Origin of the sequence: Colidextribacter sp. OB.20, from assembly GCF_009911595.1 — a bacterium.
Classification (GTDB): Bacteria; Bacillota; Clostridia; order Oscillospirales; family Oscillospiraceae; genus Lawsonibacter.
Map to the genome: position 1 here is coordinate 1 of NZ_QWKG01000027.1, position 48,948 is coordinate 48,948.

Here is a 48,948-nt window from a genome sequence, read left to right on the forward strand (position 1 = left end):
AAGGCCCGTTGGTCAAGCGGTTAAGACGGCGGCCTCTCACGCCGCAAACATGGGTTCGATTCCCGTACGGGTCACCAATTAAAATTTTATATCGTTTTTAGTCACTTCGGTGATTAAAATAGTAGGTGCTGATTAGGGCGAGGGTCCACCCGTTCCCATTCCGAACACGGAAGTTAAGCTCGCTTCTGCCGAAAATACTTGTCTGGAGACGGACCGGGAAGATAGGTAGTGCCTACACAAAGCGGAACAGTTGTGAGACTGTTCCGCTTTTTTCAATTAAGCTGAGAGGGGGCGGCGGAGTGTCACGCAGGGAGCTGTATCGGAGCGCAAAAGGAGCCTTTGCTTATCTGCACAGATGCCTGGGGCTCTTTTTGTTGAGCATTCCATGGATGATTCTGATAAAGCCTGTGTTCCTTCGGATTCTGCCCGTGTTTTTTGCGGTGGGCTCAGTTGTGTCGCTGTGGTCCAAGCGGGATGTGGTCCGGGACCTTCTGGAGGGCCGGACTGAGACAGTTCGAGGACAGGTTGTCCGGCGGGAACTGGGGGACTGTATAAAACATTTATGGGCGGAATATCTGTTTCTGGACACAGAGGTGGGGCCGCAAAAAATGGTGTTCTTTTCCTCTCCCTTCGGCGGGGGTATAGCGGGACTCCTGGACAGCCCGCTAAGTCTCTATTATCTGCCCCGGAGCAAAATAATCGTCCGGGTGGAAGTGCTGGAAAAGCCGGACACACCTCACCACCGCACCAAGGAGTGGTACAGGGAACGCCAGGAGACGCTGCAGAAGATGACCCCGCCTGATCTGTGCAGACTGCGTGAGCGGTACTGGCTTTGGGAGGACCTGATTTTGGATATGCCGGTCGTTTTGTTCCTTTTGTTCCTGGTGCGGGGGATCATCGGAATGATTTGAAAGCTGCAATAAAAATGTCCCGCCTATTCAGGTGGGACATTCGCTTATTCAGACAAGCTGCCCGAGCCACCCATCAGGGCTGTGAGCGTCTCGATGCGCTCCAGCGGGAAGGGGGGCAGGGTGAGGGGTTTCAGGGCGATGGACATCAGCTTCATGGGGTTGTCGTCAGCGGCGATGCGGTTGGAATCCAGCTTGCCGCACCGGCGGCAGCGGTGGATGACCGCCCACTCGCCGCCCTTGCGGACCCACACGCCGATGGGCTCCATGATACCGCCGCAGTCGGAGGCCCGGTCGCCTGGCTCCTCATCTACATGCAGGCTGCTCAGGCAGTTGGGGCAGTGGTTCCGGTGGGCGCTGCCCGCCGCCTCGGGGACAACAGGCCGACCGCATACCCTGCAGGTGAAGCTGTCGTGGCATGGATGTGTCTTGTAATAACCTTTTTTAAATGTTTTTCGCTTATTCTCCCGATTCATGGGGATTTCCTCCTAAAAGTTTTGATACTTTTGGGAGGTTGGCTTTTGGGTGCAAACCTCCCGGCTTAACCCGCAAGCTCCGAATCAAAATAGTATTTCATAGTCGTTCCTCGTTCAAAAAATTTTGTCGTGCCGGCCACAACAGAGATATGATAGCACAGATTAAAGCTTTTTGCAATAGCGCAAATCGGTGAGTACTGTGTCCGGAGTCAGCGGCACCTCCAGGCTGTGCCCGTCCCAGACAAAGCCGTGCTTCTCATAGAACCGCCGGGCGCGGTCGTTCTCCCGGAGGACGTACAGAAAACATCCGGGGTATCCCGCCGCGCGCAGACGGCGGAGGACCTCTTCCATCACCATGGAGCCGTACCCCTGCCCCCAGTGATCCGGGTGGCCGTAGAGGGAAACCAGTTCCCCCCAGGCGGCCAGGTCGGGGGAACTGAAGCTGCAAACCGTGTCCCCGGCGGACTGGTCCACCCGGGCGGGGCCATAGGTGGCGCAGCACAGGGGCTGCTCCCCGTCGTACAGCAGGAGTCCGTGGTAGACGCCCACCTCATGATTTTGACGAAAGACCGGGGTCCAGCGGCTGTCAGTGATTTCCCGGGCCATGAAGTCGGCAGGGATGCTGTCTTGGTATGCGGTCCGCCAGCCCAGGGCGTGGAGGAGGGACATATCCCGGAATTGTCTCTCATCACAGGCGTCAGCGAAGCGTATCTGTTCCATAAAAAATACCTCCATGGAATGCGGTCAGTATAATGCAGAAAAGCAAAAATTGGGATTGTAATTTTGGGAAGAAAGAAATATAATGGGAACAAGGAGTCTCGGCAGAGACAGAGAATGGAGGAAAATCAAAATGGCCCTGGAATACAGAAACCTGATGGAGGACATCGTCTTACAGAATTTGGAGACCGTGATGGCGGCGGAGGGCGGCTGCTCCTGCGACGCCTGCAAGTCGGACGTTGCCGCTTACGCCTTGAATCACCTGGGGCCCCACTATGTGGCCACCCGGCAGGGCCGGCTGATGGTGAAGCTGAAAAGCTATGAGCTCCAGTCCCGGGCCGATGTAGTAGCAGCCATTAGCGAGGCCGCTGTTATGGTGGCCAGACATCCCCGGCACGGAAGAGAGTGAAAATTGTCCCGCCTGGCAGCAGGCGGGACAATTTTTTATCCCAGAAACAGCCGCAGCAGCCTGTCCTTAATCGGGCTGTAGGGAGCGTATCGGACAGGCAGGTCCAGCAGGGTGGATTTTTGAACAACGCTCTTCCGGTGGGAGAAGGTGTCGAAGCTGTCCCGGCCGTGATAGCTGCCCATACCGCTGTTCCCCACACCGCCGAAGGGGAGACGGCTGGTGGCAAGGTGGATGACGGTGTCGTTGACGCAGCCGCCCCCGAAGGAGGCCCGGCGGAGAAAGAGCCGCTGGACCCGCAGATCCCGGGAGAACAGGTAGAGAGCCAGGGGGCGGGGACGGGCGTTGACGAAGTCCAGCGCCTCCCGGATATTCTCAAAGGGCAGGACGGGCAGGACCGGCCCGAAGATTTCCTCCCGCATCACCGGGTCGTCAGGAGAGACATTGTCCAGCACGGTGGGCTGGATTTTCAGGGTGTCCGGGTCGCCCCTGCCGCCGAAAACCACCTTCTCCGGGTCGATGAGGCCCATTACCCGGTTGAAGTGCTCCCGATTCACCATGCGGACGTACCCCCAGTTGTCCAGGGGATTGGCGCCGTACTGGAGGGCAATCTCTTTCCGCAGATGGGCGAGAAAGCGGTCCTTAACCCGGCGGTCTATCAGCAGGTAGTCAGGGGCCACGCAGGTCTGGCCGCAGTTGAGCAGCTTGCCGAAGACAATCCGTCTGGCGGCCAGGTCCAGCCTGGCGGTGGCGTCCACAACGCAGGGGCTCTTGCCCCCCAGCTCCAGGGTTACCGGGGTGAGGTGCCGGGCCGCTTTCGCCATGACCTCCTTCCCCACCTCCACCCCGCCGGTGAAGAAGATATAGTCGAACTTCTGGTCCAGGAGGGCCTGGTTCGCCTCCCTGCCCCCCTCCACTACGGCCACCAGCTCCGGGGGGAAGCAGTCCGCAAGAATGTCCCGAATCACTGCCGAGGCGGCGGGGGAGTAGGCCGAGGGCTTTACCACACAGCAGTTGCCCGCCGCGATGGCCCCAATGAGGGGCTCCATGGTGAGCAGGAAGGGGTAGTTCCAGGGGGACATGATGAGAACCACGCCGTAGGGCTCTTGAACAGTAAAGCTCCGGGCGGGAAACTGGGCCAGAGGGGTGAGGTGGTCCCGGTCGGCTATCCAGCGGGCAAGCCGCTTTTCCACGAAGGACAGCTCCGACAGGGTGAGGCCCACCTCACACATCCAGCTCTCGGTGGGGGACTTGTTCAGGTCGGCGCGCAGGGCGGCGGCGATGTCCTCCTCATGGGCGCGGATGGCCTCCCGCAGCCTTTTGAGGGCTGTCCGGCGGGCGGACAGAGGCAGAGTGGCCCCGGTTTGAAAGTGCGCTCTCTGAGCGTTTACAAGCGATTGGATGTCCATAGGCTACCTCCCTAAGGCCCCCATCTCAAGGGGGCTCCCGGCGAAGCCGGGTGGGGGTTTTTCTTGAGAAAACCCTCCGTCATTTGCTGCGCAAATGCCACCTCCCTTGCGAAGGGAGGCTTTTGTTCAGCATACCATAAAAATTCCTGTCCGTCAAAAATTTCTCTTGACAAGACCTGCAGGGCAGTATATTATAATTCTAACAGTAGTATATATTTTATAGTACTGAGATTTTTTTAGTATAAAGGAGGAAGGCGAGATGATGCGAGCAAAGAAGGCCAGGCCCCTGACTCGTGAGCAGTACTTGAAAAAATTCAGCCGGGCGGTGCGGTGGCGGCTGATGCCCCAGGAGTCGGAGGAGGCCATCTCCGACTATCGTGAGCTGATTTTTCAGGAGGAGCGGGACGAGAGCAAGCTGGTGGAGGAGCTGGGCGAGCCTGTCCAGGCGGCCCACCTGCTCACCGATGTGAAAGCATACCGCCAGTGGCTGAAAATCTTCGCTGTATTGGCCTTCGGCCTGTTCCTGCTGGCCAAGTGGGCCTGGATGGGTCATAGCAGTTTCTACTTCAGCTTTGCTGACCAGTGGTGGTATCCTGTGTGGGTGATGGCGGTGGGGCTGGCGCTGTCCCTGTACTGGTTCCGGCGGTACGGACAGAAAAATGGGCCACTGTCCAAGCGACTGGTGCTGGCTCTGGTTGTGGTGCTGGCTTTTGGCGCGGGAACAATGGCATGGAACTGGTATGTATTTGATTCGAGCTTTTTGGATAGTTATGTGGAGAGATATCCCCTCATCATCCCCTGGCAGGTCATCTTGCAGCGGGAGCTGATTATCAATGGCGGAATGATATGCGCTCTGATTGCTTTGGCTGGGCTGATATTAGCCAAGTGCTATGATCGCAGGTGGCTGGCCCTATACACGCTGGCCGTTACGGTGGCGGCAGTATGTGGCTTTATAATTTTTTTCTGTAGAAGTATAGACATAGGATATGCTGTTCGCAGTTCCGCCCAGTCCTACCTGTTTGCCCGCCTGATCCCCATCGGGGCTGCGGGCCTGATCGGAACGGGGGTGGCCCTGTGCTGAAGAAGGATTTGCTGGAGCTGTGCCTGCTCCAGCTGCTGGACGGGGGCGACAAATACGGCTATGAGGTGCTTACTCCCCTCCGTGCCGCCTTTCCGGACACCCAGGAGAGCGCCATCTACGCCCTCCTCCGGGGGCTGGGGAAGTCGGGGCTCACCTCCTGGTATATGGCCCCCGGGGGCGGCGGGCCGGACCGGAAATACTACCGGATAACCTCTGCGGGGCAGGCCCGGCTGGAGGAAATGCGGGACCAGTGGCGCAACATGCGGGACGCCATCGCCTCCTTTGGGGTGGAGTAGAAAAAAGGCCCCCTTCTCAAGGGGGCTCCCGGCGAAGCCGGGTGGGGGTTTCTTTTGAGAAAACCCTCCGTCATTTGCTGCGCAAATGCCACCTCCCTTTGCGAAGGGAGGCTTTGGGGGAGCAACAGCCCAAAATCATATTTACAACCGGCCAAAATCGTGGTATTATGTATCACTGTGGAGGATTTCCTCCGCAGATGATATGAAAACGAGGAGTGTTCCTTTATGAGCCGTATGGTCGGTACAGTATCCCGGGGCATTCGCACCCCCATCATCCGCAGCGGAGACGATCTGGTGGAGATTGTCACCGCTTCCCTGCTGGATGCCGCTGCGTCGGAGGGCTTCGCCCTCCGGGACCGGGACATCGTGGCCATGACCGAGGCCATTGTGGCCCGGGCCCAGGGCAACTACGCCTCTGTGGACGATATCGCCGCCGACGTGAAGGCCAAGCTGGGCGGCGGGACAATCGGTGTGATCTTCCCCATCCTCAGCCGCAACCGCTTTGCCATCTGCCTGCGGGGCATCGCCAAGGGCGCGAAGAAGATTGTCCTCATGCTCAGCTACCCCTCCGACGAGGTTGGCAACCACCTGGTCAGCCTGGACGCGGTGGACGCGAAGGGGGTGGACCCCTACAAGGACGTGCTCACTCTGGAGCAGTACCGGGCGCTCTTCGGCTATGAGAAGCACCCGTTTACAGGTGTGGACTACGTGGCCTACTATCAGGAGCTGATTGAGGGCTGCGGGGCGGAGGCGGAGATTATCTTCGCCAACGATCCCCGGGCCATCCTGCCCTACACCAAGGACGTGCTGTGCTGCGACATTCACACCAGAGCCCGCACCAAGCGTCTGCTCAAGGCCGCCGGCGGGGAGCGGGTCTTAGGCCTGGACGAGATCCTCAACGCCCCCGTCAACGGCAGCGGCTGCAACGAGAAGTACGGCCTGCTGGGCTCCAACAAGTCCACCGAGGAGCAGGTGAAGCTCTTCCCCCGGGACTGCCAGGGGCTGGTGGAGGCCATCCAGGGGCGGCTGCTGGAGAAGACGGGAAAGCATGTGGAGGTCATGGTCTATGGCGATGGGGCCTTCAAGGACCCGGTGGGCAAGATCTGGGAGCTGGCCGACCCGGTGGTCTCCCCCGCCTACACCGCCGGTCTGGAGGGCACCCCCAACGAGCTGAAGCTGAAGTATTTGGCTGACAACGACTTCGCCCATCTGTCCGGCGAGGCCCTGCGGGACGCCATCAAGGACCGCATCCACAAAAAGGACGGGGACCTGGTGGGCCAGATGGTGTCGGAGGGTACCACCCCCCGGCGGCTCACTGATTTGATCGGCTCCCTGTGCGACCTGACCTCCGGGTCGGGGGACAAGGGCACCCCGGTGGTCTTTATTCAGGGCTATTTCGACAACTACACCACGGAGTAAGAGGAAAATTCCCGCCGCCCATTGGGCGGCGGGAATTTTCTCTATTTGTGCTTGAATACCAGCAGTCCGGTGAGATAGTTGACCACCGTCACCATCACCTGCATCAGCAGCTTCGCGATTCGCTGATTCACGTGGAGCAGATCGACCAGCAAAAACAGACACACCGTCTCCAGTCCCAGGGAGAACAGCCGGGAGAGGACAAAGGAGAAGGCCTCCTTAACGCTCCGGCGGGAGGTGGAGCAGTACACCCATTTTCCGTTAGCGAAGTAGGCAAAGGCCACGGCGGCGACCCAGGCGATGATGTTGCTGGCGATATAGTGGATGTTGACAACGTCGGTAAAAAACAGGTAGACGGCGTAGTTGATGATGGTGGTGATAACGCCCACCACAAGGTAGGCCAGCTGTTCCCGGTAGGTGGCCGCAAGGGCTTTCATTTTTGCGATCATGGGGGACCTCCGGTGTCAGAATAGGGGCCCCGCTCCAAAGTGGAGCGGGGTCCTGAAAGCTGTAAATTTTGCTTACCGGGGATTCTCAATAGCGGCCTGAGCGGCGGCCAGCCGGGCGATGGGCACCCGGAAGGGGGAGCAGGACACGTAGTCCAGCCCGATCTTGTGGCAGAACATTACGGAGGAGGGGTCGCCGCCGTGCTCGCCGCAGATGCCCAGGTGGACATTGGGGTTGGTGGAGCGGCCCCAGCGGCAGGCGTTGGCAATCAGGCGGCCCACACCATGCTGGTCCAGACGGGCGAAGGGGTCGCTTTCATAGATCTTCTTCTCATAGTAAGCGTCTAGGAACTTGCCGGCATCGTCACGGGAGAAGCCGAACACCAGCTGGGTCAGGTCATTGGAGCCGAAGGAGAAGAAGTCGGAGTGGGGCGCGATGTCGTCGGCGCACATGGCGGCCCGGGGAATCTCGATCATGTTGCCCACCTTGTACTTCATGTCGGAGCCGGCGGCCTTGATCAGCTCGTCGGCCACGCTGGTGACAATATTCTTCACATAGGCGAACTCCTTCAGCTCACCCACCAGGGGGATCATAATCTCGGGCACCATGGTCCACTCGGGATGGCGGGCCTGAACGGCCAGAGCGGCCTTGATGACGGCACGGGTCTGCATCCGGGCGATCTCCGGGAAGGTGACGCTCAGGCGGCAGCCGCGGTGACCCATCATGGGGTTGAACTCGTGGAGACCGGCGATGATAGCCTTGATGTCGGCCACGCTCTTGCCCATGTCCTTGGCCATGGCCTCGATGTCCTCCTCCTCGGTGGGGACGAACTCGTGGAGCGGGGGGTCCAGGAAGCGGACAGTCATGGGACGGCCCTCCAGGGCCTCATACATGGCCTCGAAGTCGCCCTGCTGCATGGGCTCCAGCTTGGCCAGAGCCTTCTCGCGCTGCTCCACGGTGTCGGAGCAGATCATCTCCCGGATGGCGGGGATGCGGTCCTCCTCGAAGAACATGTGCTCGGTGCGGCACAGGCCGATGCCCTCGGCGCCGAACTTCACGGCCTGAGCGGTGTCACGGGGATTGTCGGCGTTGGTGCGCACGCCCATCTGGCGGTACTTGTCGGCCCAGGCCATGATGCGCCCGAACTCGCCGGAGATGGAGGCGTCGATGGTGGGGATGGCCTCGCCGTAGATGTTGCCGGTGGAGCCGTCCAGGCTGATCCAGTCGCCCTCGTGATAGGTGCGGCCGTCCAGTTCAAACTTCTTGTTCTCCTCGTCCATCTTGATGGCGCCGCAGCCGGACACGCAGCAGGTGCCCATGCCCCGGGCTACCACGGCGGCGTGAGAGGTCATGCCGCCCCGGACGGTGAGGATGCCTTGGGAGGCCACCATGCCCTCGATGTCCTCGGGGGAGGTCTCCAGCCGGACGAGACAGACCTTCTCGCCCCGGGCGGCCCACTCCTTGGCATCCTCAGCGGTAAAGACGATCTTGCCGCAGGCGGCGCCGGGGGAGGCGGGCAGAGCGGTGGCCACGGGGGTGGCCTTCTTCAGAGCGGCGGGGTCGAACTGGGGGTGGAGCAGGGTGTCCAGGTTGCGGGGGTCGATCATGGACACGGCCTTCTTCTCGTCAATCATGCCCTCATCCACCAGGTCGCAGGCGATTTTCAGAGCGGCGGCGGCGGTGCGCTTGCCGTTGCGGGTCTGGAGCATGTAGAGCTTGCCGTGCTCCACGGTGAACTCCATGTCCTGCATGTCCCGGTAGTGGTCCTCCAGCTTGGCGCACACGTCGGTGAACTGGGCGAAGGCCTCGGGGAACTTCTCGGCCATCTCCTGAATGGGCATGGGGGTGCGCACTCCGGCCACCACGTCCTCGCCCTGGGCGTTGGTCAGGAACTCGCCCATCAGCTTCTTTTCGCCGGTGGCGGGATTGCGGGTGAAGGCCACGCCGGTGCCGCAGTCGTCGCCCATGTTGCCGAAGGCCATGGACTGCACGTTGACGGCGGTGCCCCAGGAGCCGGGGATGTCGTTCATCCGGCGGTAGACAATGGCACGGGGGTTGTTCCAGGAGCGGAAGACGGCCTTGATGGCGCCCATGAGCTGCTCCTTGGGATCGGAGGGGAAGTCAGCACCAATCTTCTCCTTGTACTCGGCCTTGAACTGGCTGGCCAGCTCCTTCAGGTCGTTGGCGTCCAGCTCCACGTCCTGGGTGACGCCCTTCTTCTCCTTCATGGCGTCGATGAGCTGCTCGAAGTACTTCTTGCCAACCTCCATGACCACGTCGGAGTACATCTGAATGAAGCGCCGGTAGCAGTCCCAGGCCCAGCGGGGGTTGTTGGACTGCTTGGCGATGACGTCCACCACCTGCTCGTTCAAACCCAGGTTCAGGATGGTGTCCATCATGCCGGGCATGGAGGCCCGGGCGCCGGAGCGGACGGAGACCAGCAGGGGGTTCTCCAGATCGCCGAACTTCTTGCCAGTAATCTGCTCCAGCTTGTCAATATAGTTCATAATCTCGGCCTGGATCTCGTTGTTGATCTGCTCACCGTCCTCATAGTACTGGGTACAGGCCTCAGTGGTGATGGTGAAGCCCTGGGGGACGGGCATGCCGATGTTGGTCATTTCAGCCAGGTTGGCGCCCTTGCCGCCCAGCAGGTCGCGCATGTTGGCGTTTCCTTCGGAGAAGAGGTACAAAAATTTCTTGGCCATTGGAATCATTCCTTTCAAGTCGTATATACGGCGCTCCGCCCTCCAGCTTTGGCAGGACCGCCGTTTGCTGCACGGCACCCGGAAGGTGGGAGAAATAGTAATATACTCCGTCGTTTCTGGAATACCGTGCATCATATTATACAGATGATGGAAGGGTAATGCAAGGTTATTTAAAAATTTTCCCATAGAAATTCCGCTTTAAAATTTGTTGAAAAAAGCGGTTGAATGAGGTATTCTTATAATAGGACAGAATTTTTATTTAGAAGCTGGGCGCTGAGGATATTGGTACAGCTTCTTGGTCAGGAGGGAGACGAATGGCGGGGGAGCTGTGGCAGCTGCTGGGGCTGTATCTGCTTGTGGTCAACCTGGCGGCCTTCGCGCTGATGGGGGCCGACAAGAGCCGGGCCCGCCGGGGCGCTTGGCGGGTTCCGGAGAGAACGCTGTTCCTGCCCGCCCTGCTGGGCGGGGCGCTGGGGGGCACCCTGGGGATGCGGGTCTTTCATCACAAGACAAGGCACTGGTATTTTCGCTGGGGCTTTCCCCTGCTGTTGGCGCTCCAGCTGGCAGTGCTGGGATGGCTCCAGCTGCGGGGGACATAAAAGAGCCGGCCGGTATCCTCAGGATACCGGCCGGCTTTGCGTTTGATGATATTTGATGAGAGGGATCAGCTCCGTTTCCGCCTGCTGTAAAAGAGACTGTTCTTGCCGGCGGACTTGTCGGGCTGGTCTTTGGGGTCCTGGCGGACGGTGAGAGCCTCACGGACCTGCATCTTCTTCTCCACGTCCTCCACCCGCTTCTGGAGGTGCATGGTGCGGAACACGTTCTCCAGGGGCTTCCGGGAGGCGTCCACCGCCTTGAGCATGTTGGGGGACAGGGTGCGGCCCACCCGGAGGGAGAGGGCCCGGTAGACCATCTTGAACACGTCGGGCTCGTTCTCATATCGGTCGGCCAGATCGCTGCACACCATGGCGGTGTGCACCAGCTGGGCGGACAGGGGGATCTCGTCCCGGGCCAGGCCGGAGGGGAAGCTGGTGCCGTCGTAGTTCTTGTGGTGGTATGTGGCCACCTCGGAGCAGTAGGTCATCAGGGGCTCCCACTCGTCGGGGCCGCCCTTGAAGAACTCGCCGCCCAGCTTGGTGTGCAGGAAGAACTGAGTTCGGCCCGGCTCAGGCTGGTCGGGGCCGGCCCACACAATCTCATCAGGCAGGCCCAGCTGGCCGACCTCCGCGAAGCCGGCGGCCATGCTGATGAGCTTGGCGTCGTAGGGCAGCAGGCCGGACTCGGGGAAGAGCTCGCTGTAGGCGTTGGACAGGGCGCTGGTGATGATGCGCAGCCGCTGGATATAGCTGGGGAAGGCGGTGTCGTGGTTCTGACAGAAGCTGAGGAATTTTTTCTGCCACCGCTGGGTGAGCAGCTCCGCCTGTTGGAGAGAAATCTTTCCGGGAGGCGTATCGGCGTCCTGCTCCTCCTCTGTGCCCCAGTGCTGCTCGATGATGGCCTTGATGCGGGTTTGGGTGGCGATCGGAGCCAGGGGCTTGACCAGGAAGTCCACAGCGCCCATCTCCACACCGCGGTAGACCCATTGGGGCTCCGGCTCGGCGGTAAGGAGAATCACGGGAATTTTGGAGCAGCCCTCCAGCTTATGGATGCGCTCCAGAACGGAGAAGCCGCTGGGACCTCGCTGCAGACAGATGTCCAGCACTACAACAGCGAGGTCCATGACGTTTTTGCGCACCTGATCCAGCCCCTCATAGGCGGTGGCGGCGCGGAGGACACGGTAATCTTTTTTGAAGATCTCGTTAAAAATCGCACGATCCAGCTCGGAATCGTCGATAATCAGCAGGGAATTGCGCATGTTCTATGCCCCCCTTACTCTGTTTTTTCGCCTTCTTCGGCGGCATGTTCGATCTCCTCGATCTCGCTCAGAGCGGAAGCAAACTTTTCACCGGAGGCCTCAATCTCGTCCAGCAGACCCTCCAGCTTGGTGATATTGCGGAATTGGCTGGCCCTGAACTCGGTCAGGCCGGCCTGGGCGGCGTCGGCGATCTCGGTGATTCCCAGATTGATGGCAAATCCCTTCAGGTTATGGAGGTGAAAATGGAAGGAGTCGGCGTCCTGCTGGGCCAGGGCTCCCCGGATGGTGGCCAGATTCAGCTCCTCAGGCAGCCGCTTGATAAATTCCAGGTACAGGTTGTTGTTCCCCATAAGCCGGTCCACCGCGTTGTCCACATCCACATCGTTGTCCCGCAGGACATTCAGGCAACTCTGCATCTCATCCATGATAAGTCGTTCCTTTCCTTGTGATTTTTACGCTCCGGCCGCCTCTCCGGGCGGCTGTCAGCGAAGCGCCGCTATTATAGCATAATTTTTTGGACTTTGCTATAGGCAGACGGATTTTTCCTGAGAAAAATCCCAGCGGGCTGTTTGGGGCGCAGATTATGAATAAATAACCGTTTTATACAGTATAATATTCGTTTTTGGTGAAAATATACGGAAAAATTCGGCACAAAGATGTATAGTCATGCAAAAAAATCCTTGCAATCCGGGCCAAACCGTGATAGACTGTCTCCACAATCAGGGCAAAGGCGGAAAAAAGCGCCTTCTGCCGCAATTTGGAGGAAAAAATTATGGCGAATGTGAAAAAGGTCGTGCTGGCGTATTCCGGCGGTTTGGATACATCCATTATCATCCCCTGGCTGAAGGAGAACTACAACAACCCAGAGATTATCGCCGTCTCCGCCGACGTGGGCCAGGGTAGCGAGCTGGACGGCCTGGAGGAGAAGGCCATCAAAACCGGCGCTTCCAAGCTCTATATCGAGGACCTCACCGACGAGATGGTGGACGAGGTGATTATCCCCTCCATGATGATGGGGGCCAAGTATGAGGACTACCTTCTGGGCACCGCCTTCGCCCGGCCCGTTATTGCCAAGCGGCTGGTGGAGATCGCCAAGAAGGAGGGGGCTGACGCCATTTGTCACGGCTGCACCGGCAAGGGCAACGATCAGGTCCGGTTCGAGCTGGCCATCAAGCGCTTTGCTCCCGAGATGAAGATCATTGCCCCCTGGCGGGAGTGGTCCATCAAGGGCCGGGACGAGGAGATCGACTACGCCGAGGCCCACAACGTCCCCCTGAAGATTTCCCGGGAAACCAACTACTCCAAGGACAAGAACCTGTGGCACCTGAGCCACGAGGGGCTGGACCTGGAGGACCCGGCCAGCGAGCCCCAGTATGACAAGCCCGGCTTTTTGGAGATGGGCGTCTCCCCCGCCATGGCCCCCGACGAGGCGGCCTATGTCACCCTGGACTTTGAGAAGGGCTGGCCGGTGGCCGTGGACGGAGAGAAGATGAAGGCCAGCGACATTATCCGCAGGCTCAACGACTTGGGCGGCAAGAACGGCATTGGCCTGCTGGACATCGTGGAGAACCGGCTGGTGGGCATGAAGGACCGGGGCGTGTACGAGACTCCCGGCGGCACCATCCTCTACCGGGCCCACGAGGTGCTGGAGATGATTACCCTGGACAAGGACACCAAGCACATGAAGAGCAAGCTGGCGGTGGACTTCGCCGACCTGGTCTACAACGGCAAGTGGTTCACCCCCCTGCGGGAGGCGCTCACCGCCTTCGCCCTGGATACCCAGAAGTATGTCACCGGCACGGTGAAGCTGAAGCTCTACAAGGGCAACATCATCACCTCCTCCGTCACCTCTCCCTGCACCCTGTACTCCGAGAACCTGGTGACCTTCGAGGAGAGCGACTACGATCAGAAGGACTCCCAGGGCTTCATCAACCTGTGGGGCCTGCCCGACAAGGTCCAGGCGCTGCGGGAGCAGGGGAAGCTGTAAAGGACGCACAAAAGGCCCCCTTCGCAAAGGGGGTTGTCAGCGAAGCTGACTGGGGGTTTCTCTGATACGAAAACCCTCCACCACCGCTTCACGGTGGTCCCCCTCCCTTAAAAAGGGAGGCTTAGAACGCAGAAACGAAAAGGGGAACAAATTATGAAGCTATGGGCCGGACGGTTCCAGAAGGAGACCGACACCCTTGTCAACGATTTTAACTCCTCCATCGACTTTGACGCCCGGCTGTACAGCCAGGACATTGCCGGGTCCATCGCCCACGCCCAGATGCTGGGCAAGTGCGGCATCATCGAGGAGCAGGAGGCCGAGACCATTATAGACGGCCTGAAGGCCATCCTGGGCGACATCCAGGCCGGCGGCGTGGAGTTTACCCTGGACAACGAGGATATCCACATGAACATCGAGGCCGAGCTCACCCGGCGGGTGGGGGAGGCCGGCAAGCGGCTGCACACCGCCCGGTCCCGGAATGACCAGGTGGCGGTGGACACCCGGCTGTATGTGAAGCAGGAGATCCCCGCCATAATTTCCCGGGTGCTGGAGCTGGAGAAGGTGCTGGTCAAAAAGGCCAGGGCCAACCTGGACACCGTCATGCCCGGCTACACCCACCTCCAGCGGGCTCAGCCCACCACCTTCGGCCATTATATGATGGCCTACGCCAACATGTTCAGGCGGGACATCACCCGGCTGGAGGACTGCCTGGAGCGGCTGGACGAGTGCCCCCTGGGGGCCGGCGCCCTGGCCGCCTCCACCTACCCGGTGGACCGTTTTGAGACGGCGAAGGCCCTGGGCTTCAAAAAGCCCACCGACAACTCCATGGACTCGGTGGCCGACCGGGACTACGCCATTGAACTGCTGTCCGCCCTGTCCATCCTGATGATGCATCTTTCCCGGTTCTCTGAGGAGATCATCCTGTGGTGCTCCTGGGAGTTTCAATATGTGGAGCTGGACGACGCCTACTCCACCGGCTCCTCCATCATGCCCCAGAAGAAGAACCCCGACGTGGCCGAGCTGGTCCGGGGCAAGACGGGCCGGGTGTACGGCAGCCTGATGACCCTGCTCACCGTGATGAAGGCCCTCCCCCTGGCCTATAATAAGGACATGCAGGAGGACAAGGAGGCCATCTTCGACGCCATCGACACCGTGGAGCTGTGCCTGCCCGTCTTTGCCGCCATGGTGGACACCCTCACCGTCCGGCCTAAGAATATGGCCAGGGCGGCGGCGGGCGGCTTCATCAACGCCACCGACTGCGCCGACTATCTGGTGAAGAAGGGCCTGCCCTTCCGGGAGGCCTATATGATTGTGGGCCGGCTGGTCAACCAGTGCATCAAGACCGGCGACACCCTGGACACCCTCACCCTCCGGGACTTCCGGGCCATCTCCAAGCTGTTCGACGCCGACGTGTACGACGCCCTGGCTTTGAAGACCTGCGTCAACGGCCGGAAGGTCTATGGCGGTCCGGCCAGAGAGTCGGTAGAGAAGCAGATTTCCCTGATTGAGGAGTTCGTGGGGGCCCGGAAGGATGTTTAAGTTGGAAGATGGGACCAAAATCCTGGACGCGGACCAATTTGTCCTTCCTACAGGGGAATTTGACCGGATACAGTTTGTGGCCGTCCGCTTTGTGAAGGACAGAGCACCGGAGAGCTGGAAGGAGTTTGAGGAGGAGGACGGCAACTGGGCTGCCCTCTCCCCCGAGACCAGGCGGAAGATGACGGAAGAGCTGGAGACCGCCATTGTGGGCGGGAAAGTCCGGGATATCACCCTCAACTTTGACCCCTGGGGCGAGGACTACTTCCTGAGCGCCGAGTTTGGCAGCGGCTGGGCGGCCATTCTTTACAACGCCATTGACCAGTGCGCTGCAGCCCCCTGTGACCCGGACCGCCCCGACGGCCTGGAGGACGCCACGGTGGACATCGGCGGGCAGACCCCGGTGCCGAAGATGTGCGGGGTGGAGGGACTGGAAAAAGCGGCCCGGATTGTGCTGTATATGCTGGAGACGGGCAGGCTTTCGCCGGAGACAAAATGGGCGGTCAATCTGGAGGGCGATTTGCCCTGGCTGTTTTGGTAGCCCGGGAAGCAGGTGAATGATATGGAAAAACCCAAAATTTACATAGACGGCCAGGAGGGCACCACCGGCCTGCAAATTTATGACCGGCTGGGGGAGCGGGACGATATCGAACTGCTCCTCATCGACCCGGCCAAGCGGAAGGACACCGCTGAGCGGAAGAAGCTCCTCAACGCCGCCGACCTGGTGTTTCTCTGCCTGCCCGACGGGGCCGCCGTGGAGGCGGTGTCCCTCATTGAGAATGACAACACCCGGGTGATCGACTGCTCCACCGCCCACCGCATCAATCCCGATTGGGTGTACGGCTTCCCGGAGATGTCCAGGCTGCACCGTGCGCAGATTGCCGAGGCAAAGCGGGTGACCAACCCCGGCTGTCACGCCACTGGGTTTGTCAGCATTGTCAAGCCTCTGGTGGGCATGGCCTTGCTGCCTCCCGATGCCGCGCTGACCTGCTTTTCCCTCACTGGGTATTCCGGCGGCGGGAAAAAGATGATCGCCCAGTATGAGCAGGAGCACCGCCCTCCGGCCTTTTCCAGCCCTGCTCTCTACGGCCTGTTGCAAAACCACAAGCACCTGCCCGAAATGCAGCTGCGCTGCGGGCTGACCACCCCGCCGGTGTTCGTGCCGGTTGTGGACGACTACTACAAGGGCATGGCGACCACCGTTTCGTTCCATATGTCGCAGCTGCACCATGTCCCGGCCCTGTCGGAGATGCTCCATCTGTCCCCCCTTCAGACCGTCTGGCACAAGCTACGAGAATTTTATCTCTCAACTGCCGGCGAGGAGGGCATCGTCCGGGTGGAGGGTGACCCCACCGACCCGGAGAGCGGCGTGGACAGCGGCTTTAAGATTTATGCCAACATGTGGCGGGGCAAGGACATGCTGTCTATTATTGTGACGGGCAACGACAACCAGTTTACCATTACCGCTCTCTTTGACAATCTGGGCAAGGGCGCGTCCGGCGCGGCGGTGCAGAACATGAACCTGATGCTGGGCCTTGAGGAGACCAAGGGGCTGAATCTGTAGGGACGCACATTGTGCGCCCGCAGGCGGCCTTTGGCCGCCCGGCATGTAGGGCGTGACCACCGGGCACGCCGCTCCGAAACGAAACGGCGCGCCGAGTCGTCGCGCCCTACAAAATACGAGGAGAATGATACCATGATAAAGGAAATTTCCGGCGGCGTGTGTGCCGCCCAGGGCTTCAAGGCCGCGGGCATCCACTGCGGTGTGAAGGAGGGCAGCAGCCCCTCCAAGAACGACCTGGCGCTGATCCTGTCTGACAAGGAGTGCACCGCCGCCGGGGTATACACCATGAACCGGGTGAAGGCGGCCCCCATCTACGTCACCATGGACCACCTGGAGGACGGCACGGCCTGGGGCGTGGTGGCCAACAGCGGCAACGCCAACGCCTGCTGTCCCATGAGCCACGAGAACGCCGAGGCCATGTGCCTCTTCGCCGCCAAGGCCACCGGCCGGGAGGCGGGGGACTTTGTGGTCTGCTCCACCGGGGTGATCGGCCAGACCATCAACATCCAGGCCATCCAGACCGGCCTGCCCAAGGCTGCCGCCGCCCTCAGCGCCGACGGCTCCGACGGGGCCGCCACCGCCATCATGACCACCGACACGGTGAAGAAGGAGTTCGCCGTCTCCTTTGAGCTGGGGGGCAAAACGGTGAAGATCGGGGCCATCGCCAAGGGCTCCGGCATGATACACCCCAACATGGGCACTATGCTGGCCTTTGTCACCACCGACTGCGCCATCACCACCGAGATGCTCTCCGAGGCCCTCCACGAGGTGACGTCGGTGACCTTCAACCGGGTCACCGTGGACGGGGACACCTCCACCAACGACACCTGCGTGGTGCTGGCTAACGGCATGGCGGGCAACGAGCTCATTGAGTGGAAGGACGACAGCTATGAGGCATTCAAGGCGGCTCTGGACTGCGTCTGCCGCCATCTGGCCCGGGCCATCGCCGGGGACGGCGAGGGGGCCAGCCGACTGGTCACGTGCAGGATGACCGGGGCGAGGAGCGAGGAGTCCGCCGAGCGGCTGGCTAAGGCCGTGGTAGGCTCCGCCCTGGTGAAGGCCGCCATGTTCGGCGCCGACGCCAACTGGGGCCGGGTGCTGTGCGCCATGGGCTACTCCAAGGCCCCCTTCCGCCCCGAGCATGTGGACGTCTCCTTTGAGTCCGCCGCCGGGTCCATCCTGGTGTGCAAGCAGGGGGACGGTCTGGCCTTTGACGAGGAGCTGGCCAAGAAGGTGCTCACTGAGAAAGAGGTTATCATCGCTGTGGACCTCCACGAGGGAGACGACTCCGCCGAGTGCTGGGGCTGCGACCTCACCTATGACTATGTGAAGATCAACGGGGATTACCGGACCTGAGAATGCCCTTTGTAGGGGCGGACATTGTCCGCCCGCGGGCGCGCAATGCGCGCCCCTGCATCCTAACTCTGGAGGTTTCCAAATGTCCTTCAACGAAATTGACCGGGCCCAGGTATTGGCCGAGGCCCTGCCCTATATCCAAAAATACACCGGCAAGACCGTGGTGGTGAAATATGGCGGCAACGCCATGATCTCTCAGGAGCTGCGCCAGGCCGTCATCTCCGACATCATCCTCCTGTCCCTGGTGGGCGTACGGGTGGTGGTGGTCCACGGCGGCGGGCCGGAAATCAGCCAGATGCTGAAAAAGCTGGGTGTTGAGTCCCGGTTTGTGGACGGCCTGCGGTACACCGACGAGGCCACCATGGACGTGGTTCAGCAGGTGCTGTGCGGCCGGGTGAACAAGGACCTGGTGTCAACGCTGAACCGCCTGGGAGGCCGGGCCCTGGGGCTCTGCGGCCTGGACGGGGGCCTGTTCCAGGCCAGGCAGCTGGACGAGAAATACGGCCTGGTGGGGGAGATTGTCAAGGTTGACGCCGCCCCCGTCTTTGACGCGCTGAACTGCGGCTACATCCCGGTGGTATCCACCGTGGCCCAGGGGGTGGATGCCGAGGTGACCTACAACATCAACGCCGACACCGCCGCCGCCAAGCTGGCCACCGCCCTGGAGGCGGAGCGGCTGCTCCTCCTCACCGACGTGCGGGGCCTGCTCCGGGACCCCAAGGATGAGAGCACCCTGATTCCCGAGCTCCAGCTGTCCTCTGTCCCCGCCCTGGAGCGGGAGGGGATCATCTCCGGCGGCATGATTCCAAAAATCGAGTGCTGTGTGGAGAGCGTCCGCTCCGGCGTAAAATCCGCCGTCATCCTGGACGGCCGGGTGGAGCACTCCATCCTCATCGAGCTGCTGTCTGACGCGGGCATCGGGACCATGCTCACGAACTGATACCGGCTTGTCCGTAGGGGCGGATATTATCCGCCCGTGACTACACATCGGACCCGGCGGACAATGTCCGCCCCTACAGTAGGGCGCGACGACCCGGCGCGCCGCCCTTTCGGATAGATGAGCCTGTTTAGACGGCGGGCCGAGGATTGACCTGTAGGGCGGATAAAATTCGCCCGGGAAACAGGATGGAAAACCGGCGGGCGGACAATGTCCGCCCCTACAGTAGGGCGCGACGACCCGGCGCGCCGCCTTTCCGGATAGATAAGCCTGTTTAGACGGCGGGCCGAGGTCGTCCCGCCCTACACACCCAGACAAGGAGGTTTTCTTATGACCTTTGAAGAGATAAAGAGCCTGGACGAGCAGTATGTCATGCACTCCTATGGCCGCTTCCCGGTGGCCCTGGACCACGGAAAGGGCGCCACCCTCTGGGACGTGAACGGGAGGGAGTACATCGACTTTACCGCCGGCATCGGGGTCACCGCCCTGGGCCACGGGGACGAGGGCTGGCTGAAGGCCGTCACGGAGCAAGCGGGCAAGCTGGGCCACATCTCCAACCTGTTTTATACCGAGCCCTACGCCAGGACGGCGGAGAAGCTGTGCACCCGCACCGGCATGGCCAGCGTGATGTTTGGCAACTCCGGGGCGGAGGCCAACGAGGCCATGATTAAGCTGGCCCGGAAGTGGTCCTTTGACAAATACGGCAAGGGCCGGGGGACCGTCATCACCCTCCACAACTCCTTCCACGGCCGCACCATCACCACCCTGGCCGCCACCGGCCAGGACAAGTTCCACAACTACTTCTTCCCCTTCACCGAGGGCTTCCGCTACGCTGACGCCAACGACATGGACAGCGTGGAGGCGGTGGCGGGACACGACGTGTGCGCCGTGATGGTGGAGCTCATCCAGGGGGAGGGGGGCGTGCTGCCCCTGGACCGGGAGTTTATGGAGAAAATCGCCGACCTGTGCGCCAAGCGGGACTGGCTCCTCCTCATCGACGAGGTCCAGACCGGCGTGGGCCGTACCGGCACCCTATTCGCCTTCCAGCAGTACGGCATTCAGCCCGACGCCGTCTCCTTTGCCAAGGGGATCGCCGGGGGCCTGCCCTTCGGCGGAGTGATGGCCAATGAAAAGTGCCGGGGCGTGTTTACTCCCGGCACCCACGGCACCACCTTCGGGGGCAACCCGGTGGCCGCCGCCGCCGCCTGCCACGTGCTGGACCGGCTGGACGACTCCCTCTTGACCCAGGTGAGGGAGAAGGGGGACTACCTCCGCGCCCAGGTGGAGGAGCTGGCTCTGCCCTGTCTGGGCGGGACCCGGGGACTGGGCCTGATGATCGGCGTGGAGGTCAGGGAGGGCTGGACCAACGCGGCCTTGGCCGCCAGGCTGATCGACAACGGCCTGCTCGTCCTCACCGCCGGACCTGGCCTGCGCTTCCTGCCCCCGCTCACCATCACCCAGGAGGAGATGGATAAGGGGCTGGCCATTATGAGGGAGACCTTGCGCTGAGAGCGATTTGTAGGGGCCGACGACCCCGGCGGCCCGCCTTTACAGGCATTCAAACGGCGCGCCGAGGTCGCCGCGCCCTACATTTGATAATGAGGAGTAAAAAGACCATGAAAAAAGACCTGTTAAAGCTGCTGGACCTGTCCGCCGAGGAGATCACCGCCATTCTGAACCGGGCGGACCAGCTGAAGTATGAGAAAAAGCATGGCATCCCCCAGAAGTATCTGGAGGGCAAGACCCTGGCCATGATCTTCGAGAAGAACTCCACCCGGACCAGGGTGTCCTTCGAGGTGGGCATGTTCCAGCTGGGGGGCCACGCCCTGTTCCTCTCCGGCAAGGAGAGCCAGATCGGCCGGGGAGAGCCGGTGGAGGACACCGCCCGGGTGCTCAGCCGCTACTGTGACGGCATCATGATCCGCACCTTCGGCCAGGACGAGGTGGAGGCCCTGGCCAAGTACGCCGACATCCCCGTCATCAACGGCCTCACTGACTTCTGCCACCCCTGCCAGGTGCTGGCCGACCTGCTCACCGTCCGGGAGCACAAGGCGGTGCTGGAGGGGCTGAAGCTGTGCTACATCGGCGACGGCAACAATATGGCCAACTCACTCATTGTGGGCGGCCTGAAGATGGGCATGGAGGTCTCAGTGGCCTGCCCGGAGGGCTACGACCCAGACCGGCAGGTGCTGGACTTCGCCGGGAGCGACCCCGCCTATCAGTTCTCCCTGGTCCGGGACCCCAGAGACGCCGCCGTCAAGGCCGACGTGGTCTTTACCGATGTGTGGGCCTCCATGGGGATGGAGGAGGAGAAGGCTGTCCGGGAGAAGGCCTTTGCCGGGTATCAGGTCAACGGGGAGCTGATGGCCCTCACCAACCCGGGCTGCATGGTGCAGCACTGCCTCCCCGCCCACCGGGGGGAGGAGATCACCGCTGAGGTCTTTGAGGCCCACGCAGAGGAGATCTTCGACGAGGCGGAGAACCGCCTCCACGCCCAGAAGGCGGTTATGTGCCTGCTGATGGAGGGCGTGTAGGGCACGACGACCCCGGCGTGCCGTTTTGAGAGACGCAGACAGACCCCCGGCTTGAGCAACACCTCAAGCCGGGGGCCTGTTCTTATCTGGAGGCGCCGAAGGTGCCCTCCTCGTCCACCGTCGGGGGATAGAACTGCAATGCGCTCTGGTAGCAGAGGAAGGGCTGGCCCTCCCAGTTCCAGCGGCCCGCCATCCGCCACTCCTGGGCGGAAAAGACGGGGTACTGGAGCCAGCCGGTGGGCTGGATGAAGTTGCACCAGGAGTCGATGATCCAGCCGTCCCTGCTCTCCGCCGTCTCATAGGTGACATAGCCCCGGTGGCGCGCCCCGCCGTGGGGCAGGGAGAAGGAGGCAAAGATGTCGGTGCTGGTCTGGGGACCAAAGAAGATGCTGTCGGAGGTGAAGGTCTGGCTGTCCAGGGACCAGTAGGTGGACTGATAAGCGGTCCCGTCCCGGTCATAGAGGACCCGGCCGGTGACCTCCCCGGAGGGGGCCCAGCCCTCAGGACAGCTGCGCCAGGCGGGCCAGAGCTGGATGGCATAGGTCCCCATGAGAGGGGGGCGCTCCAGCAGCTCAAAGTGGTGGAAAATGCGCCATTTCTCCCGCTCGCCGGCCAGCTCCACCGCCACGCCGGTGATTTGCAGAGTGACCTCGTCGGGAGCGCCCCGGTAGTCGTCCCGGGGGTAGCCGGACACGTCGCTCACCACCCGGACGGCCCCCTCACAGGCCAGGATGTCCGACCGAGCCAGGTCGGAGAGGACCTCCTCCGGGAAGCCCAAGGCCAGCAGCTGGGCCTCCAGCTCCGCGAGCTGGCTGTGCTCCGCCGAATCCACCGGCTGCCAGTCCATGGGGAGGCGGTTGAGGAACAGGATACACACCGCCAGCCCAGCGATGAGTGCCGCCGCGATGCTCCGGACCAGTACCCGGTCCGTCACCCGCACCGGAGCGGGCTGGACGGAGTAGCCCGCCTCGTCCAGCTCCTTGGAGATGCAGTAGAGCAGATAGAGGATGCAGAAGTAGGCGATCAGGACGGGCAGGCCCAGCAGCCAACCGCTGTAGCCGATATAGGCCAGGCCCAGCACAATCAGCTGCCAGATGATAAGCCCCGGCCCGCCCGCCTCGGGGGGCAGTCCGGCCTTGCGCTGGACGGCCCGCAGCCCCTGCCAGAGGCAGAAGAACTGGACGAAGGGCAGAAGGATGTTGACGAGGCCCAGCGCTCGGAGGGGGGACAGCTCAAAAAAGGCCTGACTGCCAGGGACAGCCTGGCGCAGCAGGCAGAAGAAGAACCAGCCGCTCCGGGCCAGGTTGACGGCCCACCAGGTCTTGAAGAAGCCGTTTTCCCGGCGCAGGACCCGCAGGCCCAGCAGGAGCTGGACAAAGCCGATGGCGGGCAGAAGGTAGTCCAGCCAGAGGAAATTCAGGTGGATGGTGGTCAGGGCCAGGCCGGTGAGGATACGGTTCATGGCCTGCCGCCAGGGGGTGATTTCTGTCAGAATATCGTCGTCAGGGGGGGCGGACAGGCTTTCGGACAACAGGCTGTCCAGCTCGAACTCCTCTAATTTCGGGTCAAAACGGCGGTCATCCATAGTTCTCACCTCCCAGCCGTTTTTTCAGCTGCTGCTTCAGCCGGTACAGCCGGCCCTCCACCGCCCGGGGGGTGGTGCCCAGCTCCCGGGCGATCTGCTGGGTGGACTGCATATAGTAATACTTTCGGTAGAGCAGAGCCCGGTCCTTGTAGGAAAGGGTGTACAGCAGCTTTTTCAGCTCCTCCGCCCGCTCCTTCCGCAGCAGCGCCTCCTCGGGCATGGGTGCGGGGGAGGGGATGTCCTCGGTCAGCTCCCCCACCTCGCCGCGCAGGCCCCTGGCCCGGTTCAGAGCCGCGTTCCGGGTGAGGGCGGTGAGCCAGCCCTTCCAGCTGCCCTGCTCCGGGTTAAAGAGCTCAATCTTCTCCCAGGCCCGCATGGCCGCCTCAGACAGGCACTCCTCCCGGTCCCGGCCGTCGGACAGGATGGGCGCGATGATATACCGCATCAGCGGTCCGAAGTGGAGCAGCAGCTCGTCCATGCCCCGGTGATCCCGGTCCCGGATCAGTTGGATGATCTCCTGTTCGCCCATGCCCTCACCTCCTTTTGTCTCTCTGTTCTATATTACACCGCAGATCGGGAAAACCCACGGAAATTTTTCTGAGGACAAAAAAAGGCCCCTTTTGAAAGGGGCTCCGCCCGCAGGGCGGTGGGGATTGTATTTTGCAAAGCAAAATATACGAAGTAACCAAGATTTGCACGGGCCTTGTTTGCTCCGCACATTTCGCCTGCGGCGAAATACAATCCTCCGTCATCCGCTTCGCGGATGCCACCTCCTTTCACTGGATAGCCGTTAGCGGCTCTGCCACTTACGGCTATCGCGTCCCCCTTGCGGGGAAAAGGAGGCTTTGGAGGTGCGTTTAAGGCAGCCCGCCGTCCTCTGCGGTGGCCTCGGGGGTGTTGTCGTAGTCCCACTGGTGGTCGGTGTCGGCCAGATACTGACTGGTGACGTTGAAATAGCTGTATTGAATAAAGGTTTCCCCGTCCCGGGTGGCAATCCCGGGGTTCAGGTCCCAGGTTGGGTCCGCGCAGTACCACTCTCCGTTCAGCTTCACCATATTCCAGGCGTGGTTCTCCCGGTTCTGGAACCCTGCCCCGGTGACGGTGATACACTCGATGCCCGCCATATCCATCAGCAGCCGGAAGGCTTCGGCAAATCCCAGACAGACCCCCTTGCCCTCCACCAGCGGCCCATAGGGTTCATAGGAGGTGCGGGGCGCTCCCTTTTTCTCATAGTGAGATTGGTCATAGGTGACGTTCCCTGTGAGCCAGGTATACAGGGCGTACTCTTTGTGATAGTCGCTCATCTCCGGGGTGACGCATTCCTCAAAGACCTGCTTCGCCGCTTCCAGCACCGCCTTGTCCTCTCTGGACAGAGAGGAGCTGTCCCCGCTCTCCCAGGCGGCCAGAATGGCAGTATTGTCGAAGAGGGTCATGTCATCCTTGCCCGGGTCGCTGTAGACATAGCGCCCGTCGGGGCGCTTTTCCGGCTCCGGGCGAAGAAAATCCGGAACTCCCTGGGCCAAGCGGCCGTCCCCATAGCACGCCTCAAAGGCCTCCCGAACGTTTTTTGCGTTCTCGCAGACGATCAAGGCCACCTCCTGGCCGCAGGTGATTACCCTGCCGTCTTTTGCCAGGGCGGCCTGTTCGGGCTCGTAGCCGGTAAAAGCCCCCTGACGGTCCAGCAGATACTCCTGAAAGGCCTTGACCACGGTGTCCTGTGCCTCCTCGGGCACGGAGAGGACGGCCAGCTCAAAGGCCCGCACCCCCTCCATGCGGACGATGGCCGCGTCGAACCATTTCAGGTCCTCCAGGCCGTAGAAGTCGGAGAGGAGGGCGTTCATCTCCTCGTCGCTGTGGTACTCCTCCTCCTGGCCGAAGCCTTGATGGCGCATCCCATCGTAGAGATACCAGCGAAAGAGATCGCTGCCCTCAGAGGCCTCGGGTGCGCTGACCCACATAACCCGGGCAATGACCTCACAGGGCTGTGTGGTGGTCTCGTCCTGTTTTTTGCCGCACCCGGGCAGAAGCAGCATCAGAGCCAACAGCAGGGATAAGGTTCGTTTCATTGGTAAATCCTCCGTCAGAAAATGTAGGGCGGGACGGCCCCGGCCCGCCGTCTCTCAATATAGCAGAGATTTCTTACAAAAAACAGGGCAGGATTCTTAAAAAATTCTAAAGAAGGGGCGGCCGGAGGCCGCCCCTTACGGTTTATCGCAATTTCGCCCCGCAGTCCTGCTCCAGGGCCTCCAGGATGGACTTCACGTCCTCGTCGGCCTCCTCGGAGGTGAGGGAGCGGTCATCCGCCCGGAGAACCAGGTTGAAGGCCACGGACTTCATGCCCTCGTCGATGCCCTTGCCCCGGTAGATATCGAACAGGGCGGCTTCTTTGAGCAGTCCCTTGGCCCCCTTGCGGATGGCCTTCTCCAGCGCCCCCACGGTGACCGCCTCACGGCACACCACGGCGATATCCCGGGTGACGGAGGGGAACTTGGGCAGGGGGACGTACTCGGGGTCGGCACCCTTGACCTGGAACAGCTTCTCAAGGCTGAGCTCGGCACAGTACAGCTCGGCGTCCACACCGAAGTTCCTGGCCACATTGGGGTGGATCTGGCCCATATGGCCCACCTCCACGCTGCCCACCCAGACGGTGGCAAAGCGGCCGGGGTGGTAGGCGTCGTTGCCAATGCGCCACCCCTCAAACCAGACTTCCTCCGCCCGAATTTCTTTCAGGATGGCTTCCACCGCCCCTTTCAGGTCGTAGAAGTCGAAGCCCTCGCCGTAGGCCCCCAGGGTGAGCACCTTCTTCTCGTCGGCCAGACCGTCCTCGCCGCCGGGCTGATAAATCCGGCCCAGCTCGTAGAGGCGCACGTCCCTGTTCCGGTAGTTGTAATTCCGGGCCAGAATGTCCAGCATGGAGGGCAAAGTGGTGGTGCGCATGATGGAGGTATCCTCCCCCAGGGGGTTCAAAATCTTGAAGGAGCGGCGGCAGGGGGCATCGGCCTCCCAGCCGATCTTGTCGTACCAGGTGGGGGAGATAAAGGAGTAGGTGATGATCTCGTCGTAGCCGCAGGACCGGCACACCGCCCCCAGCTTCTGCTCCAGCCGCTGCTCGGCGGAGTAGCCCCCCAGGGTGGTCTGGCCCCGCATGAGGGTGGTGGGGATGTTGTTGTAGCCGTAGAACCGGGCCACCTCCTCGGCCAGGTCGGCCATCTCCTTCACGTCCCCCCGCCAGGAGGGCACCTTCACCACGCCCCGCTCCTTTGTGGTCTCAAAGCCCAGCTTCTGGAGGATGGTGTACATCACATTTTCCGACACATCGGTGCCCAGCAGGGCGTTGATCTTGTCCGGCTCCACCTTCAGCAGGGTGGGCTGGGGCACGTAGTTGAGGATGTCGATGACCCCGTCCAGCACTTCGCCGGCCCCCAGCAGCTCCACCAGCTCACAGGCCCGGTTGACGGCGGGGAGGGTGTTGAGGATGTCCAGCCCCTTCTCAAACTTGGCGGAGGCCTCGGTGCGCATCCCCAGGGCCAGGGCGGTCTTGCGGATGGTGGTGCCGTCGAAGTTGGCCGACTCAAAGACCACGTCCACCGTGTCCTCCACAATCTCAGAGTTCAGCCCGCCCATAATGCCCGCCAGACCCACGGCCCGGGTGTCGTCGGCGATGACCAGCATGTTGGAGGTGAGCTTGCGCACGTTGCCGTCCAGGGTGGTGAGCTCCTCCCCGTCCTGGGCCCGGCGGACCACGATCTTCCCACCCTTCACGTAGCGGTAGTCGAAGGCGTGCATAGGCTGGCCGTACTCCAGCATGACATAGTTGGTGATATCCACGATGTTGTTGATGGGCCGGACCCCCATGGCCCGCAGCCGCTCCCGCATCCACTTGGGGGAGGGGCCGATCTTCACGTTCCGCACCATCCGGGCGGTGTACCGGGGGCACAGCTCGGGGTCAGGGGTCTCCACGTCCAGCAGCTCGGGGAGGACGCCCTCGCCGCCCCCCTTGACCTCCGGCTGGTGGAAGCGGCAGGGCTTGTCGAAGGTGGCCGCCGCCTCCCGGGCCAGACCGATGACCGACAGGCAGTCGGGCCGGTTGGGGGTGATCTCAAACTCCACCACGTGGTTGTCCAGGCCGGTGACGGTCTTAATGTCGTCCCCGGGCTTGCAGTTCTCCTGGAGGACGAAGATGCCGTCGGGGATGCAGTTGGGGAACTCCTTCTGCTCCGCCCGGAGGTCGGCCAGGGTACAAATAGTGTTCGTCTTTGTGTTGTAAGCCACCAGATCCCACTTGTGGAGATTCTGACAGTCGGTTACCAGAGTAGTGGCACAGGGTCCGTCATCCTCCGTGCGGATGAGTGTGCATTCCCATTTGCCCTCTCCAGAGGGAGAGACATTTGCCACCCCTGCACACTCCACCGAACCGAACATCTTGTCTCCAGGCTTGATATCCGCCGGGATGGAGGGCTTGTCCGGGTCGATGGGGTGGTAGTCGTTGAGGAGGGCGGCGGCGGTAATCACCCCATAGGGGAAATCCCGCTCGTCCAGGCCCAGCTCCTTCAGGGAGCACAGCATCCCGTTGGACAGCACCCCCCGCAGCTTGCCCTTTTCGATCTTCTTGCCCCCAGGCAGGGTGGACTTGTGCAGGGCCACGGGCACCAGGTCGCCCTCGTGGATGTTCCAGGCCCCGGTCACGATCTGAACGGGCTCGTCCTTGCCCACGTCCAGCTGACACACCCACATGTGGTCGCTGTTCTCGTGGCGTTCCATGGACAGGATGCGGCCCACCACCACGTTGGAAATTTCCTCCCCCATGTCGTGGGTCAGCTCCACCTTGGAGCCGGATAAGGTCATAGCCTCGGCGAACTCTCGGTCGCCGGCGTTTATCTCAACAAACTCGTTGAGCCATTTTCTGGATAGATTCATATTTAAAACTCCTCTTGGTATCAGGTTTTGTTTGTAGGGGCGGATATTATCCGCCCGTGTGCTGACAGTCCGATTTTTGCGGGCGGATGATATCCGCCCCTACGGTGCGTGTAGGGCGGGACCACTGGGCCCGCCGTTCTTCGTAACGCAGCGCGCCGGGGTCGTCGCGCCCTACGTATAGGGGCGGCTATTAGTCCCACTCAATCTCGCCGCCGTGTTCCCGGACCATGCGGCAGAGGGCTTCTTCGTCTTCCGCCAGGGCGCGGATGATGTCCTGGAAGCGTTTTGCCCTGGCTTCGTTTTCTTCTGTCAGAGGCCAATAGGCCACATACATCCCCGCCTCCGGGTCCGTCTTCATGTCCGTCAGGATGTCTGGATCATTCTGTTCCAGATAATACCGAAAAAGGGCCTCCCAGTTGTAGCCGTTCATATAGGCGTCCTCACAAGCGGCGTTCATCTTCTCGCCGAGGGCAAGGATCTTCTCATGCTCGGCGCTTAAAAGAACCTCTATACGTTCCCCAAGGGGAAAAACCTGAACGTAGTCTGCCATGTGCCGTTCCTCCATCAAAACTGCTCCAAAAATCTCACATCGTTCTCAAAGATCAGCCGCAGGTCGGCGATTTTAAACCGGCGCATGGCGGTGCGCTCCAGACCCATGCCGAAGGCCCAGCCCGACCACTCCTCGGGGTCGATGTTGGCCATGCGCAGCACATTGGGGTGGATCATCCCCGCGCCCAGCAGCTCAATCCAGCCCTCACCCTTGCAGGTGGGACAGCCCGCGCCGCCGCACTTGTGGCACTGCACGTCCATCTCGCAGGAGGGCTCGGTAAAGGGGAAGTGGTGGGGGCGGAACCGGGTGACGGTCCCCTTGCCGAAGAGCTCCTCGGCCAGCAGGTTGAGGGTGCCCTTCAGGTCGGCCATGGTGACGTTCTTGTCGATGACCATCCCCTCCACCTGGTGGAACATGGGGGAGTGGGTGGCGTCCACCTCGTCCTTGCGGTACACCCGGCCGGGGGCGATGATGCGGATGGGCAGGGGCATGGCGTCCATGGCCCGCACCTGCATGGGGGAGGTCTGGGAGCGGAGCATCACCCGGCTGTCCTCATCGAAGTAAAAGGTGTCCGACCAGTCCCGGGAGGGGTGGCCCTCCTCGGCGTTGAGCCGGTCGAAGTTCAGCTCGGCCAGCTCCACCTCGGGGCCGTCCAGAACGGTGAAGCCCATACCCACAAAGATGTCCTTGATCTCGTCCAGGGCGCTGTACATGGGGTGCTTGCGGCCCAGCTTGACGGGCTTGCCCGGAACGGTGACGTCCAGGGCCTCCGCCTTGAGCCGCTCCTCCAGGGCGGCAGCGGCCAGCTTCTGGGCGGTGAGCTCAATGGTCTCCTCCAGAACGGACCGGACCTCGTTGGCCAGAGCCCCCATAGCGGGCCGCTCCTCGGCGGACAGCCTGCCCATCTGCTTCAAAACCGCGGTGAGCTCTCCCTTTTTGCCCAGGTACTTGACCCGCAGCTCGTCCAGGGCGGCGGGGTCTGCCGCGCCGGTGATGGCCTCCAGCGCCTCGCGTTCGATTTTCGCTAACTGTTCTTTCATCGGTAAAACTCCTTATTTAAAATCTTTTAAATCTTCCGGATAGTCAACATAGGAGCGGACCACCGTTCCGCAGCTTTTGCAGATGATGTGGATGAGCTCCTGCCCCAAATTCAGCCCCCTTGCCGGGTAGGGCCACACCCTGCCCTGCTGCTGCTGGACGCCCGCCACCAGCTTTGTTCCGCCGCAGTGGGGACATACCTCCTGCTTCTGTTCCATAAAAACCCCCTCAGTAAAGAAAAACGCCCTTCCTCCCCAGAACTGGGGACGAAAGGCAAGCCCTCCGCGGTACCACCCGCATTCGCGCAGACTGCGCGCACTCAACCTCCGGTAACGGCGGAGAAACCGTCCCCCTCTCGGGGGCCGCTCCCGGGCGAACCAAGGGATGCCGTCTCAGACGGGCTTTCAGCCGGCGGCCCGTCCTCTCTGGGAGAGGAAAATCCCTATTTTCCCGTTCAACACATTTGAGCTACCCGTATTTATAACACAAATTGCCTTGTAATGCAAGAGGAAAAGGGGTATAATTTCGGAAAATGAATGGTCTTCTAAACCCAGCGGGAAGCTGGGAAAATAATCTGGACAAAATCGGTACTCTATGCTACAATGGAGAAAAACAGACAGGGAGGGACATCTCATGCTGGAATTACAGCATATCAGCTATAATGTGGCGCAGGACGGCGGCGACAAGGACATCCTGCACGACATCAATTTGACCATCAGCGAGCGCTTTGTGGCCATCACCGGCCCCAACGGCGGCGGCAAGTCCACGCTGGCCAAGGTGATCGCCGGCATCTACACCCCAACCCAGGGGAAAATCCTCTTCAACGGAGAGGACATTACCGGGCTGTCCATCACTGACCGGGCCCGGAAGGGCATCAGCTTTGCCTTTCAACAGCCGGTGCGCTTCAAGGGGCTGACGGTGAAGGACCTGATTACCCTGGCCAGCGGAAAGGACATTGGTGTGTCCGAGGCCTGCGGCTACCTGTCAGAGGTGGGCCTGTGCGCCAAGGACTATATCGACCGGGAGGTGGATGCCTCCCTGTCCGGCGGCGAGCTGAAGCGCATCGAGATCGCCACCATTATGGCCCGGGGGACAAGCCTGTCCGTCTTTGATGAGCCCGAGGCGGGTATCGACCTGTGGTCCTTCACCAATCTGATCCAGGTCTTTGAGCAGCTGCACAAGAAGATCAACGGCTCCATCCTCATCATCTCCCACCAGGAGCGGATTCTCAACATCGCCGACCGCGTCGTCGTCCTGGCCGAGGGTCAGGTCATCAACGACGGCCCCCGGAAGGACGTGCTGCCCACCCTGCTGGGGGGCGCCCCCGGGGTGTGCGGCGCCCTGGCGGATAAGGTGCGGTGAATATTTTGTAGGGGGCGGCCTCTGTGCCGCCCCGCCGGTATGGAAAATCTTTAACATGGGGCGGCGCAGAGGCCGCCCCCTACAGATACATCCCTAAGGAGGAATATATATGGACGCGATCCAAAAGAGCCTGCTGGAGCAGGTGGCCGGGCTCCACGAGGTCCCGGAGGGGGCCTACAACATCCGGGCCAACGGCCAGAAGGCGGGCCGGAACACCACCGCCAACATCGACATCGTCACCAAGACCGATAAGGACGGCATCGACATCATCATCAAGCCGGGCACGAAGAACGAGTCGGTCCACATCCCGGTGGTCCTCAGCATGAGCGGCCTGAAGGACATGGTGTACAACGATTTTTTCATCGGCGAGGACAGTGACGTCACCATTGTAGCCGGCTGCGGCATCCACAACTGCGGGGTGCAGACCTCGGAGCATTCGGGCATCCACACCTTCCACGTGGGCAAAAATGCCCGGGTGCGCTATGTGGAGAAGCACTACGGCGAGGGGGACGGCGCCGGCGAGAACATCATGAACCCCACCACCGTGGTGGAGCTGGACGAGGGGGGCTACATGGAGATGGAGACCACCCAGATCAAGGGGGTGGACTCCACCGTCCGCACCACCACCGCCAGGCTGGGCCCCAGGTCCACCCTGATTATCAAGGAGAAGGTGATGACCCACGGCAGGCAGCTGGCCAAGTCCGACTTTACCGTGGACCTGGACGGCGAGGGCTGCCACACCAATGTGATCTCCCGGTCGGTGGCCCGGGACCAGTCCAAACAGATTTTCCTGGCCCGGATCAACGGCAACGCCGCCTGCTACGGCCACTCCGAGTGCGACGCCATCATCATGGACGAGGGGGTGGTGTCCGCCATTCCCGAGGTCACCGCCAACTGTCTGGATGCCCAGCTGATTCACGAGGCGGCCATCGGCAAGATCGCCGGGGAGCAGCTCACCAAGCTCATGACCCTGGGCCTTACCGAGAAGGAGGCCGAGGAGCAGATCGTCAACGGGTTTTTGAAATGATGTAGGGGCGGATGATATCCGCCCGCTGTAGGGCGGGACGACCTCGGCCTGCCGCCTGCCAGAAACGGCGCGCCCTATACAACAATCCTGAGGAGGTGTCCTATGCTGCCACTTGCCACCGCCGCACAAATGAAGGAGCTGGACCGCCGGGCCATTGAGGAGCGGGGAGTGTCCTCCCTGGACCTGATGGAGAACGCCGCTCACGCCGTGACCCAGGCGGTGTGGGAGCTGCTAAATCCGCCGGAGGACGAGTTTGGTCCCATCGGCCACGGCCAGAGCGTTGTGATTGTTACGAACAAAAAGGGCGCTCCCCCTCCCACCAGTGAGGAACAGGCCCAGATGGACGAGCTCCGGGCCATTGTGGAGTCCAAGAACGACGACCCCACCCCCCGGATCGCGGTGTTCTGCGGCCCGGGCAACAACGGCGGGGACGGCGTGGCCGCCGCCCGTCTGCTGATGGGGATGGGAAACTGTCAGGTCCGGGCCTTCTTTGTGGGCGACCGGGCCAAAATGACCCCAGACGAGAAAGCTATGGAGGACAAGCTCATCGCTGCCGGGGGCTGTCTGGAGGACTTCTCCGTAGACATGACCAGCCGGGAGACGCTGGAGGCCACCATGACCTTTGAGCAGCAGAAGCTGCTGATGTGGATCTCCACCTGCGACGCGATGGTGGACGCCCTCTTCGGCATCGGCCTGACCCGGCCGGTGGAGGGGGTGTTCCGCACTGCCGTTTTGCAGATGCAGAGCCAGTTAGGCTGCCCGGTGGTCTCCTGTGACGTCCCCTCCGGGGTGAACGCCGACACCGGAGAGGTGCTGGGGGAGGCGGTCCGGGCCAAGGTGACCGTTACCTTCACCCGGGGCAAGCCGGGGCTGTACTCCGGGCCGGGGGCGGAGCGGGCCGGGGAGGTCCGCATCGTGTACATCGGCATCCCCCACGATCTGGAGTACCAGATGTTCCGGGAGCTGCCCCGGCTGGAGGTCATGCACCAGCCCGACAGCCAGCTCCCCCTCCGCCCCCGGAACGCCCACAAGGGGGACTTTGGCAAGCTGTTCATCCTGGCGGGCTCCGAGGGCTATACCGGCGCGCCGGTTCTGGCGGCACGGGCTGCCCTGCGCACCGGGGCGGGGCTGGTGTACTTAGGGGTTCCCAGGGAAATCTACCCCATCATGGCCGTGAAATGCGACGAGGCCATGCCCTTCCCCCTGCCGGAGGACTACAGCGCCATCCTGGAGAAGGCCAGGGGCTGTGACGCGGCCCTCATCGGCCCCGGGCTGGGGCGGGCGACCGAGACGGAACAGCTTGTCCTGCGCCTGCTGTCCGACCTGGACATCCCCGTGGTGCTGGACGCCGATGGCATAAACGCGCTGTGTGGGCATATAGATGTACTGGACAGGCGGACCACGCTCACCGTCCTCACTCCCCACGAGGGGGAGTTTGCCCGGCTGACGGGGTGCGCTCTACCCGTCCGGGACCGCCCCACCGCCGCCCGGGACTTTGCCCGGGAGCACGGCTGTGTGCTGGTCCTCAAGGGACGGGGCACCGTCACCGCCGCCCTGGACGGCTCCGCCTGCATCAACGCCACCGGAAACCCCGGCATGGCCAAGGGGGGCTCCGGGGACGTGCTGGCCGGGATGATTGCCGCCCTGCTGGGTCAGAAGCATCTGCGCAGAGAGCGCCGGGAGGGGGACAACACCCCGGAGCTGGTGACAGCCGCCGTCTGCTTCCACGGCCTGGCCGGGGACCTGTGTGCCCGGAAATTGGGGGAGTACGCCATGCTGCCCTCCGACCTTATTGAGGCCCTGCCCGAGGTCCTGCGGCAGTGGACGGAGGAATTGTAGGGGCGGCTATTAGCGCCCGCATCTTAATGAAACCTGCCAGATCACGACGGGCGGATAATATCCGCCCCTACAGGCAGATTTTACAACCAAATTGGAGGTATCACCGTGCGCAAACGTCTGCTTTGCGTACTAATGACAGCCCTCCTGCTGGCCGGGTGCGGCAAAGCGGGAGGAGACGAAGCGGAGGAGCTGGCCTTGACCGTCCGGGGGGAGTATCTGGCCCTGGACGCCTGCGCCGCCCAGGCGGCTGTGACCGCCGACTACGGCCAGCGGGTGTATGAGTATGAGATGGCCGTGGCGGTAAACGGGGAGGAGACCGTCCTCACCCTGTCCGCCCCCGAGACGGTGGCGGGTCTCACCGCCCGGATCACCGGGGAGGACAGCCGGCTGGAGTTTGACGGCCTGTCGGTGGAGACCGGACCGCTGGACGGCAGCGGGCTCACCCCCGTCTCCGCCCTGCCCGCCCTGCTGGAGGCGGCCCGGTCGGGCTACATCACCGCCTGCGCCCTGGAGGAGGAGGGAGCCCTCCTTCGGGTGGACTGCGGCGACCCCTCCGGAAGCCCGGGCACAGGCACGGAGTACGCCCTGTGGTTCGACACCGCCACCCACGCCCTGATTAAGGGCGAGATATCGGTAGACGGCTTCCGGGTGATTTTGTGCGAATTTTCCGATTTTACCGCCGGATGATCTGTAGGGGCGGACATTGTCCGCCCGCGTGTAGGGTGCGACGACCTCGGCGCGCCGTTTGAATATTTGATTTCCAAACAAAAGAGGGATACCCATGACAGACAGAAGAACAGTCCGCACCTGGGCAGAGATCGACCTGGACGCCCTGGCCCACAACTACCGGCTCCTGCGGGGAATGGCGCCTGATTCCAAATTTTTAGGTTTGGTGAAGGCCAACGCCTACGGCCACGGTGCGATTCCCATCGCAAAAAAGCTGGAGGCGCTGGGGGTCGACATGCTGGCGGTGGCCTGTCTGGACGAGGCCGTGGAGCTGCGGGAGGCGGGCATTGTCATCCCCATCCTGTGTCTGGGCCAGACGTCCCCTGAGCTGGCCGGCGAGCTGCTGGAGTACGACGTCACCCAGACGGTGGGCGACCTGGAGACGGGCAAGGCCCTGTCCGTTGCCGCCGTGGCCGCCGGAAAGACGCTGAAAATTCACGTGAAGGTGGACACCGGTATGGGCCGGCTGGGCTTTGTGTGGACAGAGGGGTGGGAGGCTGACTCCACCCGAGAGATTGCGGCCCTGTGTGCCCTGCCCGGCCTGGAGGCGGAGGGCGTCTTTACCCACTTCTCCGACGCCGACGGGAGCTGGGAATATACCCGCGCTCAGAATCGAAAATTTGGAGACGTGATCGAGGCCCTGCGGAGGGCTGGTCGGGAGTTTAAAATTTGCCATTGCGCCGCCAGCGCCGCCGTGTTAAACTACCCTTGGATGAGTTTAAACATGGTCCGCCCCGGCATCGCCCTGTACGGCTATGTACCCGACCCGTCTGTGAAGGACCCGGGCTTAAAGCCGGTGATGACAGTGAAAAGCCGGATCGCCGCTGTCCGGGCGCTGCCCGCTGGGGCGAAGATCAGCTACGGCTGCACCGCCACCCTGGAGCGGGACTCCAAAATCGCCGTCCTGCCCATGGGCTACGGCGACGGCTATCCCCGGGTGTTGTCCAATCAGATGGACATGCTGATTCGCGGCATTCCCTGCCCCATTGTAGGCCGCGTCTGTATGGACATGTGTATGGTGGACGTCACCGGCCTGGAGAATGTACAGCCCGGCGAGGCGGCTGTTGTCTACGGGCCGAAGCTGACGCAGCGGGCGGCAAAGCTGGCGGGCACCATCCCCTATGAATTATTGTGCCAGCTCACTCCCCGGATTCCCCGCATCTATTTGGAGGGCGGGACTGTGATTTCCTGAAAATCCTCTGAAAAACCGTTGGACATGTCCTCACACCGCCTGTCCCCTGCCGTGACCCGCCTGCCCGTCTCCGCATAGGATGAACCGGAGCGCAGGGGTAGGAAGGGCGCGGCGGGCGTTCCGGAGTGGGCCGGGGACGATCTGTTCATTTGACGGCTCAAATTCTCTTTCCAGGTGAGGTATAAAGCCCGCCGCCCCGTGGGAGAATCATAGTACAGCGTTACATAAGCCCCGGCTGTAACGCGGTGCTATCTTCCAGCGGAGTGTGAGTGTACTTGGATAACAGCGTAAAACGAGGCGATATTTTCTACGCCGATTTAAGCCCTGTGGTGGGCAGCGAGCAGGGGGGCGTGCGCCCGGTTCTCATCGTTCAGAACGATACCGGAAACCGGCACAGCCCCACCGTCATCGCCGCGGCCATCACCTCCCAGACCGGAAAGGCCCGGCTGCCCACCCACATCTCGGTGGCGCCTCTCAGCTGCGGCCTGCCCAAGGAGTCGGTCATCCTGCTGGAGCAGGTGCGCACCTTGGATAAGCGCCGCCTGCGGGAGAAGATGGGCCGCCTGGATGACGGCGTGATGAAAAAGGTGGACGCCGCGATTGCGGTGAGCTTCGGCCTCCACCCAGAGACGATGGTATAACCGCAGGGGGCGGCCTCCGCGCCGCCCCTGTATGAAGAAGGAGCGTACATATGAAAAAATTGGACAAGCGTTGGACCATCCGCCTGGGTGCGCTGGGCCTGTCGGCCGCCCTGCTGGGCACCGTCGCGGCCCTGGCCGCGGGGGGCGGCCAGGCCGACCCCCTGGTCACTTTGAGCTACCTCAATGAGACTGCCCTGCCTCAGCTGGTGGAGCAGGTGGAGGAAAAGGCTTCCCAGCGCCAGGAGGAGCTGGAGCAGAGCTTTGCCCGGCAGATTGAGCTGTACAAGCGGGAGACAGGTCAGACCGGGAGCTCCGGCACAGGCGCTTCCGCTGGCTACACTCTGGTGACCATGTCCAGCGGACAGACCATGTCTCTGCAGGTGGGCTGTGAGGTACTCCTCCGGGTGGGCGCCGCCTCCGTCCAGGCGGATGGGAACCCCGCCCTCATCGACCTGACCTCCGGAGGGACAATCAACGCCGGCGCATCCCTGACCAAAAATCACCTGTACATGTCCACCATTGAGGGCCGGACCTTAACCGCCTCCGGCACCGTTAAGCTGCTGGTCCGGGGCGGGTACTCTGTTGCGTGAAAAAGAATGCGGGGGCGCACAGACTGCGCCCCTGTTTTTTATTGCAATTCCATCCCTCAGCGAGTATAATGAGAAAATCCGAGGAGGAAGGAGCTTTTATTATGAAAGATATGAGATTACCTCAGGGGTACAGGCCCTTGCTGTCCATCTATGAGACCCAGAAGGCCATCGACCTGGGCAACCGGCTCTTCGCCGACAAGCTGGCCGGGGCCCTGCGGCTGCACCGGGTGTCCGCCCCCCTGTTCGTGGCGGTGTCCTCCGGCCTGAACGACGACCTGAACGGCCTGGAGCGGGCGGTGGCCTTCGACATCAACGGCGTGGAGGGGGACGCCGCCGTGGTCCACTCCCTGGCCAAATGGAAGCGCTTTGCCCTGAAGCGCTATCAGTTCCATGTGGGCGAGGGGCTGTACACCAACATGAACGCCATCCGCAGGGACGAGGAGCTGGACTCCCTCCACTCCGCCTATGTGGACCAGTGGGACTGGGAAAAGATCATCACCCGGGAGCAGCGGAATGTGGAGTATTTGAAAAAGACGGTGTGTTCCATTGTGGACGCCCTCTTTGAGACCCAGTCCTTCCTGAGAACGGTGTTTCCCCAGCTGAACGTCCTGCCCCAGGTGTCCACCGATATCGCCTTCGTCACCGCCCAGGAGCTGGAGGACCTGTTCCCCGGCAAGACACCCAAGGAGCGGGAGGATGCCTTTGTGAAGGACCACCCCACCACCTTCCTCATGGGCATCGGCGGGGCCCTGAGGTCCGGCAAGCCCCACGATGGCCGGGCTCCCGACTACGACGACTGGGACCTGAACGGCGATTTGCTGATGTGGGACAGTGTGGGCGGCCGGTCCTTCGAGCTGTCCTCCATGGGCATCCGGGTGGACGAGGAGAGCCTGGCCCGCCAGCTGAAGCTGGCCGGATGTGAGGAGCGGCGGGAGCTGCCCTTCCACAGGATGCTCCTCAATGGCGAGCTGCCCCTGACCATGGGCGGCGGCATCGGCCAGAGCCGGGTGTCCATGCTCCTGCTGGGCAAGGCCCACATCGGCGAGGTCCAATCCTCCCTGTGGGACGAGGCCAACATCCAGGCCGCCGAAAAGGCGGGGATTATCCTGCTATAAAGGTTGTTCCCTGGCTTCTCCTTTGGGGGAGGTAGGGCGGGATGCATGTAGGGGGCGGCCTCTGTGCCGCCCCGCCAGCAATGATGTATCTTGACACGGGGCGGCGCGGAGGCCGCCCCCTACAGGAGGTGCCCCATGCCCATCACCATCACCCAACTGAACACCGACGAGGTCCTGCGGTACATGGGCTGCCCCCCTGAAAAGGCGGATGAGCCGCTGAGAGCGCAGGTGGAGTCCTGTGCCCGGGAGCTGCTGGGGGCCATCCGCCCCCGGTGGAGCTGGCGGGGGGTGGACCTCTCCTTCGAGGAGGAGGGGGTGCGGCTGGAAAACGGCCTGCTTCTGCCCGGAGAGGACCTGAAAGCCCATCTGGCGGGCTGCGGCCGGGCGGCAGTTTTCTGCGCCACCCTGGGGGCGGAGGCGGATGCCCTCATCCGCCGGGCGGAGCGGGTGGACATGGGCCGCGCCCTGGCCCTGGACTGCTGTGCCTCCGCCGCTGTGGAGGCGGTGTGCGACCGGATTGAGGCCGAGCTTCAGGAAAAGTATCCCGGCGGCTCCTTCCCCTTCCGATACAGCCCGGGCTACGGCGACCTGCCTCTGGAGGTCCAGGGGCCCATCCTGGAGCTGCTGGACGCCCCCCGGCGGGTGGGACTGTGCGTCACGGCAAACCATCTCCTCACCCCGCGCAAGTCGGTGACCGCCGTTCTGGGCGTGGCTGAGGGGGAGATTGAACGAACCAAACGGAGCTGCCTGAGCTGTCCCGCTCAGGGGAGCTGCCAATACCGAAAGGCGGGGGGACACTGTGGAATTTCGTGAACTGTTAAAGGGCTCCGGCCCTGTGATTCTGGACGGCGGCATGGGCACCATGCTCCAGGGCAAGGGCCTGAAGCTGGGGGAGCACCCCGAGCTGGCCGCCCTGGACCACCCGGACTGGCTCCTTGAAATCCACCGGGCCTATGTGGAGGCCGGGACCCGGATTCTGTGCGCCAACACCTTCGGGGCAAACCGGGAGAAGCTGCGCCGCACCGGAAAGACAGTGGAGGAGGTGATCCCTCCCTCCATCGCCATCGCCAGAGAGGCGGCGGCGGGAAGGGCTCTGACGGCCCTGGACCTGGGACCCATCGGCCAGCTTCTGGAGCCCACCGGAGCCCTGGACTTTGAGGCGGCGGTGGACATCTTTGCCCAGCAGGTCCGGGCGGGGGTGTCCGCCGGGGCGGATCTGGTAATGATCGAGACCATGACCGACCTCCAGGAGTGCCGGGCCGCCCTTCTGGCGGTGAAGGAGAACAGCGATCTGCCAGTGGTGGTCTCCCTGACCTATGAGGAGCGGGGCCGGACCTTCCTGGGACACGCCCCTGCCTGCGCCGCCCTTACCCTGGAGGGCATGGGGGCGGACGCCATCGGCATCAACTGCTCCCTGGGCCCCCGTGAGATGCCCGCCCTGGTGGAGGAGCTCACCCGCTGGACCACCCTGCCCATCTCCGTCAAGCCCAACGCCGGCCTGCCCGACCCGGGCGGGGCGGGGTACGACATCACAGCGGACGAGTTCGCCGCCGCCATGGCCGAGCTGACGGAGCTGGGAGTGAAGCTCTACGGCGGCTGCTGCGGCACCACGCCGGAGTATATCTCCAAGCTGTGCGCCGCCCTGGAGGGCAGGACCATCAGGGAGATTCCCCGCGTGATTCCTGCGGCGGTGTGCAGCCCGGTGCAGGCCGTGCCCATCGACCGGGTGCGGGTCATCGGCGAGCGCGTCAACCCCACGGGCAAAAAGCGGATGCAGGAGGCCCTGCGCCGGGAGGATATCGACTATATGCTGGGCCAGGCCCTGGAGCAGACCCAGGCCGGGGCGGACATCCTGGACGTGAACGTGGGTCTGCCCGAGATTGACGAGGCCGGCATGATGGTCAAGGTGGTGAAGGCCCTCCAGGGGGTGACCGACGCCCCCCTCCAGCTGGACTCCACCCGCCCCGAGGTGCTGGAGAGGGCCCTGCGGGTCTACTGCGGCAAGGCCATTGTCAACTCGGTGAACGGAGAGGAGGAGGTCCTGGACGCCATCCTCCCCCTGGTGAAGAAATATGGCGCGGCGGTGCTGGGCCTCACGCTGGACAAAAACGGCATTCCCAAAAACGCTCAGGCCCGGGTTGAAATCGCCAGACGGATCTTAGACAAGGCCCTGTCCTTCGGGCTCCGAAGGGAGGACGTATATATCGACTGCCTCACCCTCACCGTGTCCGCCGAGCAGGCGGCGGCCTCCCAGACCCTGGAGGCCCTCCGCCGGGTCAAGACCGAGCTGGGACTCAAGACGGTGCTGGGGGTGTCCAACATCTCCTTCGGCCTGCCCGCCCGGCCCCTGGTGAACCAGAATTTCCTCACCATGGCCATGACCATGGGGCTGGACCTGCCCATCATGAACCCCAACGCGGAGGCCATGATGGCGGCGGTGCGGTGCTACCACCTGCTGATGAACATCGACGCCGACGCCCGGGAGTATATCGCCGCCTACGGAAATGCCGCGGTGACCACTTCTATCACCGCCGGCGGACCGGCCGCCCGGACCGCCGCCCCCGGAGGGGAGCGGACCCTGGAGCAGATCGTGGTTGCCGGCCTGAAGGGGGAGGCGGGGCCTGCCGCGGAAAGGCTGCTGGAGACCATGGACAGCATGGCGGTGGTGGACGGCGTCCTCATCCCCGCCCTGGACAGGGTGGGGGCGGACTTTGAGGCGGGGAAGGTCTTTCTGCCCCAGCTGATTCAGGCTGCCGGCGCGGCTCAGGCCGCCTTCGAGGTCATCCGGAGAAGTCTGTCAACCCAGCCGGGGGGGCACAGCGAGCCCAAGGCCCCGGTGGTGCTGGCTACCGTGAAGGGGGACATCCACGACATCGGCAAAAATATCGTCAAGGTGCTGCTGGAGAACTACGGCTACCCGGTGATTGACCTGGGCAGGGATGTGGAGCCCGCCGCCGTAGTGGAGGCGGCCAAAAAGCACGCCGCCCCTCTGGTGGGGCTGTCCGCCCTGATGACCACCACATTGGGCAGCATGGAGGCCACCATACGTCTCCTTCGGGAGGAGAAGGTCCCCTGTCAGGTGGTGGTGGGGGGCGCGGTGCTTACCCCTGAGTATGCAAGACAGATTGGGGCCGACTTCTACGCCAAGGACGCCAAGGAGAGCGTGGACGTGGCCCGGCAGGTGATTGGGTGAACCCCGGTCGTCCGGTCATGAGCATAAAGGTCCACCGGCAGAGCCGGTGGACCTTTAATTTTACCCTTTTAGACGGTGGGGGAGGGAGGACAGGGCATCAGCCTGCCTGAGACGGGCCGTTCAGCGCCTCTGTTGAAAAGCGGTAGACCGTTTTGCTCCTGTACACATCTCCTGCGGACAGGACCGCGCTGGGGAACCCCTCGTGATGGGGCGAGTCGGGAAAATACTGGGTCTCCAGGCAGAAGGCCCCGTGGCTGGCATAGGGCGCGCCCCCCTTCCCCAGGGGACAGCCGTCCAGGAAATTGCCGGTGTAGAACTGGATGCCGGGCAGGGTGGTCAGGACCTCCATGGAAATGCCGGTATCGGGCGACCAGACCCGGGCGGTGGGGCGCAGAGTCCCGTCCCAGCCGTCGATAGCCCAGTTGTGGTCGTACCTCCGCTCCCCCAGGGGCTGAGACTGTCTCAAATCCAGGGCCGTTCCCGCGACGGACTCCACTGCCCCGGTGGGGATCAGGGCGTCATTCACCGGGGTGTACCGGCTGGCCGGCAGCTGAAAGTGCTGTCTCCCGATGGAGCCGCTTCCGTGGCCGGACAGGTTGAAATAGGCGTGGTTGGTCAGATTGCACAGGGTGGTCCGGGTGCTGCGGGCCTGGTAGTCAAGCTCCAGCCCGCCGTGCCGGAGGGTATAGGTCACTGTGACATCCAGCGCCCCCGGATACCCCTCCTGCCCGTCCGGGCTGAACAGGGTCAGGGTGACGGAGGAGGTGGTCTGGGCGTGAATTTGCCAGACCTGCTTGTCAAAGCCCTTCAGGCCGCCGTGGAGGTGGTTGGGGCCGTCGTTGGCATACAGGGGGTACTCCTGTCCCTCCAGAGCAAACCGGCTTCCGCCGATGCGGTTGGCGTACCGGCCGACGAGGGCCCCCATGTACTTGTCCTGGGCGAAGTAGTCCTCCAGAGTGTCGAAGCCCAGCAGAATGTCCACCGGCCGCCCCTCCCGGTCCGGAACCGAGAGGGAGCGCAGGGCGCCGCCATAGGTGAGAAGCTTACAGGTAATCGGGCCGTCGGTCAGTGTGATTTCCTCCACCGCCGCGCCGTCCGGCATACGGCCAAACAGACGGTTGTCAGAGCTGCTCATAGCCATTCCTCCTTTTGCGGCTATTATACCACATGGACGCAGGAGGTGTCCAGAGTGCTTATTTCCTCAGCCGGAGGAGGCGCGGGCGGCTTCCCGCCTGGGCAGGCGGCGGGACGCAGCTCAGAGGAATGGGCCGCAGGCGTTCTCCTCCAGGCGCTGGAGCAGGGCGGTGAGCTGCCGCCACTCCTCCGGCTCAAGGCCGGCGGAGAGGCGCTTCTGGAACTGCTCCATGGCACTGTCGATGACCTGGATCATCTCCTGCCCCCGGTGGGTGAGGAAAAGCTGGTACTGCCGGCGGTCCTCCGGGACAGTCCGGCGCTCTATATGTCCCAGGTCCTCCAGCCGCCGGGCGTCCCGGGCCACGCTGGCCTTGTCCAGGGCATAAAAGGCGGTAATCTCCTCCTGGCTGGCTCCGGGGCGGCGGTTGACATACAGCACAATCAGGTGCATGACACCGACGTACTGATAGGGGGCCAGCACGCCTCTCAGCGCCCGGCGGTGGCGGCGGTTGATGCGCAGCAGGCTGGACAAAACGGACTGCTCCATCTCACACCTCCTGCCTGCCGGCGGCCTGTTGGACCCTTGCCATCACCCGGCGGATGAGGGGGACGGCCAGAATCAGCGTCAGGATGTCTGCCACCGCCTGGACGGCGGCCACTCCGCCGGCGCCCCAGATCCAGGCCATGGGGTAGACGATGGGCAGGAAACAGGTCCCCTGCCGGGAGGTGGACAACAGAAGGGCCCCCCTGGCGTTGCCCAGGCCGGCGCACAGCATGTTCACCACCGCCACCCAGCCGTGGACGGGGAGGGCCAGGCACTGGAGGCGGATGCACAGCGCGCCGATCTGGCGCATTTCGGCGGCGTGGTCCGCCTTGGCGAACAGGCCGATGAGGGGCTGGGCGCACAGGGCCAGGGCCGCCCCCATGACTGCCGCTCCGATGATGGCCGTCCAGGCGGCAAAGCGATAGCTCTCCTGCACCCGGTCATACCGCCTGGCTCCCCAGTTGAAGCCGGCCACCGGCTGAAAGCCTGTCCCGAAGCCCAGGATGATGCCGAAGGGGAACATCATAATCTTGTTGGACACCCCGATGCCCGCCAGGACGGCGTCGGAGATGCCTCCGGCGATGTTGTTGAGCACAATGGCGGAGACCACCGCCAGTCCGGAGCGGAACATGGAGGAGGAGCCCACAGTGACCACCTGGACAATGATGTCACGGCTGGGGTGGAAGCACCGGATGGACAGGCGGAGGACGCTGCGCCGGGTGAGATAGGGGAAGATCAGGATCGCGAAGCTCACCAGCTTGGAGATGGCGGTGGCCATAGACGCCCCGGAGACGCCCAGACCGAGGCGGAAGATGAAAATGGGGTCCAGAAAGCAGTTCAGGATGCCGCCGAAGCCCATGCCCAGCATGGAGCGCATGGGGCTGCCCTCTGCCCGGAGGCACTGGTTCATGACGAAGGTGGTGGCCATAAAAGGGGCCACAAGCAGTACATAGGTGGCGTACTGGATGGAGTACTGCTCGCAGGTGTCAGTGGCGCCAAGCAGGCGCACCATGGGGCCCATGAAGGCTGTGCCCAGCACCATGACCGCCGCGCCGAAGGCGAAGGCCAGAAAAAAGGAGGTGGACAGCACCTGGTCCGCCTTCTCCTTCTCCCGGGCTCCAAGCAGGCGGGAGATATAGCTGGCCGCGCCCACGGCCAGCATGGACCCGGCCATCATGATGATCTGGTCCAGGGAGGCGTTGACGCTTACCGCCGCGGTGGCGCTCTCTCCCAGCCCGCTGACAAAATAGGTGTCGGCCAGGTTATAGATAGAGGTGATGAGGAAGCTCAGAATTGAGGGAACTGCCATCCGGGTGATGACGCCGGGCAGAGGCTCTTGGAGCATCAGCTGCTCCCGGCGGGTCTGCTGGCCGCTGTCAGTCTTTGCCATGGTCCTTCGCCCTCCTGTCTCTGTTTCGCTGAAATAATCCCATATAAAACAGTATCAGATAATACTATTGTAGCAGGAGGACAGAATTTGTCAAGAGAATGCTCCCCTCCTCTCAAAATACCATAGAGAAAATCGGGATATAAATGCGAAAAATCCGGGCCTTCATGAAAACAGGCTCGGATTTTTTGCGTGTTTACCCACATGTGTCGGAGCACCCGCTGGAACGCGGCGGGAAAGCTCTGCCGCCGGAAAAGAGGGGAGCTTGACAAAAGAGCGCGATTATCGTATTGTAGTGACCGGAATTTTCGGACGCCCCGGGGGCAAGCTATGATGGGAAGGAAAAGAGGTGCGGCTGTGCTCAGTCTTGTAATAGGAAACTGTATTTCGGCGGCTGCCTCTGTGTTTCTGGCGATCAGCAGCTGCGCCCGGAACCAGAAAACAATCTATCTGTTTCAGCTGCTGGAGACGGCCACCTTCTGCGTCTCCTCTGTTTTTTTCGCCTCCTGGGCCGGGCTGTCCACTCTGCTGGTCTCTCTGGTGCGGAATGTTTTGGTGGTGAAAAACCGCTTCCGGAAATGGCATGTATATTTGTTTTCCGCCCTGGTTGTCCTGCTGGGACTCTATGTCAACAACCGGGGCGCTCTGGGGCTTCTCCCCATCACAGCGACAGTAGAAATCACATTCGCGAACTATTACGCGAAGAGCGTGGCGCTGATTAAGGCCAGCGTCTTGCTCAACACTGTCCTCTGGGCGGTCTACTCCTGCTTGATCTGGGACTTTGCCGCTGGTATTTCGGAGATTCTGATTTCCGTATTGGGTGCTGCTTCGCTGATTCAATATATGCGCCAGTCGAGGGGATAAGCTGATTCATCTCATCCGCGCGGCTTACTGCCTTATGCTTCAAGCTTCACAGCCTGGCCATTGATCTCCACATCCTCTCCGGCGGGGATGAGGAGATATTTTTTGCCGTCAATAACCCGTGTCTCCACCAGATAGCTCTGGTCCGGGCTGACGGATAACGTGACCTGGGAGGTCTTGACCTCAAACTTCCCGGTGTTGATCAGGTTGGCCGGGTTGAGGACAGCGCCCCTGCCAAACAGCTCCCCGCATTTCTCCTTGAACGCGCCGGTCCGCTCCTGAGAAACGCCGCAGTCCTGAAGGATGGCAGCGATTTCTTCCGCCGTTACGGTGAGAGAATCGGGGGATTTGCTCTCCCTGTGCTCGGCGATCTGGCTGGTCAGCCGCTCATGGATGGAGCGGACCACCTCCATGCTGCAGGCGTCCTCCAGAGACTCGGACAGGGCGCTTTGGAACGCCTCTCGCTGCTCGGCGGCGGACATGGGGGGATCGGTGTGGAACACGGCGTCAATGAACTCCTGGTGGAGCTCGTCCGCCTTTCGGGAGTAGAACAGGGCGTTGTAGATGTTGGCTGTCCGGTCGTCAAAGGCGGGGAAAAGAAAGCCGAGCTCCGGGGAGGACACCACCTGACTGGCTGCGTAGTGGAACTCGTTGTCTCCGGGGAAGTAGTTCAGCTCCGCCCGGCCCAGCTTTACCGGGCAGACACAGCACAGGATGTAGGTGAATACCTCCTCAGAGGAGTCCGCCTGGAGGGCATCGTCCTTCCCCCGTCTGGGGACATCGTAGGAATCGCAGGCCAACAGGAGAAGATAGCCGCTGTCCCCCATGTCCAGACTGTCAATGACCTTACGATAGAAATCGGCCCTGGCCTGTCCATCCTTCAGCCCGCTGGAACGCAGGGCGGACAGCAGCTTATGCTCCTGGCTGTCCATGACCTGCTGGGTAGAAAATACAATATCAATCAAGTTTTTGCCAAGTGTCCCGGACAGAGACCTTTTCAAAAGCCCCAGGTACTTCTCCGCCTCCTCCTGGGGCATGGTCCCGAGGGACTCATCCAAGTCGGAGACAATCTCTTTGCTGCTGTTGACAAAGCAGCCATAGACGCGGCTGACCGCGTTCTTTTCCAGGCGCCAGCGACGGCGCAGCTCACTGACTTCTTTCTGATTCATAGGAAACCTCTCTTTTGTAAAGTCGCCCTGTCAGGCAGGGCGCGGCAGCCTTTATTGTAGCGCAGGGCGGAGGAAAATGCAATTGTAAAGAAGCCGGCCGGTTTTTTGTTGAAGCACCGCGAAACCCTTTTCCGCTGAGGGAATCCGCTCCAAGCCTCCTGCGCCGTCCGGCGCCGAAGTAAGAAACAGCCCGGACGTGCGGTGAAGCATCGTCCAGGCTGCGGTTTTGTCATCACTTGCGTGCGGCCTGTCTGTATATCCTACAAATTGTTCCTGAAAAACCATTCCATGGTACCGGCGTTTGTCTCCTCATTTCCGCCGTCTACCGATACAGAGACGGTATCCCCTTTTCTGATATTCAGCCCCATAATGGCCAGAATCCGGGTGGCGAGGGTGAGCTCGCTCCCCGTTCTCCCGATGGTGATGGTGCTGTCAAGGGCCTTGGCGGTTTTGGCCAGCAGACCGGCATAGCGGGTATGGATCCCCACAGGGGCGGTAATGGTGTATTCAAAGGTCGTCATCGAGATCAGTCCTTTCCTAAATCGGATAAATTGTCTGAAAGCAGGGCAGAAAAAGGGATGTTGGCATATTTTGCATTCCATATGTTCCGCTCTTGCATGGCGCAAATATTACCACGATGATTTTTTGCCGTCAAGGAACAATATAGACAATATTTTCCCCTCAGGTCTGAAATATTTCTATTCAGCCCCGCCCTGAGGGCCGGTCTGGACGGTGGGGGCAGGGCCACCTGCAAGCCCCGCCGTCTATTCTGTCAGCGCCTGAAAGACCGCACGGTTGTGTTCTACCGCCGAAGAATCCGGTTTGAAGGAGGCGGCCAGCTCGTTAAACGCCTCCGCTCTCCTTCGGTCGCCCAGGCAGCTGTAGCAGACGCACAACTGGATACAGGGGAGATAGCCGTAGCAGTCCGGAGAGACGAAGCCGCCCCGGCGGTCGTCCCGGGCGCAGGTCAGGGCCAGGGCGTACCAGTAGGCGGCCTGCCAGTACTGCTCCCGCTGGAAAAACCAGCAGCCGATGTCGCAGCAGACCTCGGCCCGGGGCCGGTCATAGGTGAAGGTGCGGAACAGCGCCTCCAGCGCCGCCTGCTCATGGCCCAGCTTCTTATGGCAGTAGGCGCAGTGACAGCAGGCGTCGATGTTGTTCTCCACCCACCCCAGGCCCTCCTCCAAAAACGCCTCAAAGACGGTCAGCGCCTCCTCCCAACGCCCATGGTAGTAGAGCTCCCGGCCATAGTAGAACTGCTGACGGGGCTCCAGCTCTCTCCCTGCGTCCAACTGCGCCTGGTAGATCCGCAGATTCCGGTCCGGGTCGGAGGGGCGGGTTTTGCGGTGGGTGACGGCGAAATTCCCGTAGAGAACCTTTCCCACCGACGTGACAGCCTCGTGGACGGCCCCCGCCCAGCTCATGCCCGCCCGATTTTTGATGAGCCGCTCCCGGTAGTAGGAGAAGGTGACCCGGCCGCTCTCGTCAAAGCCAGTGTGATAGGGGGCCATAACCACCGAGACGCCGGGGTCCAGCGTCTCCTTCAGAGCCCGGAATTTCTCCTGGTCCTCCTCCAGGAGCACGTCGTCGGCATCCAGCCACAGGCAGTAATCCATTGTCGCGTGGGAAAAGGACTCGTTCCGGGCGGCGGCGAAGTCGTCCCGCCAGGGGAAGTCATAGACTTGATCGGTAAAGCGGGCGGCGATCTCCTTTGTCCGGTCGGTGGAGCCGGTGTCCACGATGATAATCTCGTCCACCAGCTCCGCCGCGCTCTTCAGACAGCGGGCCAGCACATCCTCCTCGTTTTTTACAATCATGCATAGGCTGATACTCGCCATATCGCGGCCTCCTTTGATTGGATGGATTTGCTGAGGAACTCCCGCCGGTAAAACCGGCGGGAGCCCTTTCTCTATCGGTTCGGAATGATGGCCGCGCTCAGTCGCCCAGCCGGACGACCAGCATGGAAGCGCCCGAGGCGCCGCTGGCCAGCTGGACACTGTCCAGGGCGGGGAGACCGCCCGTGCCGGGGATGCTGGGGGTCGTGGAGTAGGCCTGAAGCTCGATCGTGGTGCGCTCCGGCAGGGCCAATGTGAGCGTGCATTCAAACTGCTGGGCGCCCAAAGTGGGGGCGATGACGCCCACATAGTCGTCGGTGCTGGAGAGCGACAGCCGGGTCCCCACCGGCTGGACGGAGGGAGCGCTGAGGGTCACACGGTAGGAGATCTGATAGGTGCCCGCCTTCTGCGGGCAGAACACCGATTTTCCCCCGAGCATCGAGCTTGAGTCGCCCAGGATGATCTCCGGGCAGGGGACCGACACATCCGGAAAGCCGATGAAATCATAGTCGCCGAGGCCGACGCTGCTGCCCCGGGTGTTGGCGGCGTAGGCGGCGATGGCCGTGGGGTTGGGGCCCGGGGCCCCGGTGGGGCCGGTGGGACCGGCGGGCCC

General features: G+C 62.2%; 45 protein-coding genes, 1 tRNA gene, 1 rRNA gene and 1 pseudogene. 27 read left to right on the forward strand and 21 right to left on the reverse strand.

All coding sequences use genetic code 11. From position 1 onward, the window contains the following. Positions 1-2 precede the first annotated feature (2 nt). The 3 genes from D1641_RS08450 to D1641_RS08460 all read left to right on the forward strand — a co-directional run bounded on the left by D1641_RS08450 (position 3) and on the right by D1641_RS08460 (position 911). Positions 3-77 (forward strand) — tRNA-Glu (locus D1641_RS08450). Positions 78-121: 44 nt separating this feature from the next. Further along, positions 122-237 (forward strand): 5S ribosomal RNA (gene rrf, locus D1641_RS08455). A 152-nt stretch (positions 238-389) separates the two neighbouring features. Then, positions 390-911, forward strand: coding sequence for a hypothetical protein (locus D1641_RS08460; RefSeq protein ID WP_160664644.1), 522 nt, complete (start codon positions 390-392; stop codon positions 909-911). Between the two features lie 44 nt (positions 912-955). Here D1641_RS08460 and D1641_RS08465 read toward each other — a convergent pair whose 3' ends face one another. Further along, positions 956-1,384, reverse strand: coding sequence for an RNHCP domain-containing protein (locus tag D1641_RS08465; RefSeq protein ID WP_160664646.1), 429 nt, complete (start codon positions 1,382-1,384; stop codon positions 956-958). Between the two features lie 162 nt (positions 1,385-1,546). Further along, positions 1,547-2,104: a GNAT family N-acetyltransferase gene (locus tag D1641_RS08470; RefSeq protein ID WP_160664648.1), complete on the reverse strand. Its 558-nt coding sequence runs from the start codon at positions 2,102-2,104 to the stop codon at positions 1,547-1,549. A gap of 130 nt (positions 2,105-2,234) precedes the next feature. Between D1641_RS08470 and D1641_RS08475 the strand changes: the two genes are divergently transcribed. After that, positions 2,235-2,510: a late competence development ComFB family protein gene (locus D1641_RS08475; protein ID WP_160664650.1), complete on the forward strand. Its 276-nt coding sequence runs from the start codon at positions 2,235-2,237 to the stop codon at positions 2,508-2,510. A 35-nt stretch (positions 2,511-2,545) separates the two neighbouring features. Here the strand turns inward: D1641_RS08475 and D1641_RS08480 are convergent, their stop codons facing one another. Further along, the gene (locus D1641_RS08480; protein WP_160664652.1) at positions 2,546-3,916 is read right to left on the reverse strand and encodes an aldehyde dehydrogenase; all 1,371 of its coding nucleotides are present in this window, start codon (positions 3,914-3,916) and stop codon (positions 2,546-2,548) included. A gap of 259 nt (positions 3,917-4,175) precedes the next feature. Here D1641_RS08480 and D1641_RS08485 point away from each other — a divergent pair, with 259 nt between their 5' ends. From D1641_RS08485 to D1641_RS08495, 3 genes are all read left to right on the forward strand, one after another. Next, entirely contained in the window at positions 4,176-4,997 is an 822-nt protein-coding gene (locus D1641_RS08485; protein WP_160664654.1) for a hypothetical protein, read from the forward strand. After that, the gene (locus tag D1641_RS08490) at positions 4,991-5,293 is read left to right on the forward strand and encodes a PadR family transcriptional regulator (RefSeq protein WP_160664656.1); all 303 of its coding nucleotides are present in this window, start codon (positions 4,991-4,993) and stop codon (positions 5,291-5,293) included. The genes D1641_RS08485 and D1641_RS08490 overlap by 7 nt, the downstream gene beginning before the upstream one ends. Positions 5,294-5,518: 225 nt before the next feature. After that, on the forward strand, positions 5,519-6,712 hold the full coding sequence (locus D1641_RS08495; RefSeq protein ID WP_160664658.1) for a coenzyme F420-0:L-glutamate ligase: 1,194 nt from the start codon (positions 5,519-5,521) through the stop codon (positions 6,710-6,712). A gap of 41 nt (positions 6,713-6,753) precedes the next feature. On the opposite strand, the gene D1641_RS08500 is transcribed toward D1641_RS08495, so the two are convergent. Both D1641_RS08500 and ppdK read right to left on the reverse strand, forming a co-directional pair. Then, a complete protein-coding gene (locus D1641_RS08500; RefSeq protein WP_160664660.1) occupies positions 6,754-7,158 on the reverse strand; it encodes a GtrA family protein in 405 nt (134 codons plus the stop codon). Positions 7,159-7,230: 72 nt separating this feature from the next. Further along, positions 7,231-9,861 carry a pyruvate, phosphate dikinase gene (ppdK, locus tag D1641_RS08505; protein WP_160664662.1) on the reverse strand — a complete coding sequence of 877 codons (2,631 nt, stop codon included), beginning with the start codon at positions 9,859-9,861 and terminating at the stop codon, positions 7,231-7,233. A 314-nt stretch (positions 9,862-10,175) separates the two neighbouring features. On the opposite strand from ppdK, the gene D1641_RS08510 reads away from it, so the two are divergent. Next, the gene (locus D1641_RS08510; RefSeq protein ID WP_160664664.1) at positions 10,176-10,460 is read left to right on the forward strand and encodes a DUF1294 domain-containing protein; all 285 of its coding nucleotides are present in this window, start codon (positions 10,176-10,178) and stop codon (positions 10,458-10,460) included. 65 nt (positions 10,461-10,525) lie between these two features. Here D1641_RS08510 and D1641_RS08515 read toward each other — a convergent pair whose 3' ends face one another. Both D1641_RS08515 and D1641_RS08520 read right to left on the reverse strand, forming a co-directional pair. Beyond that, positions 10,526-11,716: a response regulator gene (locus D1641_RS08515; RefSeq protein ID WP_160664666.1), complete on the reverse strand. Its 1,191-nt coding sequence runs from the start codon at positions 11,714-11,716 to the stop codon at positions 10,526-10,528. A gap of 14 nt (positions 11,717-11,730) precedes the next feature. Beyond that, entirely contained in the window at positions 11,731-12,141 is a 411-nt protein-coding gene (locus tag D1641_RS08520; protein WP_160664668.1) for an Hpt domain-containing protein, read from the reverse strand. 347 nt (positions 12,142-12,488) lie between these two features. Between D1641_RS08520 and D1641_RS08525 the strand changes: the two genes are divergently transcribed. The 8 genes from D1641_RS08525 (at position 12,489) to argF (ending at position 21,630) form a co-directional block, all read left to right on the forward strand. Further along, on the forward strand, positions 12,489-13,703 hold the full coding sequence (locus D1641_RS08525; RefSeq protein WP_160664670.1) for an argininosuccinate synthase: 1,215 nt from the start codon (positions 12,489-12,491) through the stop codon (positions 13,701-13,703). Positions 13,704-13,856: 153 nt separating this feature from the next. After that, a complete protein-coding gene (gene argH, locus D1641_RS08530) occupies positions 13,857-15,242 on the forward strand; it encodes an argininosuccinate lyase (protein ID WP_160664672.1) in 1,386 nt (461 codons plus the stop codon). Then, positions 15,235-15,780 carry a hypothetical protein gene (locus D1641_RS08535; RefSeq protein ID WP_160664674.1) on the forward strand — a complete coding sequence of 182 codons (546 nt, stop codon included), beginning with the start codon at positions 15,235-15,237 and terminating at the stop codon, positions 15,778-15,780. Before argH ends, D1641_RS08535 begins: the two co-directional genes overlap by 8 nt. A gap of 21 nt (positions 15,781-15,801) precedes the next feature. After that, positions 15,802-16,803 (forward strand): N-acetyl-gamma-glutamyl-phosphate reductase, encoded by a 1,002-nt coding sequence (gene argC, locus D1641_RS08540; RefSeq protein ID WP_160664676.1) that lies wholly within the window; start codon positions 15,802-15,804, stop codon positions 16,801-16,803. A gap of 132 nt (positions 16,804-16,935) precedes the next feature. Then, a complete protein-coding gene (gene argJ / locus D1641_RS08545; protein ID WP_201757306.1) occupies positions 16,936-18,159 on the forward strand; it encodes a bifunctional glutamate N-acetyltransferase/amino-acid acetyltransferase ArgJ in 1,224 nt (407 codons plus the stop codon). 82 nt (positions 18,160-18,241) lie between these two features. After that, entirely contained in the window at positions 18,242-19,099 is an 858-nt protein-coding gene (argB, locus tag D1641_RS08550; protein ID WP_160664678.1) for an acetylglutamate kinase, read from the forward strand. A gap of 327 nt (positions 19,100-19,426) precedes the next feature. Further along, positions 19,427-20,605, forward strand: a complete 1,179-nt coding sequence (locus tag D1641_RS08555; RefSeq protein ID WP_160664680.1) for an aspartate aminotransferase family protein — start codon at positions 19,427-19,429, stop codon at positions 20,603-20,605. Between the two features lie 107 nt (positions 20,606-20,712). Beyond that, complete coding sequence (argF, locus tag D1641_RS08560; protein ID WP_160664683.1) at positions 20,713-21,630, forward strand: ornithine carbamoyltransferase; 918 nt, start codon at positions 20,713-20,715, stop codon at positions 21,628-21,630. A gap of 82 nt (positions 21,631-21,712) precedes the next feature. On the opposite strand, the gene D1641_RS08565 is transcribed toward argF, so the two are convergent. From D1641_RS08565 to D1641_RS08595, 7 genes are all read right to left on the reverse strand, one after another. Further along, entirely contained in the window at positions 21,713-23,215 is a 1,503-nt protein-coding gene (locus tag D1641_RS08565) for a hypothetical protein (protein ID WP_160664685.1), read from the reverse strand. Next, positions 23,208-23,744 (reverse strand): sigma-70 family RNA polymerase sigma factor, encoded by a 537-nt coding sequence (locus D1641_RS08570; protein ID WP_160664687.1) that lies wholly within the window; start codon positions 23,742-23,744, stop codon positions 23,208-23,210. The genes D1641_RS08565 and D1641_RS08570 overlap by 8 nt, the downstream gene beginning before the upstream one ends. Before the next feature lie 328 nt (positions 23,745-24,072). Then, positions 24,073-25,281, reverse strand: a complete 1,209-nt coding sequence (locus D1641_RS08575; protein ID WP_160664689.1) for a DUF4358 domain-containing protein — start codon at positions 25,279-25,281, stop codon at positions 24,073-24,075. Positions 25,282-25,423: 142 nt separating this feature from the next. Then, entirely contained in the window at positions 25,424-28,132 is a 2,709-nt protein-coding gene (gene pheT, locus D1641_RS08580; RefSeq protein WP_160664691.1) for a phenylalanine--tRNA ligase subunit beta, read from the reverse strand. A 190-nt stretch (positions 28,133-28,322) separates the two neighbouring features. Further along, positions 28,323-28,682 (reverse strand): Imm51 family immunity protein, encoded by a 360-nt coding sequence (locus D1641_RS08585; protein ID WP_201757307.1) that lies wholly within the window; start codon positions 28,680-28,682, stop codon positions 28,323-28,325. A 14-nt stretch (positions 28,683-28,696) separates the two neighbouring features. Further along, positions 28,697-29,722 (reverse strand): phenylalanine--tRNA ligase subunit alpha, encoded by a 1,026-nt coding sequence (pheS, locus tag D1641_RS08590; protein ID WP_160664695.1) that lies wholly within the window; start codon positions 29,720-29,722, stop codon positions 28,697-28,699. Between the two features lie 12 nt (positions 29,723-29,734). Next, the gene (locus tag D1641_RS08595; RefSeq protein WP_160664697.1) at positions 29,735-29,938 is read right to left on the reverse strand and encodes a hypothetical protein; all 204 of its coding nucleotides are present in this window, start codon (positions 29,936-29,938) and stop codon (positions 29,735-29,737) included. A gap of 415 nt (positions 29,939-30,353) precedes the next feature. Here D1641_RS08595 and D1641_RS08600 point away from each other — a divergent pair, with 415 nt between their 5' ends. The 10 genes from D1641_RS08600 (at position 30,354) to D1641_RS08645 (ending at position 41,405) form a co-directional block, all read left to right on the forward strand. Then, positions 30,354-31,082 carry an ATP-binding cassette domain-containing protein gene (locus tag D1641_RS08600; RefSeq protein WP_160664699.1) on the forward strand — a complete coding sequence of 243 codons (729 nt, stop codon included), beginning with the start codon at positions 30,354-30,356 and terminating at the stop codon, positions 31,080-31,082. Between the two features lie 109 nt (positions 31,083-31,191). Next, complete coding sequence (locus D1641_RS08605; RefSeq protein WP_160664701.1) at positions 31,192-32,109, forward strand: SufD family Fe-S cluster assembly protein; 918 nt, start codon at positions 31,192-31,194, stop codon at positions 32,107-32,109. A 102-nt stretch (positions 32,110-32,211) separates the two neighbouring features. Then, positions 32,212-33,948, forward strand: a complete 1,737-nt coding sequence (locus D1641_RS08610) for an NAD(P)H-hydrate dehydratase (protein WP_160664703.1) — start codon at positions 32,212-32,214, stop codon at positions 33,946-33,948. A 105-nt stretch (positions 33,949-34,053) separates the two neighbouring features. Continuing rightward, positions 34,054-34,635, forward strand: coding sequence for a hypothetical protein (locus D1641_RS08615; protein ID WP_347707407.1), 582 nt, complete (start codon positions 34,054-34,056; stop codon positions 34,633-34,635). A 94-nt stretch (positions 34,636-34,729) separates the two neighbouring features. Beyond that, a complete protein-coding gene (alr, locus tag D1641_RS08620) occupies positions 34,730-35,866 on the forward strand; it encodes an alanine racemase (RefSeq protein ID WP_160664705.1) in 1,137 nt (378 codons plus the stop codon). Between the two features lie 275 nt (positions 35,867-36,141). After that, entirely contained in the window at positions 36,142-36,507 is a 366-nt protein-coding gene (locus D1641_RS08625; protein WP_160664707.1) for a type II toxin-antitoxin system PemK/MazF family toxin, read from the forward strand. A gap of 50 nt (positions 36,508-36,557) precedes the next feature. Beyond that, a complete protein-coding gene (locus D1641_RS08630) occupies positions 36,558-37,097 on the forward strand; it encodes a hypothetical protein (protein WP_160664709.1) in 540 nt (179 codons plus the stop codon). A 101-nt stretch (positions 37,098-37,198) separates the two neighbouring features. Further along, positions 37,199-38,212: an aspartate--ammonia ligase gene (gene asnA, locus D1641_RS08635; RefSeq protein WP_160664711.1), complete on the forward strand. Its 1,014-nt coding sequence runs from the start codon at positions 37,199-37,201 to the stop codon at positions 38,210-38,212. Positions 38,213-38,347: 135 nt separating this feature from the next. Beyond that, positions 38,348-39,025, forward strand: a complete 678-nt coding sequence (locus D1641_RS08640; RefSeq protein WP_160664713.1) for a methionine synthase — start codon at positions 38,348-38,350, stop codon at positions 39,023-39,025. Continuing rightward, complete coding sequence (locus tag D1641_RS08645; RefSeq protein WP_160664716.1) at positions 39,012-41,405, forward strand: homocysteine S-methyltransferase family protein; 2,394 nt, start codon at positions 39,012-39,014, stop codon at positions 41,403-41,405. The genes D1641_RS08640 and D1641_RS08645 overlap by 14 nt, the downstream gene beginning before the upstream one ends. Positions 41,406-41,502: 97 nt before the next feature. On the opposite strand, the gene D1641_RS08650 is transcribed toward D1641_RS08645, so the two are convergent. The 3 genes from D1641_RS08650 to D1641_RS08660 all read right to left on the reverse strand — a co-directional run bounded on the left by D1641_RS08650 (position 41,503) and on the right by D1641_RS08660 (position 44,473). Further along, positions 41,503-42,540, reverse strand: coding sequence for an aldose epimerase family protein (locus tag D1641_RS08650; protein WP_160664719.1), 1,038 nt, complete (start codon positions 42,538-42,540; stop codon positions 41,503-41,505). A gap of 120 nt (positions 42,541-42,660) precedes the next feature. Then, positions 42,661-43,086 (reverse strand): MarR family transcriptional regulator, encoded by a 426-nt coding sequence (locus D1641_RS08655; protein ID WP_160664722.1) that lies wholly within the window; start codon positions 43,084-43,086, stop codon positions 42,661-42,663. A 1-nt stretch (position 43,087) separates the two neighbouring features. Next, complete coding sequence (locus tag D1641_RS08660) at positions 43,088-44,473, reverse strand: MATE family efflux transporter (protein WP_160664724.1); 1,386 nt, start codon at positions 44,471-44,473, stop codon at positions 43,088-43,090. A gap of 330 nt (positions 44,474-44,803) precedes the next feature. Between D1641_RS08660 and D1641_RS08665 the strand changes: the two genes are divergently transcribed. Next, a complete protein-coding gene (locus D1641_RS08665; RefSeq protein ID WP_279285670.1) occupies positions 44,804-45,334 on the forward strand; it encodes a YgjV family protein in 531 nt (176 codons plus the stop codon). Positions 45,335-45,366: 32 nt separating this feature from the next. Here the strand turns inward: D1641_RS08665 and D1641_RS08670 are convergent, their stop codons facing one another. From D1641_RS08670 to D1641_RS08685, 4 genes and pseudogenes are all read right to left on the reverse strand, one after another. Then, positions 45,367-46,500 carry a DUF4317 domain-containing protein gene (locus tag D1641_RS08670; RefSeq protein ID WP_160664728.1) on the reverse strand — a complete coding sequence of 378 codons (1,134 nt, stop codon included), beginning with the start codon at positions 46,498-46,500 and terminating at the stop codon, positions 45,367-45,369. Between the two features lie 260 nt (positions 46,501-46,760). Beyond that, entirely contained in the window at positions 46,761-47,021 is a 261-nt protein-coding gene (locus D1641_RS08675) for an HPr family phosphocarrier protein (protein ID WP_160664730.1), read from the reverse strand. Between the two features lie 243 nt (positions 47,022-47,264). Continuing rightward, a complete protein-coding gene (locus D1641_RS08680) occupies positions 47,265-48,338 on the reverse strand; it encodes a glycosyltransferase family 2 protein (protein ID WP_160664733.1) in 1,074 nt (357 codons plus the stop codon). A 97-nt stretch (positions 48,339-48,435) separates the two neighbouring features. After that, positions 48,436-48,948: pseudogene (locus D1641_RS08685) on the reverse strand (hypothetical protein); the annotation flags it as partial.

Bases quoted from the DNA above. Each gene is read 5' to 3' on its own strand.
- D1641_RS08660 (WP_160664724.1), bottom strand. From the start codon at position 44,473: ATGGCAAAGACTGACAGCGGCCAGCAGACCCGCCGGGAGCAGCTGATG.
- D1641_RS08465 (WP_160664646.1), bottom strand. From the start codon at position 1,384: ATGAATCGGGAGAATAAGCGAAAAACATTTAAAAAAGGTTATTACAAG.
- argJ (WP_201757306.1), top strand. From the start codon at position 16,936: ATGATAAAGGAAATTTCCGGCGGCGTGTGTGCCGCCCAGGGCTTCAAG.
- pheT (WP_160664691.1), bottom strand. From the start codon at position 28,132: ATGAATCTATCCAGAAAATGGCTCAACGAGTTTGTTGAGATAAACGCC.
- D1641_RS08665 (WP_279285670.1), top strand. From the start codon at position 44,804: ATGGGAAGGAAAAGAGGTGCGGCTGTGCTCAGTCTTGTAATAGGAAAC.
- D1641_RS08605 (WP_160664701.1), top strand. From the start codon at position 31,192: ATGGACGCGATCCAAAAGAGCCTGCTGGAGCAGGTGGCCGGGCTCCAC.
- D1641_RS08670 (WP_160664728.1), bottom strand. From the start codon at position 46,500: ATGAATCAGAAAGAAGTCAGTGAGCTGCGCCGTCGCTGGCGCCTGGAA.
- D1641_RS08460 (WP_160664644.1), top strand. From the start codon at position 390: ATGATTCTGATAAAGCCTGTGTTCCTTCGGATTCTGCCCGTGTTTTTT.
- D1641_RS08470 (WP_160664648.1), bottom strand. From the start codon at position 2,104: ATGGAACAGATACGCTTCGCTGACGCCTGTGATGAGAGACAATTCCGG.
- pheS (WP_160664695.1), bottom strand. From the start codon at position 29,722: ATGAAAGAACAGTTAGCGAAAATCGAACGCGAGGCGCTGGAGGCCATC.
- D1641_RS08680 (WP_160664733.1), bottom strand. From the start codon at position 48,338: ATGGCGAGTATCAGCCTATGCATGATTGTAAAAAACGAGGAGGATGTG.
- argC (WP_160664676.1), top strand. From the start codon at position 15,802: ATGGAAAAACCCAAAATTTACATAGACGGCCAGGAGGGCACCACCGGC.
- D1641_RS08475 (WP_160664650.1), top strand. From the start codon at position 2,235: ATGGCCCTGGAATACAGAAACCTGATGGAGGACATCGTCTTACAGAAT.
- argB (WP_160664678.1), top strand. From the start codon at position 18,242: ATGTCCTTCAACGAAATTGACCGGGCCCAGGTATTGGCCGAGGCCCTG.
- ppdK (WP_160664662.1), bottom strand. From the start codon at position 9,861: ATGGCCAAGAAATTTTTGTACCTCTTCTCCGAAGGAAACGCCAACATG.
- D1641_RS08565 (WP_160664685.1), bottom strand. From the start codon at position 23,215: ATGGATGACCGCCGTTTTGACCCGAAATTAGAGGAGTTCGAGCTGGAC.
- asnA (WP_160664711.1), top strand. From the start codon at position 37,199: ATGAAAGATATGAGATTACCTCAGGGGTACAGGCCCTTGCTGTCCATC.
- D1641_RS08570 (WP_160664687.1), bottom strand. From the start codon at position 23,744: ATGGGCGAACAGGAGATCATCCAACTGATCCGGGACCGGGATCACCGG.
- D1641_RS08495 (WP_160664658.1), top strand. From the start codon at position 5,519: ATGAGCCGTATGGTCGGTACAGTATCCCGGGGCATTCGCACCCCCATC.
- D1641_RS08585 (WP_201757307.1), bottom strand. From the start codon at position 28,682: ATGGCAGACTACGTTCAGGTTTTTCCCCTTGGGGAACGTATAGAGGTT.
- D1641_RS08520 (WP_160664668.1), bottom strand. From the start codon at position 12,141: ATGGATGAGATGCAGAGTTGCCTGAATGTCCTGCGGGACAACGATGTG.
- D1641_RS08595 (WP_160664697.1), bottom strand. From the start codon at position 29,938: ATGGAACAGAAGCAGGAGGTATGTCCCCACTGCGGCGGAACAAAGCTG.
- D1641_RS08640 (WP_160664713.1), top strand. From the start codon at position 38,348: ATGCCCATCACCATCACCCAACTGAACACCGACGAGGTCCTGCGGTAC.
- D1641_RS08655 (WP_160664722.1), bottom strand. From the start codon at position 43,086: ATGGAGCAGTCCGTTTTGTCCAGCCTGCTGCGCATCAACCGCCGCCAC.
- D1641_RS08525 (WP_160664670.1), top strand. From the start codon at position 12,489: ATGGCGAATGTGAAAAAGGTCGTGCTGGCGTATTCCGGCGGTTTGGAT.
- D1641_RS08555 (WP_160664680.1), top strand. From the start codon at position 19,427: ATGACCTTTGAAGAGATAAAGAGCCTGGACGAGCAGTATGTCATGCAC.
- argF (WP_160664683.1), top strand. From the start codon at position 20,713: ATGAAAAAAGACCTGTTAAAGCTGCTGGACCTGTCCGCCGAGGAGATC.
- argH (WP_160664672.1), top strand. From the start codon at position 13,857: ATGAAGCTATGGGCCGGACGGTTCCAGAAGGAGACCGACACCCTTGTC.
- D1641_RS08500 (WP_160664660.1), bottom strand. From the start codon at position 7,158: ATGATCGCAAAAATGAAAGCCCTTGCGGCCACCTACCGGGAACAGCTG.
- D1641_RS08480 (WP_160664652.1), bottom strand. From the start codon at position 3,916: ATGGACATCCAATCGCTTGTAAACGCTCAGAGAGCGCACTTTCAAACC.
- D1641_RS08610 (WP_160664703.1), top strand. From the start codon at position 32,212: ATGCTGCCACTTGCCACCGCCGCACAAATGAAGGAGCTGGACCGCCGG.
- D1641_RS08510 (WP_160664664.1), top strand. From the start codon at position 10,176: ATGGCGGGGGAGCTGTGGCAGCTGCTGGGGCTGTATCTGCTTGTGGTC.
- D1641_RS08515 (WP_160664666.1), bottom strand. From the start codon at position 11,716: ATGCGCAATTCCCTGCTGATTATCGACGATTCCGAGCTGGATCGTGCG.
- D1641_RS08575 (WP_160664689.1), bottom strand. From the start codon at position 25,281: ATGAAACGAACCTTATCCCTGCTGTTGGCTCTGATGCTGCTTCTGCCC.
- D1641_RS08650 (WP_160664719.1), bottom strand. From the start codon at position 42,540: ATGAGCAGCTCTGACAACCGTCTGTTTGGCCGTATGCCGGACGGCGCG.
- D1641_RS08485 (WP_160664654.1), top strand. From the start codon at position 4,176: ATGATGCGAGCAAAGAAGGCCAGGCCCCTGACTCGTGAGCAGTACTTG.
- D1641_RS08600 (WP_160664699.1), top strand. From the start codon at position 30,354: ATGCTGGAATTACAGCATATCAGCTATAATGTGGCGCAGGACGGCGGC.
- D1641_RS08630 (WP_160664709.1), top strand. From the start codon at position 36,558: ATGAAAAAATTGGACAAGCGTTGGACCATCCGCCTGGGTGCGCTGGGC.
- D1641_RS08535 (WP_160664674.1), top strand. From the start codon at position 15,235: ATGTTTAAGTTGGAAGATGGGACCAAAATCCTGGACGCGGACCAATTT.
- alr (WP_160664705.1), top strand. From the start codon at position 34,730: ATGACAGACAGAAGAACAGTCCGCACCTGGGCAGAGATCGACCTGGAC.
- D1641_RS08675 (WP_160664730.1), bottom strand. From the start codon at position 47,021: ATGACGACCTTTGAATACACCATTACCGCCCCTGTGGGGATCCATACC.